This window comes from Catellatospora bangladeshensis (genome assembly GCF_016862575.1).
Lineage (GTDB): Bacteria > Actinomycetota > Actinomycetes > Mycobacteriales > Micromonosporaceae > Catellatospora > Catellatospora bangladeshensis.
The window spans coordinates 1-55,883 of sequence record NZ_BONF01000003.1; the positions used below are offsets into that span (position 1 = coordinate 1).

Here is a 55,883-nt window from a genome sequence, read left to right on the forward strand (position 1 = left end):
CCGCCCGGCCTGTCCCTCGATCGTTCGACTTGCCTGGCAAACGGGCGTATCACGCATCAAGATTCGCCCACCTGCCAGGCAAGTCGGACGATCTTGGGTGCGGCGGGGCGGTGCGGGTGCGGCGGGTGCGGCGGGGCGCGGGCCGGTGGGTCGGCGGGGATGGGGTGGGTGGGGATGTCCAGCAAGTGGGCGGGCTTGGGGGGTTGTTAACGGGCGGGGATATCGTGAGCGGTAACTGACGAAACGGCTTGAGGTGATTACCTGATGGGCGCGACGGGTGGGCGCGACGCGCGGCTGTGGCGCGACGCGGCGGCGATCAGCGCCGCGACCGGCGTCATCGGCCTGTCGTTCGGCGCGATCGCGGTCGCGGGCGGCCTGCCCGGGTGGGCGCCCATCCTCATGTCGCTGCTCGTCTTCGCGGGCGGCTCCCAGTTCCTGGCGGTGGCGCTGATCACCGGCAGCCCGCTCGCCGCCGTGCTCGGCGGCCTGCTGATCAACGCGCGGCACCTGCCGTTCGGGCTGGCGCTGGGCGGCGCGCTGGGCGGCGGCCGGGCCGCCCGGTTCGCGGGCGCGCACGTGGTGATCGACGAGAGCACCGCGTTCGCGCTGGCCGAGCCCGATCCGGCCCGGCGCGGGCGGACTTTCTGGACGGTCGGCGTCGGCATCTTCGTGACCTGGAACATCGGCACGCTGATCGGCGTGCTGCTGGGCAGCGCCGTGGGCGACCCGGCGGCGTACGGGCTCGACGCCGCGTTCCCGGCGGGCCTGCTCGCGCTGCTGCTGCCCTCGCTGCGCGACCGGGCGACCAGGGCCGCGGCGATCGCGGGCTCGCTCATCGCCGTACTGGCGACGCCCCTGCTCCCGGCGGGCGTGCCGGTGCTGTTCGCGCTGCTGGGCGTGCTCGCGGCGGTGTTCCTGCCCACCCCGGCCCGCCCCGCGGCGGCGACGCCCGCCGCCGGGGCCGAGCCCGTGCCCGGTGCGAGAGGCGGCCGTCCGGTATGACGATCCTGCTGGTGATCCTGGCCTTGGCCGCCGGGACCTACGCGACCCGGCTCGCGGGCGTCATGCTGCACGACCGTCTCGTGCTGCCCGAGCGGCTCCGGCACCTGCTCCCCATCGCCGCCACGACCCTGCTCGCGGCCCTGGTCGCCACGGCGGTGTTCACCGAGGCCGGCCGCGTGGCCCTCGGGGTGGCCCGCCCGCTCGGCGTGCTCGTCGGGGCGATCCTCGCCTGGCGCAAGGCCCCGTTCGTGGTGGTCGTGGTCGCCGCCGCGGGCACCGCCGCCCTCCTCCGCCTCGCCGGCCTCCCCTGACCGGCCAGCCTCCCCTGACCGCGCTGGCCTCCGCGGACCCGCCGGCCCCTGACCGTCGGCTTCCTAACCGCTGGCGTCCGCTGACCGCACCCGCCGCCCCCTGACCGTCGGCGGGGTCAGAGCCAGCCCTGGGCGCGGGCGGCCTGGAGGGCTTCCATGCGGTTGCGGGTGCCGGTCTTGCCGATGGCGGCGGAGAGGTAGTTGCGGACCGTGCTCTCGGACAGGTGCAGGCGGGCGGCCAGGTCGGCGATCGTCGCGCCGTCGGCGGCGCAGGCCAGCACCTCACGCTCCCGGTCGGTGAGCGGGTTCGGCCCGGCGGCCAGGGCGGCGGCGGCCAGCGCCGGGTCGATGACGGTGCGCCCGGCCAGCACCTGCCGGATCGCCTCGGCCAGCTCCTCGACCGGCCCGTCCTTGACCAGGAAGCCCCGGGCGCCCGCGTCCATGGCCCGGCGCAGGTAGCCGGGGCGGCCGAAGGTGGTCAGGATGAGCACCCGGCAGCCGGGGGCCTCGGCGCGCAGCAGCGCGGCGGCGTCGAGCCCGGACATGCCGGGCATCTCGATGTCCAGCAGCGCCACGTCCGGGCTGGTCCGAGCCGCCGCGGCGGACACCTCGTCGCCTCGGCCGACCTGCGCCACGATCTCCAGATCGGGCTCCAGGCCCAGCAGCAGCGCCAGCGCGCCGCGCATCATGCCCTGGTCCTCGGCGAGCAGCACCCGGATCATGCGCGCGGTTCCGCTCGGGCCGGGGGTGGCCGGTACGCGGCTCACGAGGCCGCCTCCGCCGGGGCGGTGGCGCGCAGCACGAACCCGCCCCCGGCCAGGTCCACCGTGGACAGGGTGCCGCCGACCAGGGCCAGCCGTTCGGCGAGCCCGCGCAGGCCGTGGCCGTGGCGGGTGTCGTCCGGGGCCGGGCCGCGGCCGTCGTCGCGTACCTCCAGCTGCCAGCCGCCGGTGTCGCTGAGCGCGATGACGCAGGAGGTGGCGCCGCTGTGCCGGATGACGTTGGTGGCCGCCTCGCGCACGGCCCAGGCGAAGGCGTCGTCGACGGCGGCGGGCAGCCGCTGCGCGGGCACCCGCACGGTCGGCTCGATGCCCGCGTCGGCCAGCGCCGCACCGGCCGCGGCCAGCTCGTCGGTGAAGGCCCGGGCGCGGTATCCGGTGACGGCCTGCCGCACCTCGGTCAGCGCGGTGCGGCCGATCTGCTCGATCTCGACGGCCTCCCGGGCGGCCGCGTCCGGGTCGCGCCCGGCGGTGCGGCGTACCACCTCGGCCTTGACGACGATCAAGGACAGGCTGTGGCCGAGCAGGTCGTGCAGGTCGCGGGCGAAGCGCAGGCGTTCCCGCTCGACGGCGGCGCGGGCCAGCTCGTCGCGGGTGTCGCGCAGCTGGCGCACCAGGTGCATGAGCCGCCGCACGACCATCACCAGCGCGGCGGCCATGACCAGGTTGAAGACCGACTCGCCGATCTCCGGCCAGGGCTCGCCGTGGGCCAGCCCGACGGCGGCCCGCGCGACGACGGTCCCGGCCAGCCACAGGTACGCCACCGGCGGGCGGTAGAGGGCCGCCCCGGCGGCGGCCACGTACAGGATGACCCCGCCCCAGCCGCCGGGCTGCCCGCCCCAGCCCGCGGCCAGCGCCAGCCCGAGCAGCGCCAGGAACGCCAGCAGGAGCCGGTCGCGTACGGTCGGCGGCCGGTGCGAGCTGAACCCGCGCACCACCACGTACAGGTAGAGCCCGGCGAACGCGGCCAGCCCCGCCGCGGCGGTGAGCGCCATGGCGACCTGGCCCGCGAGCAGCGCATGCACGTTGGTGGCCAGCGGCCACAGCCAGATCGCGGCGAAGACGGCGCCCCGGCGGATGCCCCGGCGCCGGGCCGCGGCGGCGTCGGCGGGGCCGGGCGGGTACGACACCGTCGCACCCGCCCGGCCCAGGTCCTCGAAGGGTCCCCTCACCGCTGCGCCGCCGCGCGCCGGTAGGACAGGGCGGCGAGCCCGCCGAACAGCAGCGTCCACGCGGCCAGCACGGCGATCCCGGCGGCGGGCGGGGCGTGCTCGCCCGCGACCGACCAGCCCAGCTCGGCGAAGCGGTTGCTGGGCAGCCACACCGCGATCGCGGCCAGCGCCTTCGGCATCACCTCGACGGGCACGAACAGGCCGCCGAGGAAGGCGAGCCCGAACACGCCGAGCATGCTCACCGGCTGGGTCAGCTGCGGCGGCAGCGCGAAGCCGAGGGCCAGCCCGAGCGCCGCGAACGGCAGGCTGCCCAGCCACATCAGCCCGGCCAGCGCCACCCACTGCCCGGCGCTGAACTCGACGCCCTGCGAGATCGTGGCGGTGATGCCGACCGCGAGCACCGGCGGGATCGCCAGCAGCGAGGCCAGCAGCGCCTTCACGGTGACCACCTGGGTGGGGGAGAGCGGGGTGATGCGCAGCTGGCGCAGCCAGCCGTTGGCGCGCTCGTGCGAGACGGCGATGCCGACCGACAGGGCGCCGACCAGCGCGCCGTACGCGGCCATGCTGACCATGAGGTACTTGGCGACGGTCACGTCGCCGACGGTGCCGCCGCTGCCGCTGCTGATGCTGTAGATCAGCACGGGCAGCACGATCGTGAAGATCGCCATGCGGGGCTCGCGGACCAGCCGGCGCAGTTCGAAGACGAGGTACGCGCGCACGGTCACTCCTTGCCGGGGGTTGCGGTCAGGGTCAGGAAGGCCTCCTCCAGGCCCGCGCCGACGATCTCCAGGTTGCGCCAGCCGCGGCCGTCCGCCAACAGCGCGCGCACCGTGGCGTCGGAGTCGTCGCAGCTCAGCATCGCTCGCTCGCCGCGCAGCCGGACGTCGAGCACGCCGGGCAGGCCGCGCAGCCGGGCCGGGTCCGCGCCGTCGTGGTCGAAGCTGACGGTACGCCCACCGGCCAGCTTCTTGATCTCGGTGCCGCTGCCGTCGGCGACGACCCGGCCGCGCGCGATGACGATCACGCGGTCGGCGAAGTCGTCGGCCTCCTCCAGGTAGTGCGTGGCGAACAGCACCGTGCGGCCGGTCGCGGCGTAGCGGCGCATCGCGGCCCAGAACGCCTGCCGGCTCTCCACGTCCAGCGCGGCCGTCGGCTCGTCGAGCACCAGCAGCTCGGGGTTGCCCGCCAGGGCGAACGCGAAGCGCACCCGCTGCGACTGCCCGCCGGACAGCTTGTCGAGCCGCCGCCCGGCCAGGCCGGTCAGGTCGGCGGTGGCCAGGATCTCCGAGGTGGGCAGGGGGTCGCGGTAGAGCGCGCGGGACAGCTCGACCAGCTCGCGTACGGTCGCGTTGGCGGCGAAGCCGGATTCCTGCAGCATGGCGCCGACCCGACCGGCCCGCACCGCACCGGTGGGGGAGTCGCCGAAGACCCGCACCGTGCCGGCGGAGGGCTCCAGCAGGCCGAGCAGCATGTTGATCGTGGTGGACTTGCCGGCCCCGTTCGGGCCGAGCAGCGCCACCGTCTGGCCGCGGGGGATGGACAGGTCGATCCCGTCCACCGCCCGGACCGGGCCGTAGTCCTTGGCGACCGCGTCGAGCCGCACCGCTTCTGTCATGGCTTCGACGGTAAAAAGAACCGGGACCGCCGTGCAGGCACGGCGATCCCGATTCGGGCGGTACAGATGTCCTAGGCCTTGGTGGGGACCACGGGGTCGCCGAACTTCACCTGCGGCTGCGGCATGCGCATGCGGCGGAAGGTGATCCCGCGCATCACCGCGTAGAGGTAGAGCGAGCCCATCCGCTGCGTGGTCTTCGGGTAGTTCGCCTTGATCAGTTTCTTGATCTTCCGGCAGATCAGGATGCTGTCCACGATCACGGCCAGCGCCAGCAGCAGCCAGATCAGGTTCGCGGCGATCTGGATGCGCGGCTCGCGGATCTGGATCAGGAAGAAGATCAGGAAGGCGCCGCCGAAGAACCAGGTGCCGACGGTACGCCGCGAGTCGACGTAGTCGCGGACCAGGCGCCGCTCCGGGCCCTTGTCCCGCGGCAGCAGGAAGCGCTCGTCGCCCGCCTTCATCCCGGCCATGGCCTCCTGGCGCTCGGACCGGTTCTTCTCTCGCGCCCGCTTGAGCGCCTCGCGGCGGTTCGCCGGCGGCGGCTCGGCCTTGCGGCGCTGCGCCTCCGTGCGCTTGGGGGTCGCGCGCCCCTTGCCGGGCGTGTGGGAACGCGACGCGCGCACGATGTCCGAAGCCTCGGTCTCGGCGACCGTGGGCTCGGCAGGGGCGTCGGTGGACTTTCGGGAGAACAACGGCACGCAGCAAGGGTAGCCGACCGCGCGGGCCACCTGCCGCCCACGCCGCAACCTGCTGTGACCAGGCTCTCCGTCCCGCGTACGAAACGAACGCCGGCCTGCCGCGCCGAGCGCCCGGGGCGGGGGCTCGGCGCGGCAGGCCGGCGTTCAGGCACGTGCGGGGCCCGCCGGGAGGGCGGTACGGGGGCGGGTCAGCGGGAGACGGCGGCGCCGAGGCCGGCGAGCTTGGCCTCGAAGTCCTCGTACCCGCGGTTGATCAGGTCGACGCCGTGCACCCGGGAGGTGCCCTCGGCGGCGAGCGCGGCGATCAGGTGGCTGAACCCGGCCCGCAGGTCGGGGATGACCAGGTCGCTGGCGTGCAGCTTGGACGGGCCCGCGATGACGGCCGAGTGGCGGAAGCCGCGGCGGCCGAAGCGGCACGGGGTGCCGCCCAGGCACTCCTGGAACACCTGGATGTTGGCGCCCATCTGGTTCAGCGCGCTGGTGTAGCCGAAGCGCTTCTCGTACACCGTCTCGTGCACCACGGACAGGCCGTTGGCCTGCGTGAGCGCGACGACCAGCGGCTGCTGCCAGTCGGTCATGAAGCCGGGGTGCACGTCGGTCTCCAGCGCGACGGGGCGCAGGTCGCCGCCGGGGTGCCAGAAGCGGATGCCGCCGTCGACCGGGTTGTCGTCGATGTCGAACTCGCCGCCGATGGACCGGAACACGTTCAGGAACGTGGTCATGTCGGCCTGGCGGGCGCCCTTGACGGTGATGTCGCCCTTGGTGGCCAGCGCCGCGGACGCCCAGCTGGCGGCCTCGATGCGGTCCGGGATGGGGCGGTGCGAGAAGCCGCCGAGGTGCGGCACGCCCTCGATCTCGATCACCCGGTTGGTGTGCACCTTGATGATCGCGCCCATCTTCTGCAGGATGCAGATCAGGTCGATGATCTCGGGCTCGACCGCGGCGTTGGACAGCTCGGTGACGCCCTCGGCGCGCACGGCGGTGAGCAGGATCTGCTCGGTCGCGCCGACCGACGGGTAGTTCAGCTCGTACTTGATGCCGTGCAGGCCGTCCGGGGCGGACAGGTGCAGGCCCTCGGGGGACTTGTCGACGACCGCGCCGAAGCGGCGCAGCGCCTCCAGGTGGTAGTCGATCGGGCGCGGGCCGATGTGGCAGCCGCCCAGGTCGGGGATGAACGCGTGGCCGAGCCGGTGCAGCAGCGGGCCGCACAGCAGGATCGGGATCCGGCTGGAGCCTGCGTGCACGTTGATCTCGTCGACCCCGGCGCGCTCCACGTTCGACGGGTCGAAGCGCAGCTCACCGGGCAGGGCGCCGTTGGTCACCTTCACGCCGTGCAGTTCGAGCAGCCCGCGCACGATCTCGACGTCGCGGATCTTCGGCACGTCGTACATCACGCTCGGGCTCTCGCCGAGCACGGTGGCGACCATGGCTTTGGAGACCAGATTCTTGGCCCCGCGGACCCGCACCTCGCCCTTTAGCGGGCTTCCTCCGCTGACGATGAGCACGTCGTCCGACAAGGCAGACCTCCTGGGTATGGGGCGGGCCGGAAAAGCAAACCCCGGCAGCATAGCGCTGCGTGATGTGTGACGGAATACACGGCAAGCTTAAATGAACACGAGCGCCGCGATTCGGACACGGCGCTCGCACTCAGCGTAACCAAATGCCTACGGCAGGGCCAGCATCTGGTCCAGGGCGACCCGGGCGTGATGCGCCGTGTCGGGGTCGACCGTGATCTGGTTGGGCACCCGCCCGGCGACCAGCTCCTCCAGCGCCCACACCAGGTGGGGCAGGTCGATGCGGTTCATCGTGGAGCAGTAGCAGACCGTCTTCTCCAGGAACATGACCTGCTTGTCGGGGTGCGCCGCGGCCAGGCGGCGGACCAGGTTCAGCTCGGTGCCGACGGCCCACGCCGAACCGGCCGGGGCCGCGTCCAGCGTCTTGATGATGTACTCCGTGGAGCCCACGTAGTCGGCGGCGGTGACCACCTCGTGCCGGCACTCGGGGTGCACCAGGATGTTCACGCCGGGCACCTGCTCGCGCATGGCGACCACGTTCTCGTACGTGAACCGTCCGTGCACCGAGCAGTGCCCGCGCCACAGGATCATCTTCGCGTCACGCAGCTGCTGGTCGGTCAGGCCGCCGTTCGGCTTGTGCGGGTCGTAGAGCACGCAGTCGTCGAGCGAGTAGCCCATCTCCAGCACAGCCGTGTTGCGGCCCAGGTGCTGGTCGGGCAGAAAGAGCACCTTGGTCGCGGACTGCTTCGCATCCGCTCCGGGCACCTTCTCGCCCTGCTCGAAGGCCCAGTCCAGCGCGCGCTTGGCGTTGGAGGACGTGCAGACCACGCCGCCGTTGCGGCCGACGAAGCCCTTGATGTCGGCGGAGGAGTTCATGTAGGTGACGGGCACCGTCGACCCCGCGATGCCGAGGTCGGTCAGCAGGTCCCAGCACTGCTCGACCTGCTCCAGCACGGCCATGTCGGCCATGGAGCAGCCCGCGGCCAGGTCCGGCAGGACCACGCGCTGGGCGTCGGTGGTGAGGATGTCGGCCGACTCGGCCATGAAGTGCACGCCGCAGAACACGATGAACTCGGCGTCGGGCCGCGCGGCGGCCTCGCGGGCCAGCTTGAACGAGTCGCCGGTCACGTCGGCGAACTGGATGACCTCGTCACGCTGGTAGTGGTGGCCGAGCACGAAGACCCGGTCACCGAGGGCGGCCTTGGCGGCGGCGGCGCGCTCGACCAGGCCCGGGTCGCTGGGCGCGGGCAGGTCGCCCGGACAGTCGACACCGCGTTCGGCGTCCGGATCCTTGCCGCGGCCGAGCAGCAGCAGTACGGGAGCAGTCACGTGTCCCATAGTGGCACCGATCGCCCGGTGCAGTCGCTCCCGTTGCGCTGTGGCCTGCCCCACGGCGCGCGCGTGGGACGCCGCCGTGGGCTGGCGCGCGACTGCAAACAGCGCCGTTATGGTGCTGGCCATGCGAGTGCTGATCTGTCCCGACAAGTTCGCCGGCACGCTCACCGCGGTGGAGGCGGCGCAGGCCGTGGCCGAGGGCTGGCGCACCGTCGCCGCCGCCGACGAGCTGATCTGCCGCCCGATCGCCGACGGCGGCCCCGGCTTCGTCGAGGTGCTGCACTCCTCGCTCGGCGGCGAGCTGCTCCCCGTCCCCACGACCGACCCGCTGGGCCGCCCGGCCGCCGGCGCGGTGCTGCTGGTCGGCGAGCCCGGCGACGTCACCGCGTACGTCGAGAGCGCCCAGGCCTGCGGTCTGCACCTGGTCGACCCCGCCGAGCGGGACCCGAAGCTCACCTCTTCATACGGCCTCGGCGCGCTGGTCCAGGCGGCGCTCGCGCACGGCGCCCGGCGCGTGGTCGTCGGGCTGGGCGGCTCGGCCACCAACGACGGCGGGGCGGGCCTGCTCGCCGCCCTCGGCGCGGTCGGCCTCGACGCCGCCGGCCAGCCCCTGGCCCCCGGCGGCGCGGCCCTGACCACCTGCGCCTCCCTCGCCGTGACCGGCGGCGACGAGGAGGCCGCCGTCCTGCTGCCGCCCGGCGTCGAGCTGATCGCGGCGACCGACGTCGACAACCCGCTGACCGGCCTGCACGGCGCGTCCGCGGTGTACGGCCCGCAGAAGGGCGCCACCCCGCAGGACGTCACCCTGCTCGACGCGGCCCTGGCCAACTGGGCGGCGGTGCTGGAGCGCGAGCTGCCCGGCTGCCCGGCGAAGCTGGCCGAGCTGCCCGGCGGCGGCGCGGCGGGCGGTCTCGGCGCGGCGCTGCTCGCGCTCGGCGGCACGGTGGCCTCCGGCATCGACCTGGTCCGCGAACTCACCGGCCTGGACCAGGTGCTGGAGGAGACCGACCTGGTCATCACCGGTGAGGGCTCGTTCGACCACCAGTCCCTGCGCGGCAAGGCCATCTCCGGCCTGGCCGGCGCCGCCCGCGACCTCGGCATCCCGTGCGTGGTGCTGGCAGGCCGCGTCACCACCGGCCGCCGCGAGCAGGGCGTGGCCGGCGTCACCGAGGCGTACGCCCTCGTCGACCACTTCGGCAGCGTCGACCTGGCCCTCGCCGAACCCGCCCGCGGCCTGCGCGAACTCTCCGCCCGCCTCGCCGCCCAGTGGTCCCGCTGAAAGGAAGGGCACCTTCTCATCGCTTTGCGATGTAGAAGGTGCCCTTCCCAACCGCCGGGCGCCCCCGTGGCGCCCGGCGGTCAGCTCACGTCGAGCACGGCCTTGCCGTTGACGCGGCGGGCGAAGAACGCCTCCGCCGCCTCGGCGGCCCGCTCCCAGCCGCCGCGCCAGCCGAGCTGCGGATCCAGCCGCCCCTGGGCCACCAGGCCCGCCAGGTATGCCAGGTCAACACCGTTGCCTCGGTCCACCTCGCCGATGTACGCCTCGAGGCGGCGCCGCCGCCCGATCGTCGAGTACGGCGGGAACACCGACGGCTCATCCGACGCGGACCCGATCGACACGACCGTGCCGTCGAGCGCGAGCAGCTCCCACAGCGCGGGCAGCGCCGGGCCGCCGACGTTGTCCAGCGCGCCGTCGAGCTGCCCGGTGATCTCGCCGACCGAGGCGACCACTTCGGCGGCCCCCAGCTCGCGCAGCCCCTTGGCGCGCTCCGGGCTGGCGGCGACGGCGATGACGTGCGCCCCGCCCAGCGCCCCGAGCTGGACCGCGAACCGGCCCACGCCGCCGGACGCGCCGGTCACCGCGATGCGCCGGTCCAGCAGCGGCCCGATCCGCCGCAGCCCGTTGAGCGCGGCCAGGCCCGCCACCGGCAGCGCCGCGGCCTGGGCGAAGGACACTTCTTCGGGCAGCACGGCCAGCTCGGCGGTGTCGACGGCGCGCAGGGCGGCCCAGGCCGGTTCGCCGCCGAAGGTGACCACCCGGGCGCCGGCGGGCGGGCCGGAGCCGTCGGCGGCGGCCACCGCCACCACGCCCGCGGCGTCCCAGCCGGTGACCGTGCCCGCGGGCAGGTCGCGAACGTGCGACAGATCACCGAAGTTGAAGGAGATCGCCCTGACCTCGACCAGAGCCTGGCCGGGTCCGGCGACCGGATCCGGCACCTCGCCGATCCGGAGGTGGGCGGGGGCGTCGTGGTCGACCAGCAGCGCACGCATGGGCGGTGTCCTTTCGGGAGACGGGCGTCTCTGCGTACGCTAAATGCACGTGCATTGAATGCGCAAGCATTAAATGCGTTCACATTTACTGCACCTGCATGTTAAGCTGCGGCCATGCCCGAAGAGGTGGCCGTCAAGACCTGGCGCGAGCTGTCCCGGCAGTTCGCGGCGCTGTCCTGGGCGCTGGAGAGCGCGCTCAAGGAGCAGCACGAGCTGGGCATGAGCGAGTTCGAGGTGCTCGACCGGCTGGTCGAGGACGAGCACCGGTGCCTGCGCATGCAGGAGCTGGGTGAGCTGATCCACCTCAGCCAGAGCGCCCTGTCCCGGACGGTGGCCCGGCTGGAGAAGGACGGCCTGGTCGAGCGCGCGCTCTGCGCCACCGACCGGCGCGGCGTGTACGTCCGGCTCACCGATCCGGGGCAGCAGCGGCACGCCGAGGCGCGGCCCACTCACCGGCGCGTCATCAACGACACACTGCGCGGGTGAGGCCCGTGAGGCGCCGTGGGGAATCAACCTGGGGCGCGCTAGCGTTATCTCGAAGGATTATCAGCACTTCACGCTGGAGGAGCACCCTGTGACCACGCCCGACATCAAGACGGACGCCACCGGTATCAACCTGACCCCGATCGCGGCCGGCAAGGTCAAGGCTCTGCTGGAGCAGGAGGGTCGCGACGACCTCCGGCTGCGCGTCGCGGTCCAGCCCGGCGGCTGCTCCGGTCTGCGCTACCAGCTGTTCTTCGACGAGCGCGAGCTCGACGGCGACATCGTGAAGGAGTTCGACGGCGTCGAGGTCGTCGTCGACCGGATGAGCGCGCCCTACCTGGCCGGCGCCACCGTCGACTTCGCCGACCGCATCGACGCCCAGGGCTTCACCATCGACAACCCGAACGCCGGCGGCTCCTGCGCCTGCGGCGACTCGTTCCACTGATCTTCGGTTTCGCGCCCTGTGGGCGTGGACACACAGCGGCACTCCGGCCACGCCGGAGTGCCGCTGTCGTATGTGCGGCGACCGGTAGGCTTTCCGCGCCCATCCATCGCCGACCTGAAGGCCGACCATGAAGATCTGCGTAACCGGATCGATCGCCACGGATCACCTGATGCACTTCCCGGGCCGCTTCGCGGACCAGCTCATCGCCGACCAGCTCGACAAGGTGTCGCTGTCGTTCCTGGTCGACGACCTCGTGATCCGGCGCGGCGGCGTGGCGGCCAACATCGCCTTCGGCATGGCCAAGCTGGGCCTGCGCCCGGCGCTGGTCGGCGCGGTGGGCGCGGACTTCACCGACTACCGCGCCTGGCTGGAGCGGCACGGCGTGGACTGCGACTCGGTGCACATCAGCGAGATCGCGCACACCGCGCGCTTCGTCTGCACCACCGACGAGGACCTGTGCCAGGTCGCGTCGTTCTACGCCGGGGCGATGAGCGAGGCCCGCAACATCGAGCTGGCCCCCGTGCACCAGCGCCTCGACGGCCTCGACCTGGTCATCGTCGGGGCCAACGACCCCGTCGCGATGGTGCGGCACTCGCAGGAGTGCCGGGACCGGGGGTACGCGTTCGCGGCCGACCCGTCGCAGCAGCTGGCCCGGATGGGCGGCGACGACGTGCACCAGCTCATCGAGGGCGCGGAGTACCTGCTGACCAACGAGTACGAGAACTCGCTGCTGGAGCAGAAGACCGGCCTGTCCTCGGCGCAGGTGCTGGAGCGGGTCAAGGTGCGGGTCACCACGCTCGGCAAGAACGGCGTCGAGATCACCGGGCGGGACTTCGCCCCGATCCGGGTGCCGGTGGCGCGGGAGATCCACGCGTACGACCCGACCGGGGTCGGCGACGGGTTCCGGGCCGGCTTCTTCGCGGCCCTGTCCTGGGGCCTGGGCCTGGAGCGCGCGGCGCAGGTCGGCGCGCTGGTGGCGACGCTGGTCCTGGAGACGGTGGGCACCCAGGAGTACGACGTCGACCCGGACAACTTCCTCAAGCGCCTGGCCGAGTCCTACGGCGACGGCGCCGCGGCCGCGGTCCGGCCGCACCTGAACTGACGGGTCAGGCGACGCGTCTGACGTCGAAGGCGGGGGCGCCGTCCACCGAGGCGGCGCCCACGTACTGCTGGGCGCGCATGCGGCACCAGGCCGGAATGTCGACGGCGGCGGCGGGGTCGTCGGCCAGCACCCGGACCACGGTCCCGACCGGCACCTGCGGCAGCCGCCTGGCCAGCGCGATGACGGGCAGCGGGCAGCGCTGACCGAGGCAGTCCAGCACCTCGGCCGGTTCTCCGGTGGGCAGGCTCACATCCCCACCTCCGCGCGCAGCGCCGCCACGATGCCGGGCAGCTCGGCCAGGAACCGGTCCACCTGCTCGGGCGTGGTGTCCCGGTGCAGCGACAGCCGGATGTTGCCGTGCGTGAGCACGCCCATCGCCGCGAGCACGTGGCTCGGCCGCAGCGTGGACGACGTGCAGGCCGAGCCGGACGACACCGCGAAGCCGCGCCGGTCGAGCGCGGTCAGCAGCGCCTCCCCGTCGACGTAGAGGCAGGAGAAGGTGACCACGTGCGGCAGCCGGTCCACCGGGTCGCCCACGATCTCGACGTCCGGCACGGTCGCTGCGACGGTGGCGCGTACGTGCTCGACCAGCGCGGACAGCCGTTCGCCCTCCTTCGCGGCCGCCTCGTGCACGGCGTGCAGCGACGCCGCGGCGGCGAGGATCGCGGGCAGGTCGGGGGCGCCGGGCCAGCGGCCGGACTCGCGGTCGTCGGCCGGATACGGGGACACCCAGCGGGTGCCCTTGCGCAGCACCAGCAGGCCCACCCCGGCCGGACCGCCCCACTTGCGGGCGCTGCCGGTCAGCAGCGACCAGCCTCCGGGCACCGGCACCCGGCCCAGTGACATGGCGGCGTCCACGTGCAGCGGCACCCCGGCGTCGCGGCAGCGCGCGGCGGCCTGCGCGACCGGCTGCACGGTGCCGGCCTCGTGGCTCGCGCTGATCAGTGAGGCGAGCGCCACACCGGGGGCCGTCACGGCCGCGCCCCACGCGTCGAGATCTACCCGGCCCAGGCGGTCCACCGGCACCTCGGTCTCCGTGCCGCCGTCGCGCACGTGCCGCTCGCCGGCGTGCAGCACGGCCGAGTGCTCGATCGCGGAGCGGACGAAGCCCGGCCCGGTGCGGCGGCGGCCGGCCAGTCCACCGAGGACGGCGGCGTGGACGGCGGTGGTGCCGCTGCTGGTGAAGCTCAGCTCGTCGGCGCGTACGCCCAGGACCTGAGCGATCGTGTCGCGGGCCGCGTCCAGCAGCAGCCGCGCGCGGCGCGCCCGGGTGTAGAGCTTGCCGGGGTCGGCCCAGCCGTCGCCGAGCGCGGCGAGCAGCGCCTCGCGCGCGGCCGGGTGCAGCGGGGTCGCGGTGGCCGCATCGAAGTACGCGCCGACCCCGTTCTCGTCGCGATCGATGGGTCCGGCCTGCCGGGGATCTCGCACCCCTCGACGGTATCGTGATCTAGCGGTGGCGGCTCCGTCGCCGTCATGACGTCCCCGTGGACACGCCGGATCACCGGGCCCACCCCAGGCCCGGCAGCGGGCCCGGGGTGAAGTACTCTGCGACCGTCGGTCACGCCCCTCACCGGTGCGTCCGAGGGTGGCGCTGCTTAGGGAGGCAGGAGCAGGTGGTCGCAAAGCGAGCCCGCAGGCGAGTTCTCGGCTTGAGCGCGATGTCGGTCGGTGCGGTGACGCTGCTCGCCGGGTGCAACGTCGGCGACGCGTTCGGTGGCTTCGGCTGGCCGAAGGGCGGCATCACCGAGCAGTCCGAGCGGATGTACGACCTGTGGGTCGGTTCCGTGGTCGCGGCTCTCGCGGTCGGCGTGTTCGTGTGGGGCCTGATCTTCTGGTGCATCGCGGCCTACCGCCGCAAGCGCGGGGACGTGGACCTGCCCACGCAGACGCGGTTCAACCTGCCGATCGAGATCCTCTACACGGTGCTGCCGTTCCTGGTCATCTCGGTGCTCTTCTACTACACCGCGATCATCCAGACCGACGTGGACCGGCTGAGCAAGAACCCGGACGCCACCGTCGAGGTCGTCGCGTTCAAGTGGAACTGGCAGTTCAACTACCTCGCCAGCCCCGAGCCGGACGCCGAGCGGGTGGAGAGCACCCCGGGCGACAGCAACTACATCCCGATCGTGGTCGTCCCGGTCGGGCAGACGGTGCGCTTCGTCGAGCACAGCGCCGACGTCATCCACTCGTTCTGGGTGCCGGAGCTGCTGTTCAAGCGCGACGTCTTCCCGGGCAACGTGGTCAACCAGTTCGAGGTGACGGTCACCCAGCCGGGCGCCTACGTCGGGCGCTGCGCCGAGCTGTGCGGCACGTACCACTCGATGATGAACTTCGAGCTGCGCGCCGTGACGCCGGAGAAGTACCAGCAGTTCGTGGCGGCGCTGAAGGCGGGCAAGAACACGCCGCAGGCGCTGACGGCGATCGGTGAGCCCGCGTTCGCGACCAAGACCGTGCCGTTCCCGACCCTGCGCACCGCGAACTGAGGCTGAGGACTATGAAGACGGAATACCGGATCTTTATCGGCGTCTCGCTGTTCCTGATCGTGGCGGCCGTGGTCTACGGCTGGTGGACCAACCACGCCATGGGCGGGGTGGAGGCGATCGGCACGACCGCGCTGGTCCTGTCCACGCTGCTGTGCGCGATGTGCGGCGGATACTTCTGGTTCGTCTCGCGGCGCATCGACCCGCGCCCGGAGGACCGGCTCGACGCGGAGATCGCGGACGGCGCCGGCGAGCTGGGCTTCTTCAGCCCCGGCAGCTACTGGCCGTTCGGCATCGCGGTGTCGGCGCTGATCGCCTCGCTCGGCCTGGTGTTCTGGATGTGGTGGCTGATCGCGCTCGGCATCGTGTGCGTGCTGCTGTCCAGCTCGGCCCTGCTGTTCGAGTACTACACCGGCACCCGGCGCACCGCGGAGCACTGAGCTCCGGCACATACGAGAAACCGGCTCCCTCCACCACGGAGGGAGCCGGTCTTTTCGCGTATGGGTACTACTCGGCGTACTTCGCGGCCGCGGCCGCGGTGATCCAGCGGTCCAGCGCGGCGGCCGCGGCGCCGGAGTCGATCGCCTCGGCGGCGCGCCGCATGTTCACGTGCAGCGCCTCGGTCAGCTCCGTGCCGATCGTGTCCGGGTCGGGTGCCCCCGCACCGGCGACCGCCCAGTCGTGGGCGGTGAGCGCGGCGGCCGTGTTGACCAGCACCGCGTCGCGCACCGCGCCGGTCTCGCCGGCCAGCAGGCGGCGCACCGCGTCGGCGTTGACGGCCACGTCGCCGCCGCGCAGGTCCCCCGCGGACGAGCGGGGCACGCCGAGGTCGGCGGAGTCGACCGTCAGGGGGGTCACCTGGCCGCCACGAGCCAGCCAGACGCGCGTGGGCGCGGCGGTGGTGAACTCGTCCAGGCCGTCCTCGCCGCACAGCACCAGGACCGTGTCACCGCGATCGGCGAACACCCGGGCCATCACGCCGGCCATGCGCATGTCGGCGCAGCCGACCGCGCCCGCCCGGGGCCGGGCCGGATTGGTCAGCGGGCCGAGGAAGTTGAACGCGGTGGGCACGCCCAGCTCCCGGCGTACGCCACCGGCGTGGCGCAGCCCGGCGTGGAACGTCGCGGCGAAGCAGAAGGTGATGCCGACCTCGTCGGCGACCGCGGAGACCTGCTGCGGGGTCAGGTCCAGCGGGATGCCCAGGAACTCCAGCACGTCCGCGGTGCCGCAGGACGAGGAGGCGGCCCGGTTGCCGTGCTTGACGACGCGGGCCCCGGCCCCGGCGGCGACGATCGCGGACATGGTCGAGATGTTGACCGTGTGCGCCTGGTCGCCGCCGGTGCCGACCACGTCGACCGTGACCAGCCGCTGCTCGTCGGTCTGCGGCAGGGGAGCGGCCTGCGCCAGCATCGTGGCCACCAGGCCGGAGAACTCGTCGGCGGTCTCGCCCTTGGCGCGCAGCAGCAGCGCGAAGCCGGCGATCTGCGACGGCGTCGCCGCGCCCGTCATGATCTCGCCCATGGCCCAGGCGGTGTCGTCGGCCGTCAGCTCCTCGCGCCGCAGCAGCGTGCCGAGCAGGTGGGGCCAGGTGTTCCGGTCGCCCATCGGGCCTCCAGGGGTGAAGGGCGTGGCGCGCGGAGCACTGCTCAAGCGGCCACGGAGGATTCGTCGTGCAGCAGGTTGGCGATGGCCCTGGCGGTCTCGATCGGGTCGAGCGGGTGGACCAGCGTCGCGTCGACGCGGGCGTACGCCGCCAGCCAGCGGTCGGCCGAGCGCGCGATCACGACGCAGGTGGGCGGGCACTCGTCGATCTCGTCCTTGAGCTGACGCGCCACGCCCAGGCCACCGCCCGGGGTCGCCTCGCCGTCCAGCACCAGCAGGTCGATCTCGTAGTCGTCCACGAGCTTGACGCACTCGCCGTAGGTGGACGCCTCGACGAACTCGACCTCGAGGTCCGGGGCGGGGTGCTCGCCGATGGCCAGCCGCATCCGGTCGCGGACCTGCGAGTCGTCGCTGTAGAGCAGGACGGTCTTGGTACTCATGCGCTCATCCTAAGCGGTGAGGTGATCTCGTGGTCGTGCGGTGCGCCGTCAGTCTGCGGCGGCGCCGTGGCGGCATCCTCGGCGGCCTCCCCGGCCGCCCGGGCGGCGTCCTCGCGGTCGAGCTGCCGGTCGATGCGCGCCGCCTCCTGGCGGGACTGGCGGATCCACTGGGCCACCAGGATGGCGAGCATCGTCACAGAGACGATCTCGCCGCCCGCCCACAGCACGCCGCCCGCGGTCACCTGGTCGGCCCAGGGATCCATCCAGGACAGGCCGAGCGAGGGGTACCAGTCGCCGCCGAGGAGCGTCTTCGACTGCATGATGGTGAGCCCCAACACGGTGTGAAACGGGACACTCAGCACCATCAGCAGCGCGCGCGCCGGATACGGCCAGCGGCCGGGCAGCGGATCGCGCCCGAGCAGGGGCCAGAAGAACAGGCAGCCGGTGGCGATGAAGTGCGCGTGCATGACCTCGTGCAGCCATTCGTGGCGCAGCGTCTGCTCGTACAGGCTGGTGAAGTACAGCGCGAACGGGTTGGCGATGAAGATGGCGAACGCGGTCAGCGGGAACGCGAGCACCGCCGCGACCCGGCTGTGCAGCACCGCGAGCAGCGTCTTGCGGGGCTTCGCGGGCAGCGTGCGCAGGGCCAGGGTGACCGGCGCGCCCAGCGCCAGGAAGATCGGGGCGACCATGGACAGCGCCATGTGCTGGATCATGTGCACGCTGACCAGCGTGGTGTCGTAGCCGCCGATCCCGCTGACGGTGACCAGGGCGAGCGTGCCCAGGCCGGGGCCGAGGAAGGCGACGGTGCGCCCCACGGGCCACCGGTCGCCGCGCATCCGCAGCCGGTGCGTGCCGTAGAGGTAGAGCGCCGCCGCGAGCAGCAGACCCACCGCGAGCCACGAGTCCAGCCGGGCGCCGGTCACCAGAGTCTCGACGGTGAACGGGGGCGTCTCGGCGCTCAAGGTCGTAACAGGGGAGGTCAGCGCGGTGAAATGATCGACAGGCGGCACCACCCGAGGCTAAACGGTGGTGGTCGCGACGGTGCCGCCGGGTGGCGACACGCCGCCAACCAGGCACCCCGACGCTCGCCGATGCAGGTCGGGGGCAATAATGACCGCGTGACTGCCGCCTCAGCCATCGACAAGAGCAGGATCCACTCCCTGACCAGGCCCAACATGGTCAGCGTCGGGACGATCGTGTGGCTCTCCAGCGAACTCATGTTCTTCGCGGCGCTGTTCGCGATGTTCTTCGCGATCCGCGCAGCGGATTACAGCATGTGGGAGAAGAACGCCCACGTGCTGAATCTGCCGTACGCGGTCTTCTTCACGACGATCCTGGTGCTGTCCTCCATCACCTGCCAGATCGGCGTGCTGCGCGCGGAGCGGGGTGACGTGTACGGGCTGCGGTTCTGGTTCACCATCACGTTCCTGATGGGCCTGACGTTCGTGCTCGGCCAGGTGAACGAGTACCGCGTGCTGGTCAGCGAGGGTGTGAAGATCAACTCGGACGGCTTCGGGTCGATGTTCTACCTGACCACGGGCTTCCACGGCCTGCACGTGACAGGCGGTCTGATCGCCTTCATCATCTACATGATCCGTACCACCATGGGCCGGTTCACGCCGGCGCAGGCGACCTCGGCGATCGTGGTGTCGTACTACTGGCACTTCGTCGACGTGGTCTGGGTCGGCCTCTTCTTCATGATCTACCTGCTGGAGCGGATGTGAGCTCGGCCATGACATCTGACACCCCACGCCCGGCGCCGGGCGCGCCCAAGCAGCGCGGCCGCGTGCGCCGCCGGCTGAACTCCGCGCTGCGCATGTTCGCAGCGCTGGTGTTCGCGGGCGGGATCTACGCGATCGTCGCGCCCGGTGGCGCGCAGGGCGCCGCGCCGCTGACGCCGGCCGCCGAGGCGGGCAAGGCGCTGTACGACCAGAGCTGCATCTCCTGTCACGGCGCCAACGCGCAGGGTGTGGCGGGCCGGGGCCCGAGCCTGATCGGCGTCGGCTCCGCAGCGGTCGAGTTCCAGGTGGAGACGGGCCGCATGCCGGCCGCCCGCCAGGAGGCGCAGGCCGGGCGCAAGCCCCCGCTGTACACCAACGACCAGGCTCGCCAGCTGGGCGCGTTCATCCAGGAGCTGGGCGGCGGCCCGCAGCTCCCCGAGGGTGAGGACTACGCGTCGAAGGGCGACATCGCCCGCGGCGGCGAGCTCTACCGGATCAACTGCTCGTCCTGCCACGCCTTCTCCGGCGGCGGCGGCGCGCTGTCCAGCGGCAAGTACGCGCCGACCCTGGAGCCCGCCACGGACCGGCAGATCTACGCCGCGATGCTGACCGGCCCGCAGAACATGCCGGTCTTCGGCGACAACGAGCTCTCCCCGCAGGACAAGTTCGACATCATCGCCTACGTGCAGAACCTGAAGACCGACGCCGACCCGGGCGGCTGGGGCCTCGGCCGCTTCGGTCCGGTGACCGAGGGCCTCGCGATCTTCCTGGTCGGTGTGGTTGCCCTGGTCTTCGCCTCGCTTTGGATTGCAGGTAAGTCATGAGTGACACGAGCACCCAGGTGCGCGACGCCTCGGGCGTCGACCTGAACGACCCGGAACTCACCCGGTTCGACATCGTGCGCGAGGGCGCGCGCCGCGACGGCGTGGAGATCGTCCACTACGAGCCGCAGTACGCGCCGGGCTCCAAGGGCGAGAAGCGGATGGTCCGCATCGTCGCGTTCTTCTTCATCCTGACCGGCCTCGCGGCGACCGCCTTCCTGGTCGCGTTCATCTGGTGGCCGTGGGAGTACGAGCCGGGCACCAACGCCAGCAAGCTCTACACCCCGGTCCTGGGCCTCACCCTGGGCCTGGCCCTGCTCGGCATCGGCCTGGGCATCCTGACCTGGGGCAAGAAGCTGCTGCCGCACGAGATCGCGATCCAGGAGCGGCACGACGGGCCGTCCGACCCGACCGAGCAGAAGCTGACCGGCAACACGCTGCAGTTCATCGGCGAGGAGTTCGGCCTGTCCCGCCGCCCGCTGCTGAAGCTGTCGCTGCTGGGCCTGCTGCCCGTCGGCGCGGTGGCGGCCGCGGTGCCGATCGGCGCCCTGATCAAGGACCCGCACCACCCCGACATCCTCTTCAAGACCGGGTTCGCCGGCGCCACGCCGCAGAACCCGATCCGCCTGATGCGCGACGACGAGACGCTCATCCGGCCGGAGGAGGTCAGCACCGGCGGCCAGATCACGGTGTTCCCGCACATCCCGGGTGGCCAGACCAACCACCACGCCGACTCGCCCACGCTGCTGATCCACCTGCGTGAGGACGACGCGGCACTGCTCAACGGCCGGCTCTACAACATCAACCAGGGCAGCACCTGGAGCAGCTTCGTGGCGTACTCGAAGATCTGCACCCACGCGGGCTGCCCGGCCAGCCTCTACGAGCAGCAGACCAACCGCCTGCTCTGCCCCTGTCACCAGTCGCAGTTCCTCATCACCGACAACGCCCGGCCGATCTTCGGCCCGGCCACGCGGTCGCTGCCCATGCTGCCCATCAGCGTGGACGCGGAGGGCTACCTGGTTGCCACCGGCGACTACAAGGTGCCGGTCGGACCGGCGTTCTGGGAGAAGGACTGATCGCCATGAAGCGTCGCAAGCTTGATTTCAAGGCGCTCCCGGGCAAGGCCGCGCAGGAGGTGGACACCCGCCTGCCGGTCGCGACCCCGTTGCGCTCGATGCTGAACAAGGTGTTCCCCGACCACTGGTCGTTCCTGCTGGGCGAGATCGCGCTGTTCTCGTTCATCATCCTGCTGCTCACGGGCACCTTCCTCGCGCTGTTCTTCGAGCCCTCCATGCAGGAGGTGCACTACAACGGGTCGTACCTGCCGCTGCAGGGCGTGCAGATGTCCCGGGCGTACGAGACCGCGCTGGACCTGTCGTTCGACGTGCGCGGCGGCCTGATCATGCGGCAGATGCACCACTGGTCGGCGCTGCTGTTCATGGCCGCGATCGTGGTGCACATGTTCCGGATCTTCATGACCGGCGCGTTCCGCAAGCCGCGCGAGCTCAACTGGATCATCGGCCTGAGCATGTTCTGGCTGGGCTTCACCGAGGGCTTCGCCGGCTACTCGCTGCCCGACGACGCGCTGTCCGGCACCGGCCTGCGCATCGCCTCGGCGATCATGCTGTCCATCCCGGTGATCGGCTCCTGGGTGACCACGTCGCTGTTCGGCGGCGAGTTCCCCGGCGAGATCATCCTGTCCCGCCTGTACATCCTGCACGTGTTCCTGCTGCCGCTGATCCTGCTCGGCCTGGTCACCGTGCACCTGGCGCTGGTCTTCATCCAGAAGCACACCCAGTGGCCGGGCCCGGGCCGGACCGAGAAGAACGTGGTCGGCGAGCGCTTCGTGCCCCGCTACACCATCAAGCAGGCCGGGTTCTTCATGCTCGTCTTCGCGGTGATCGCGCTGATGGGCGGCCTCTTCCAGATCAACCCGATCTGGCTGTTCGGCCCGTATGAGGCCGCCGTCGTCTCGGCGGGCAGCCAGCCCGACTGGTACGTCATGTTCCTCGACGGCTCGACCCGCCTCATGCCCGCCTGGGACATCCGGGTGTTCGGGTACAACATCCCGCCGCTGTTCTGGCCGACGGTGGTGCTGCCCGGCATCCTGACGATCCTGCCCATGGCGTACCCGTGGATCGAGCGGCGCTGGAAGAAGGACTACGCCTCGCACAACCTGCTGCAGCGCCCGCGTGACGTGCCGGACCGCACCGGTCTGGCGGCCATGGCCTTCGCGTTCTACATGGTGCTGACGATCTCCGGCGGCAACGACATCGTCGCCGACAAGTTCCACATCAGCCTGAACGCGATGACCTGGGCGGGCCGCGTCGGCCTGCTGGTGCTGCCGCCGCTGGCGTACTACTTCGCGCGCCGCCTGATGCTGGGCCTCCAGCAGCACGACCGCGAGGTGCTCGCGCACGGCGTCGAGACCGGCATCATCAAGCGCCTGCCCGACGGCCGCTTCGTCGAGGTGCACCAGCCCCTCGTCGAGCCGGACGCGCACGGCCACACCGACCTGCCGTACGTCGGCTGGACGGTGCCGAAGAAGATGAACCGGCTCGGCGCGCTCGGCCCGGCCGTACGCGGTTTCTTCCGCCCCATCGAGCAGCCCGCGCCCCCGGCGCAGCAGCCCGAGAAGCGCGAGGAGATCACCACCGGCCCGCACTGACCTGCGCGCCAGTCACCGACGGAGGGGCACCCGCCACATGGCGGGTGCCCCTCCGTCGTACGCTTCGCGATAGGACGGACGGGGGTGTGACCGTGCAGGACGCGCTGGCGGCGATGCAGATGCTGGCCACGGCCGAGGGCCGGGCCGACCCCTATCCGCTGTACGAGCGGCTGCGGGCCGCCGGCCCGGTGCTCCCGCTCGGCGAGGGCTTCGCCGTGGTCACCGGGTACGCCGAGGCCGACCAGGTGCTGCGCGGCACCGGGTTCCGGGTCACCGACGAGGCCGCGCTCGACGGCTCCCTGCCCGGCTGGCGCTCGGTCGCCTCCTGGCGCTGGCTCAGCCGCACCATGCTGTGGCGCAACGCGCCCGACCACACCCGGCTGCGCCGCCTGGCCGGGTCCGCGTTCACCCCGCGCCGGGTGGCCGCGCTGCGCGCCGACGTGGCGGCGCTCGCCGAGGGCCTCATCGCGCCGCTGGCCGCCGCGGGGGAGCCGGCCGACTTCATGGACACGGTGGCGTACCCGCTGCCCGTCTCGGTGATCTGCGCGCTGCTCGGGGTGCCCGACACCGACCGGGACTGGTTCCGGCCCCGCGCCCACGACCTGACCCTGGCGCTGGAGGTGTTCGCGGGCGACCCGGACGAGCTGGCCCGCGCCGACGCCGCCAGCGACGAGCTGGGGGAGTACTTCGTCGAGCTGCTGGCGCGGCGGCAGCGCGAGCCGGGCGACGACATGATCAGCGACCTGCTGGCGGCTGGGGCGGCGGGAGAGGCCGGTGGCGCCGAGCTGGTCGCGCACCTGGTGCTGCTGCTCATCGCGGGCTTCGAGACCACCACCAACCTGCTCGGCAACGGCCTGGCCGTGCTGCTCGACCAGCCCGAGCACGCCGCGCGGCTGCGCGACCGGCCGGAGCTGGTGGACGCGTACGTCGAGGAGATGCTGCGCTACGACCCGCCCGTGCAGGTGACCTCGCGGTACGCCGCGCAGGACGCGGAACTCGCCGGGGTCGCCGTGCCGGCCGGCACCGAACTGCTGCTCGTGCTCGCGGCGGCGGCGCGCGACCCGCGCCGGTTCGCCGAACCGCACCGCTTCCTGCCGGATCGGGAGGGCGCGCCGTCGCTGTCGTTCGGCGCGGGGCCGCACTACTGCCTGGGCGCGCCGCTGGCGCGGCTGGAGGCGCAGCTCGCGTTCCCGCTGCTGCTGGAGCGGCTGCCCGGCCTGCGCGCGGCAGGGCCCGCCACCCGCCGCGACCGCCTCGGCTTCCGCGGCTACACCCGCCTGCCCATCACCCCCTGACCCCTCGCGGTCGGCCGGGTGGTGTCGTGGTGGCCACTTTCGCGTGGTGGGCGCGGGGTGGGCATGGCACAGTGGCGCCACACCCCAGGCAGTGAGAGGCAGCCCCCATGATTCCCGCAGCTCTGACCCGTGAGAACCGGCCGCGTCAGCCCCGTCGCTCCGCCGTCGGGCACGGCGTGGCCCGTCATTCCGTGCTCAACCTCGGCTGGCTCAGCAGCTGCGGCTCGGCTCGCCCGCAGCACCAGGGCGCATGCTGCCGCCCGATGTCGCTGATGCCCCGCTGACCGGCTACTCCGCGCTGCCGCCGTGCCATGATCGCGGCTTCGTGTCGAAACCTGTGGCCACGCTCCACCTTTCGACACGAACTAGCGATCATGCCCCAGTCGCGTGAGCCAGTGGGAGATGCGGGGGGCCAGGGTCGAGCCCGCCTTGACCCACTTGAAGTGGTCGAGGGGGACGCCGGCCTCGGCGGTGGTGAGGTGGTCGCGGGTCACCGTGGCCGTGGGGAGGGCCGCGACCAGGTGGTCGGTGGTCTGCGGCGGCGTGTACTGGTCGTCGTCGACGCTGATCGCGAGCACCGGCAGGTCGATCGCCGCCAGCCCGTCCTCTGCGGCCAGGTGCGCGGGGAAGCGGCCGTGGCGCGCGGTGTACGCCCAGTCGCGGATGACGCCGCGGGCCTGCCGCCCGCCGAAGCCCCAGCCGGGCCAGACCCGCAGCGCGGCGGACACCCCGTTGACGACCTGGGTCATGCCGAGCACGGCCAGCCGCTGCAGGCGCGGGTAGGTGCGCCAGTAGGGCAGGCCCACCGCGATCAGGATGATCCCGTCGGCCCGATGACCCCGGCCGCGGGCGGCCTCGCGGGCCAGGTGCAGCACCGCGGTCTGGCCGCCGAGGGAGTGTCCGAGCAGGACGGTACGCCGCCCGGCGCGCTGCTCGGCGAGCGCGTCCAGCACCGCGTCGACGTCGTCGGCCAGCTCGGGGTAGCCGTACCGGCTGTCCCGGCTGGGCCGGGGTGCGCTGGCCCCGGTGCCGCGCAGGTCGGCCACGGCGACGCCGATGCCCGCCTCGTTGAGGCTGTGCGCGAAGCGGGTGTAGTAGCCGGCGGGCACGCCCATCGCCGGGAAGACGACGGCCAGCGGGGCGTCGGGTGCCTGCGCGGGGTGGAGCAGGATGGCGAGCCGGTCGCTGCCGCGGTCCACGGTGAGCTGCATGGCAGCAGCCTAGACCGCGAGGTTACTCACAAGTAAGAACCTCGGAGTGTGACGCGGGCCGCTGCGCGCGGGCTCAGAAGCCGATGGCGAACGCCTGCTCCAGGTCGTGGCGCGAGTACGAGCGGAACGCGATGTGGGTGTCCGTGCCGAGCACGCCCGGCACCTTGGAGATGCCGCCCGCGATGACCTCGGCGATGTGGTCGAACTCGCGCACCCGGACGATGGCGATAAGGTCGACGCCGCCCGCGACGGAGTACACCTCGCTGACGCCCTCCAGGTTGGCCAGTTCCTCGGCGACCTCCGGGATCGCGTCGGTCGCGCAGTCGATGAGAACGATCGCTGTGATCACCGGGACTCCTCGCGTCGTGCGGGTCGATCAGGAAGCTGTGCCGGCGGCACGCCGCCCAGCCGTGCCATAAGTTCATGATCGACGGTCGGGTGGGGCGCCGGGCCCTACCGCCATGCTAGGCGGCGGGGACGGTGAGGTCCCGGCCGACCCTGATCATGCGGTGCAGATGCTCGTCACGGGCGACGTGCGCGTCGGGCCAGAGCACGCAGTCCTGGACCGTGCCGTCGACGCGCGCGCCGTCGCCGAGCACGCTGCCGGCGGCCTGGCCGGTGAGCACGACACCCGCGCCGAACAGGTTCTCGCCGCGGGCGGCGTGCAGGTTGGCCGCGAGGTAGTCGGCGGGGGTGCCGCAGTCGAGGTAGAGGCCGGCCAGCGGGATCACGTCGAGGCGGCCGGACTGCTCCGCCGGGCGCCAGGTGGTGCGGGCCAGCTCGCGCGGCTTGTCCGGCAGGACGGCCACGTCGGCGGCGGGCAGCAGCGAGGCCCCGGCGAAGTTGTAGCCGTGGAACGGGTCGGGCTTGCCGGCCTTGACGCCGTGCATCCGCACCCGGTCACCGTCCCACCCCGCCAGCAGCGCGCCGAGGTCGGCGGGGCCGGTCACGCCGACGTACGCGTCGGCGTTGAGCACCAGCACGCCGCGCCCGGCGATCCAGTCCCGCAGGTTGCCCAGCGCGCCCGCGGTGCCCAGCGGCTCCTCCTCGACCGACAGGTGCGCCCGGTCCCCGACGTGCTCGGCGACCTGCCCGGCCAGCCAGTGCGCGTTGACCGCGACCCGGTCCGGCCCGGTCAGCCCGACCTCGGCCAGCCGCGCCAGGGCCCTGTCCAGCAGCGGCACGTTGCCGATCGGCACCAGCGCCTTGGGCCGCAGCATGGTCAGCGGCCGCAGCCGCGTGCCGAGCCCGGCGGCCAGCACCACCGCGCAGAGATCGGCGGGGGCGGTCACCGGACCGTCCTGTTCCTGGCCGAACGTGCTCATCGGACCGTCCTGGTGCTCGTCGGGTGGCCATCGCCGGCCGGTGGCCCGAACGGTCACCGGCGCTCCAGACATCATCCAAGCGGGCGGCCCCGCCGCCTTCAGCGGGTGGCGCCGGTCTGGTCGCGGTATGCCTCCGGGCCGATGCCGTAGTGGCCGAGCAGCCGTGCGGTGGCCGGGGTCAGCACGGGCAGGTCGTCCACCGCGTGCCAGCGGGCCTCCCACACCTCGGCGCCGTCGACGCTGGTCTGCGTCGTCGAGGCGGGCACCCGGGCGGTGAAGACCATGTCGACCCAGTGGCCCGTGTGGTGCACCATCGCGTTCGGCACGGCGGGACTGACCTGGTCGGGGGTCAGCTGGATGCCGGTCTCCTCGGCCGCCTCGCGGCACGCCGCGTCGATCGGGGCCTCACGCCGCTCCAGCAGCCCGGCGGGCAGCGTCCAGCCCCGGCCGGGCGGCTGGCGCAGCAGCAGGATGCGCTCGGGGCCGGTCGCCTCGCTGTCGAAGATCAGCACGACCGAGCCCACCGAATACCGCGCGGTCACGGTCTTGACCAGCCGGTGCCGCCAGCGTGGCGGGATCCGGTAGAAGACGCCGTAGCCGAAGGAGACGAGCTTCCTGCGCAGCGGTGAGCGTCGGTTCACCGTGCCAGGCTAGTCGACGAGCGCCTCGCCGGAGCGTCAGCGGCGTCGCGCCGCGGGGCGACCACGCTCACGGGCGTCGACCGGGCCGCCTCGCCCTGGTTGTCGACGCTCGCGATGAGCTGGTCGACGATGGTGTCGGCGGATACCCGGTGTTCGGCGACCGCCATCAGCAGCGTGTCGAGATCCGGATACTCCAGCGCCACGGCGAGGCTGGCCAGCCGCTGCTCGTCGGCCAGGGCCCGGTCGCGGCGGCGCAGCGCCAGGCCGATCGCGGCCCGCCCCAGCTGCAGCCGGTCGCTGACCGTGCCCGCGGCGACCTCCGGCTCGGTGAACCGGCGGCTCAGCCGCAGCCGAGCGTTGGGCGACTTCACGAACTCCAGCCACTCCCGGCGCGGGCCGGGGTGGTTGCGCGCCCGGCTGACCAGGATGTCGACCACGTCGCCGTCGGTCAGCGCGGCGTTGAGCGGGGTGAGCACCCCGTTCACGGTCGCCGCGACGCACCGGTCGCCGGTGCGGGTGCCCAGCTCGTACGCCACGTCCACCGGGCTCGCCCCGGCGGGCAGCAGCAGCTGGCGTCCCCAGGCGAAGACCTGGATCTGCTGCTCGGCCAGGTCACAGCGCAGTGTCTCGACGAACTGCACCGCGTCGGGAGCGGCCTGCTCCAGGTCCAGCGCGCGGCGCAGCCAGGCGTGCTCGCCGGGCTGGCGCTGCGGCGGCGGCGCCTCGCGCCGTTCGGTGCGCGTCTGGCCGAACAGGCCGAGCCCGGACCGCCGCGCCGGCCGGGCCGGGTAGCGGTACGGCGCGACGACGCCGTACTCGACCGCGCGGTGCATCTGCTCGGTGCGGATCAGCACCTCGACCATCTGGTCGTCGGGGCCCAGCACGGTGGTGTGCAGCGAGCGGTAGAGATTGTTCTTGGGCGCCGCGATGAAGTCCTTGAACCGGCCCGGGATCGGCTTCCACTGCTGGTGCACCGCGCACAGCGCGCCGTAGCAGTCCGCCTCGTCGCCGTCCATCACCACCACGATGCGGGGCAGGTCCATCGGCACCGGGCTGCCCGCCTGCCGGGTGTCCTTCCAGATCGAGTAGTAGTGCCGGGGGCGCGGCTCGACGCGGCCGTCCAGCCGCTCCCGCCGCAGCGCGGCCGACCCGATGGTGACCAGGTTCTGCACGTAGTCGTTCCAGTCGGGGCGGTTGGACACCATGGAGTCGATGCGCCCGTACTCGTCCGGGTCGAGGAACAGCAGCACCTTGTCTTCCAGCTCGCGCTTGAGCGCCTGGATGCCGAGCCGGTCGCAGAGCGGCACCAGCACCTCGCGGGTCGCCCCGGCGATGCGGGCGCGGGAGGCGGCTGAGCGGGCGTCCAGGGTCTGCATGTTGTGCAGCCGGTCGGCCAGCTTGATGACCAGCACCCGGATGTCCTGCCCGGCGGCGACGATCATCTTGCGGATGGTCTCCGCCTCGGCACGGGCGCCGAAGTGGGCCTTGTCGAACTTGGTCACCCCGTCGACCAGCAGGGCGACGTCCGGGCCGAAGTCCGCGCGTAGCTGGGCCAGGGTGTAGCTGGTGTCCTCGACGGTGTCGTGCAGCAGCGCGGCGACCAGCGTGGTGCCGTCCATGCCCAGGTGGGCGAGGATCTCCGCGACGGCGAGCGGATGGGTGATGTACGGATCACCGCTCTTGCGCATCTGGCCGCGGTGCATGCGCTCGGCGACCACGTACGCCCGGCGCAGCAGCGCCACGTCCGAGCCGGAGTGCACGGTGCGGTGCGCCTTGATCAGAGCCGCCACCGGGTCGGCGGGCGCCTGTGCCCGCTCGGCCGGCCAGCTGAGCATCGCCCGGATCCGGGTGCTGAGCAGGCTCTCGCCCGCCCGGCCCGTGGTTGCCGGAATCCCCGTCGCCACCGCAGCGGCATCCGCGTCCACTGAGGACACCCCCCTCACCGCCCGGAGGTGGAGCGTCGACCAGCACGTCCGCGGTCCCGGCGTGCCATGACCGCCCACTTCCGAGAGATCTCTGGATATCGCTCCATAGCCTAGTAACGAACGTGGCAGCCGTTCGGTCAAGACCTTTCATGCATTCGGTCAAGTAATGGCCGAACGGTTCACGGGAGGTGACCGGGAGTCAGCCGGGCTGCCGCTGCTGGGGCGTCCCCAGCAGGCGACGCCACCGGGCCGGGCCGCGGGCCGGGGAGGCCCAGCCCGAGGTGGCCTCCACCAGGCGCGTCTCCGGTCGCTCCAGCCAGTCGAGGATGCGCTCGGTCTCCTCCGGGGTGGCGCACGGCGTCGGGCCGGGCGCGGCCAGCACCGTCTCCGCGGTCGGCCGGATCAGCTCCAGCGTCCGTCGCGGATGGACGCCGGGCGCGGCGGTCGCGGCGGCGGCGAGCCGGCCGTGCCGGACGATGGCGATCTCCCACGCGTTCTGCTCGGTGCGCCGGGCCGCGATCAGCTCCTCGATCGAGGTCAGCGAGGCCAGCCGCTGCATGCGGATCGCCGCCCGCAGGAACGCGGTCAGCCGGTCGCGCACCGCCGCCGCGTCCTCGTAGCGCTGGGCGTCCGACAGCCGGTGGATCCGGGCCAGCAGCGGGTCCACCACCGCGTCCGGGTCGCCGCCGAACGCGGCCCGCAGCGGCGCCGCGGCGCGCTCGTCGTAGTCCTCCGTGCTGATCGCCAGCGTGCAGGGCGCCGGGCACTTGCCCAGCTCGGCCAGCGCGCAGGCGGCCGTGGCCTTGCGCGCGGACAGCCGGGGCGTGCACTGCCGCAGCGGCAGCGCCTCGTGGATCGCGTCCACCGCCGCCTGCGCGGCCGACCGCCCGGCGAACGGCCCGAGATAGGCGCCGCCGTCGGCGGCCAGCTGCCGCACCACGGACAGCCGGGGGTAGGGCTCGGCGGTCAGCTTCAGCCACTGCACCCGCTCCGGATGCTTGGAGCGCCGGTTGTACGGCGGCGCGTGCGCCGCGATCAGCCGCAGCTCGCGTACCTGCGCCTCCAGGCCGTGGGCGCACTCGACCGCGTCCACCCGCACGGCGGCGCCCAGCATCTCCTTGATCCGGGCCCGGCGCTCGGCGGCGGTGAAGTAGCTGCGCACCCGGGTGGCGATGTCGGTGGAGGTGCCGACGTAGAGCGGGCGGCCGTCGGCGGCCCGGAACAGGTAGACCCCAGGAGCGTGCGGCAGGCCCTCGGCCAGGTGCTTCTTGGCCCGCTGCACCGGCGCGACGGCCTTGACGAACTCGATGGTGTCGCCGAGGGTGTGTACCCGGTGCCCGCCCAGCCGGGCGATCAGCGCGTGCAGCACCCCGACGGTGGCGCGGGCGTCGGCCATGGCCCGGTGCGAGGGCTGGTCGGCGACGCGGAAGTACGCCGCCAGCGTGCCGAGCTTGTTGTTGGGCACCTCGTCGCGCAGCAGCACCCGCCGGGCGAGCTGCACCGTGTCCACGATGCGCGGGTTGGGCCAGCGGTAGCCGTGCGCGGCGCAGGCCGCCTTCAGGAAACCCGTGTCGTACGGCGCGTTGTGCGCCACCAGCACGGCGCCGGACAGGAACTCCAGCAGTGACGGCAGCACCGCTTCGATCGGCGGGGCCTCCATGGTCATCGTGGTGGTGATGCCGGTCAGCACGGTGATGAACGGCGGAATGGGCACCCCGGGATTGATCAGCGTGCCGAACGAGCCCAGCTCCTCGCCGCCGCGCACCTTGACCGCCCCGATCTCGGTGATGCCCGCGCCGTCCGGGGCGCCGCCGGTGGTCTCCAGGTCCAGCACCACGAAGGTGGTGTGCCGCAGGTCCAGCTGCAGCGGGTCGGCCAGCATGCCGTCGAGGGTGGGCTGCTCGAAACGGTCACGCGACGCGGCGGGGCCGGGTCGCGGCACGTGGTTCGGGGACGGCACAGACCGGACGGTAGACCTACCGTACGACGTAACGCCGCCGGTCGATCGGCGACACGGGCGGCGAACACCCGTGACGTGGCACGTTCCCTCGGGCGGTCGGTGCGTTAAGTGAGCCGCGAACCCTAGCGACAAGATCGGCGGGACGGTGGAACACTAGGACCATGTCAGCCGCTGAACTTTCGTTCGACGCCTCGGCCGGGGATCCGGCGGAGGCGGCTGACTTCGTGCCCGAGCCCATCCTGTCCGAGCCGATCCGGCAGCGTGTCGTCTCCCTCGCCGCGGGGGTGCTCACCGCACTGCCCAACGACGAGATCCCCGTCGCGCTGCGCAAGGTCGCCAAGTTCGCGCCGAACCGCCGGGCCCGGCTGGGCGGGGCGGCCATCGCCGCGCAGCTCACCGCCGACCCGGTGTTCCGCCAGCGGATCGGCGCCAAGGTGCTGCCCGAAGCGGGCGAGCTGGGCACGGCGGTGCAGAGCGGGCTGGCCCCGGCCGCCGCCGACCCGATCGAGGTCGCCGCGCTGGCCTACCTGGCCCGCCCCGCGGGCTGGCGCGACCTGCTCGACGCCGCCGGTCAGGCCGTCGCGGCCGAGGCCGAGAGCTCCGCCGTGGCCGAGCACATCCGCGACGCCGAGTCACGCGCCGCCCGTGCCGAGCACGACCGGGCCGTGGCCCGGGTGGAGGCCGACAAGCTGCGCGACGAGCTGGCCCGGGTCCGTGACGAGCTGAACCAGTTGCGCGAGGAGGCCCGCTCCACCGGCAAGGCGCTGCGCGAGACGCAGGCCCAGCTCAAGCGGGCCAACGAGCTGCTCGCCATCGAGAAGGGCCGGGCCGCCAAGGGCCACGGCGACCACGAGGCCGAGCTGCGCCGCCTGCGCGCGAAGCTCGCCGACGCCGAGGCGGTCGCCGGGGACGCCCGCCAGGCCGCCCGCGACACCCGCGCCGTCGACGAGGCGCGGCTGTGGCTGCTGCTGGAGACCATCGGCCAGGCCGCCGTCGGCCTGCGCCGCGAACTCGCCCTCGACCCCGCCACCGTGCTCCCCGCCGACACCGTCGCCGCCGCCTACGCCGACACCCCCGGTGCCCCCACCGCCGCCAACCGCGCCCAGAACGCCGACGACCCCGCCCGCCTAGCCCAGCTCCTCGCGCTGCCCAAGGCCCACCTCGTAGTCGACGGCTACAACGTCACCAAACGCGGCTTCGCCGAGATGTCCCTCGAACACCAGCGCAACCGCCTGGTCACCGGCCTCGGCGGCGTCGCCGCCCAGACCGGCGCCGAGGTCACGGTCGTCTTCGACGGCGCCGAACGCGTCCACGGCCTCCCCGCCCCACCCCGCGGCGTCCGCGTCCTCTTCTCCCGCAAAGGCGAGACCGCCGACGAGGTCATCCGCCGCCTCGTCCGCGCCGAACCGCCCGGCCGCCCCATCGTCGTCGTCTCCTCCGACCGCGAGGTCGCCGACGGCGTCCGCCGCCACGGCGCCTACCCCATGAACTCCGAATCCCTCGTCCGCCGCCTAACCCGCACCTGACCCACCCCGCGCACGCGCCCCCGCCCGCGCCCCCTCTCCCGCGGCGATCTTGCGTGGACTGTGGGTGCGACACGCACTATCCGGGCAAAAGGGCAACAGTTCGTGCAAGATCGACGGCGCGCGGGGTGTCGGCCGCGAGGGCTGCGCGGGTCGGCGAGGGTTGGCGCAGTCAGACCACGACGGCACGGCCGGGCGTGGGATCAGGTGCGGCGGGGGTTCTACGATCGGGCGGTGACGGTGCGGGGCTGGGCTTGGGTGGTGCTGGTCGTCCTTTGTGCCGCGTTGGCGGTGGTGGTGGCGGTGCTGATCCCGTGGCAGCGGCCGCCGGCGCCGCGGGCCGATCAGCTGGCCGCGCTGGCGGAGCTGCCGGGGGAGCGGGTGGCCAAGGCGCGGGAGCTGCGGGGTGAGCTGCGCTGGATCCGGTATCCGGCGATGCTGGTCGGGCTCGGGGTCGCGCTGCTGCTGGGGCTGACGCCGCTGGGGGCGTGGCTGGTGGGGCTGGTGCCGGGGCCGTGGATCGCCAAGGTGCTCGGCGGCGGGCTGTTGGTGCTGGCGGTCGCGGACCTGGTCACGCTGCCGTTCGCGGCGTGGCGGCACACCGTGCTGGTCCGTTACGGCCTGTCCACGCAGGGCTGGGGCGGGTGGGCGGTGGACCTGCTCAAGGGGTACGCCGTGGGCGCGGTGCTCGCCGCGATCGCCCTGCTGGGCTTCTTCGGGCTGACCAGGCTGCTGCCGAACTGGTGGTGGGCGGTGGGCGCGGCCGGGGCAGCGGTGCTGGTGGTGCTGCTCAGCTTCGTGTTCCCGGTGCTGGTCGAGCCGGTGTTCAACAAGTTCACGCCGATGGCAGACGGGCCGCTGCGCACCGAGCTGATGGAGCTGGCCGCGCGGGACGGGGTGCCGGTGCGCGACGTGCTGGTCGCCGACGCGTCGCGGCGCACCACCGCGCTCAACGCGTATGTCAGCGGCATCGGCCCGACCCGGCGCATCGTCGTGTACGACACGCTGCTGCGCGAGGCCGCACCGGCCGAGACGGTCGGCGTGGTGGCGCACGAGCTGGGCCACGCCAAGCGCGGCGACGTGGTGATCGGCACCGTGATCGGCGCGCTGGGCGCGGCCGCGCTGGTGGTGGGGCTGTATCTGCTCGGCGGCTGGGGGTGGCTGCTGCGCCGGGCCGGGGTGGACTCGATCGCCGAGCCGAAGGCGATCGGGCTGCTGCTGGCCGTGGCCACCGTGGCGGGGCTGCTCGCAGGGCCCGCTCAGGCGTTCGTGTCCCGGCTGATCGAGGCGCGGGCGGATCAGCACGCGCTGGAGCTGACCGGGGACGCGGCCGGGTTCGAGGACATGCAGCAGCGGCTGTCGCTGGTGAACCTGTCCGACCCGGACCCGCCCGCCTGGGAGCAGTCGCTGTTCGGCAGCCACCCGACCACGGTCGAGCGGATGGCCGCCGCGCGGGCTTACGCCCGTACCCACGGCTGACCTGCGGCCTCGCGATCATGGCCGCCGCGCCGCGAGACCGCGGAACCGCGCGGCGCGCTACGTTACCGTGATCTCAGCGCGACGTGGCCGCGCTGATAGGGCCGGTAGGCTGCGCGGATGCGGACGCTGCTGGTGACCAACGACTTCCCGCCCCGCCCGGGGGGCATCCAGCAGTTCCTGCACAACCTCGCCATCCGCCAGCCCGACGGCGAGCTGGTCGTCTACGCGTCCACCTGGCGCGACCCGAAGCCCTTCGACGCCGAACAGCCCTACCCGGTGGTGCGCGACCGCACGGGGGTGCTGCTGCCCACGCCGCGGGTGGCCCGGCGGGTGGCCGAGCTGGCCCGCGCCGAGGGCTGCGACCGGGTCTGGTTCGGCGCCGCCGCGCCGCTCGGCCTGCTGGCCCAGGGCCTGCGCAGACGCGCCGGGGTCGAGCGCGCCGTGGGCATCACGCACGGGCACGAGGTCGGCTGGGCGGCGCTGCCCGGCGCCCGCAGCGCGCTGCGCCGCATCGCCGACGGCAACGACGTGCTCACCTACCTCGGCGAGTACCAGCGGGTACGCCTGGCGAAGGCGCTGGGGGAGCGGACCCGACTGCAGCGGCTGGCCCCGGGCGTCGACTCGGCCATGTACCACCCCGACGTGGACGGCGCGGAGGTCCGCGCCCGGCACGGGCTCACCGACCGCCCGGTGATCGTCTGCGTGTCCCGCCTGGTCCCGCGCAAGGGCCAGGACACGCTGGTACGCGCGCTGCCCCTGGTCCGCAAGGCGGTGCCGGAAGCGGCGCTGCTGCTGGTCGGCGGCGGCCCGCACCGGCCGACCGTGCAGCGGCTGGCCCGCGAGCTGGACGTGGCCGACCACGTGGTGCTGACCGGCTCGGTGCCGTGGGCGGACCTGCCGAAGCACTACGCGGCCGGGGACGTGTTCGCGATGCCGTGCCGCACCCGCAACCGCGGCCTCGACGTGGAGGGCCTGGGCATCGTCTACCTGGAGGCGTCCGCGGTGGGCCTGCCGGTGATCGCCGGCGACTCCGGCGGCGCCCCCGACGCCGTCCGCGAGGGCGAGACCGGCTACGTGGTCCCCGGCCGTGACGTCGCCGCCCTCGCCGCCCGCCTGGTCGAGCTGCTCACCGACGAGCCGCTGCGGCTCAAGATGGGCGCCGCCGGCCGCGCCTGGGTCGAACAGGAGTGGGGCTGGGACCTCCAAGCCGCCCGCCTCCGCACCCTCCTCACCGGCTGACCCCCGCCCACCCCGCCGGCCCCCGGGCCCGCCGCCCGTCCCCGACGTGCGCGCAGTTTCGGGGAAAGTGCACGAATGAGCGGCGTCTTACCTGCACTTTCCCCGAAACTGCGGCCGGACCCGGGCCGGGCCGCGGCCAGGGGCGGGGGTCACTCCTCGCGGGGCCACTCGTGGACGGGGGTGTTGGCGTGCATGTGGGTCATGTAGCGGAGGAGCATCTCGCGTAGGGCTTCGGGGCGTTCCAGGCCGCGGCGTTCCATGCGGTGGACGGTGTCGATCTGCCAGGTCGCGCCGTTGCGGCGGAGCAGGCAGCGCTGCTCGATGATGCCCAGCAGGCGGTCGCGCTCGCGGGAGTCCACGCCCCACGCCTCCAGCCCCTGGTGGGCCAGCGGGAGCAGGCGGCGCAGCACCAGCTCGTACGCGGTGAGGTAGCCCAGGTCCGGCCAGAACAGGTGGGCCTGGATGCCCTGCCGCGCGCCGGTGTAGAAGTTCTCGTCGGCGGCGGTGAACGGCATCCGCGACCAGACCGGCAGGCCGCCCTCGGCCAGCGTGCGCACCAGGCCGAACCAGAACGCCGCGTTGGCCATGATGTCCACGACGGTGGGCCCGGCGGGCAGCACCCGGTTCTCCACCCGCAGGTGCGGCATGCCGTCGGCGACGTCGTACACCGGCCGGTTCCAGCGGTAGATCGTGCCGTTGTGCAGGCGCAGCTCGGTCAGCTCGGGCACCTCGCCACCGGCGAGCTGGTCGGCCGGGTCGTCCTCGGTGCAGATCGGCAGCAGCGCCGGGAAGTAGCGCACGTTCTCCTCGAACAGGTCGAACACCGAGGTGATCCAGCGCTCGCCGAACCAGACGCGCGGTCGCACGCCCTGGGACTTGATCTCCTCGGGGCGGGTGTCGGTGGCCTGCTTGAACAGCGGGATGCGGGTCTCGTGCCACAGCTCGTGGCCGAACAGGAACGGCGAGTTCGCCGCGATCGCCAGTTGCACCCCCGCGATCGCCTGCGCGGCGTTCCAGTACGCCCCGAACTGGGCCGGGCTGACCTGCAGGTGCAGCTGGGCGCTGGTGCAGGCCGCCTCGGGCGCGATGGTGTCGGCGGTGACGTCGAGCGGGTCGGGCCCGTCGATGCGGATGTTCAGGTCCTCGCCCCGGGAGGCGAACACCTGCTCGTTGAGCAGGGCGTACCGCGGGTTGGCGGACAGCGATGACTCGGTCAGGTTCGCCTGGTACAGGGTGGGCAGGATGCCGATCATCGCGGTGTGCGCGCCGACCGTCTGCGCCTTGCCCTCGGCGGCGTTCAGGCTGGCCCGGACCTGCTCCTCGTACGCGGTGAGGCCGCCCCCGGCCAGCGCCCGCGGCGGGATGTTGATCTCGATGTTGAACTGGCCGAGTTCGGTGACGAACGCCGGGTCGGCGATGGCGGCCAGCACGTCGGCGTTGCGCATGGACGGCATGCCCTGCTCGTCCACGAGGTTCAGCTCGATCTCCAGCCCCGTGAGCGGGCGCTCGAACTCGAACTGGGATTCGCCCAGCATCAGCGCGAACACGTCGAGGCACCGGCGCACCTTCTGCCGATACGACGCGCGGTCCGCGCGGGTGAAGACGTGCTGCTGCACCTTCTCGCCCATGAAGGCTCACCGCCCTTCAGCGGGATCCTCCGCTAATGTCCCATAGATCCAGGGCGGCTGCCAGCCGGACCGGGAAAGCGCGAGGGGCGCCCGATCCGTGATCGGGCGCCCCTCGCCGGGTCGTGCGCGTTCAGGCCAGCCGGGTCAGCTCGGCGGTGATCGCCTCGCGGAGCTGGTCGTACTCCTCGGCCTTGGGGGAGACGAGGGTGTCGTGCTCCTCGGCGAAACGTACCTCGTTCGGGTAGCGCCAGACCGGCGCGTCCCGGAACTCGCGCGCCTCCCACGAGTAACGCGGGTGGATGTGCGCGTGCAGGTGGTGCAGCGAGTTGCCGAGGATCTCGTAGTTGAGCCGGCGGAACGCGGGGTCGAAACCGTTGCAGGCGGCGAAGACCGCCTCACCGAGCAGGCCCATGTCGGCCAGGAAGTCCGCGCGCTGGGCGCGGGTCAGGTCGGTGAGGTGGTCGGCGCCGTCCACGTCGGACAGCAGCACGCAGTACCCAGGGAGGTGCTGCGTGTCGCCGAAGACGGCGTAGCCGCTGTTGAGCTTGGCCATGACGAGGGGGTTGTCGCCGCGCCGGGCCGCGCCCAGCCGGTCGGTCCGCCAGTCGACGAGCAGCTCGTCGCCGTTGGCGTGGGCGTGCCTGCCCATCAGGACAGGTTCGGCGCGTCGGGGGCCTGGAGCAGACCGAGCCGCAGCGCGGTCATCAGGGCCTGGGCCCGGTTGGCGGCGCCCAGCTTCTCGTAGAGCTTCGAGATGTGGGTCTTGGCCGTCGACTCGCTGACGAACAGCTGCTTGGCGATGCCGGACACGCTCATGCCCTCGGCGAGCAGCTTGAGCACCTGGCCCTCGCGCGGGCTGAGCTGCGGGCCGCTCGGGGTGAGCCGGCGCTTCATCGCCTCGGCCAGGTCGGCCGCGGTGAACGCGCTGGGCGCGGAGGCGGCGTGGCGGGCCGCGGCGACGACCTCGTCCGCGGGGGCGGTCTTCGGCACGAAGGCGCTGGCACCGGCCTCCAGGGCGCCGAAGAGCTGGTCGTCGCCCGCGTACATGGTCAGCACCACGATGCCCATGGTGGAGCTGGACTTGCGCAGGGTGCGGGTGGCCTCCAGGCCGCTGCCGTCGGGCAGGCGGAGGTCCATGATGACCACGTCGGGGTGCAGGGCGCCGGCCTGGCGGACCGCCTCGGCCGCGGTGCTGGCCTCGCCGACCACCTCGAACTGGCGATCCCGCTCGAAGGCGTGGCGCAGCCCCTTGCGGATGAGGTCGTGGTCGTCGACGAGAAGGACCTTGGTTCGCCCCGTCGGCACAGTACTGGTGGACATGCCCGCTTACTCCCCTTCTGGCACCCGCGCACGCTGGCCGCGGGTGACACACGTTATCGCGTCGCCCTGCCCTCTTGTCGAGGGGAACCGCCCACGACCACGGCAACCGTGGTCCCTACCGGGTCCCGAGGCCGAATCTCTAGTCGGCCACGGATACGTTCCGCCCTCTCCGCCATGATCGCAAGTCCGTAGCGTCCGTCCGTACGCTCATCGGGTATGCCTTGACCATCGTCGGACACCTCGATCAGGCCGTACGGGGGATCGACGGTGCAGGTGACCCACAGGTTGGCGGCGTTGGCGTGCTTGCGCGCGTTGGTGATCGCCTCCTGCGCGATGCGCAGCAGCTCCGACTCGATCGAGGCGGGCAGGCGGCCGGCCTCGTCCAGCGACAGGTTCACCTTCAGCCCGGCCTGGTTGCCCGAGATGCGCGCGAACTCGGCGATCGCCGCGGTCAGGCCGCCGTGCCGGTCCACCTCGCTGCGCAGCTCGAACAGGCTCAGCCGCAGCTCGGTGATCACCCGGGTGATCTCGGAGCGGAGCACGCGCAGCTCCTCGGCCGTGTCCTCGGCGCCCTCGGGCAGCGTGGCCTGCGCGTTGTCGACGCCGTACCCGATCATCACGAGTTCCTGGGCGACGCCGTCGTGGATCTCGCGGGCCAGCCGCTGGCGCTCCTCGTTGGTCGCGATGGAGCGCACCTCCTCGAACAGCAGCGCGGCCTCCAGCCGCAGCGCCGCCGGGGTGGCCGCGGCCACGATGCGGCCGGTCAGCTGGGGCGGGTAGAGGTTGGTCCCGTCCCGCTCCAGGGCCACCAGGCCGACCGTGCGCACGCCCGCGATCAGCGGCACGACCAGCGCCGACACCGGGCCCGTCGGCTCGAACGAGCGCAGCTGCGAGCGCCCGGACACCTGCGGCTGCTGGCTGGCCCACGCGTCGGCGATCGCCGAGTCGGCGTCCAGGCTGGTCTCCCAGGCGGCCCGGGTCGACGTGTCGTCGGCCTCCACGCCGAACTGCGCCAGCACCACCAGGCGGCCCGCGCCGCTCGCGGCGAGCACCGCGGCCCGCTGCGGGCGGCCGATCGGGCGGATCTCCTCGATCACGTGCTCGGCGATGCTGCCCGGGTCCAGGGTGGCGCCGGGCAGCTGGCGGGCCACCTGGCGCAGCTGGGTGAGCAGGCGGGTGGCCTCGGCGTAGGGCTGCGGCGTGCGGCGGATCAGGGCGGCCCGCTGCATGGCGCCGGTGGTGATGGTGCCGACCGCGGCCAGGATCAGCCACTGCGCGCACACCGCCAGGTAGCCGAACTGGCTGAGCTGGCGTACCCCCTCGGGGGCCATGGTCAGCCAGCCCGCCACGGCCAGCGTCAGCGCGGCGACGCTGAGCAGCCCGGCCGACTCCAGCGGGCGGTTGTTGAGCATCGCGGCGGTGATCGGCACGGCCAGGTACGGCAACACGGCGGACGCGCCGACGCCGTCGGACACCGTGCCGGCCGCGTCCGCGGCGACCGCGATGGCGCTCGCGCCCATGCCGACCAGCACGGTCTCGGCGAAGCGGCCCAGCGGCGCGACCACCGGGTGCCGGGGCGCGAGCACCCCGGGCAGCGCGGCCAGCGCCAGCAGGGCGACCCAGCGCAGCTCGGCGGGGTCGCCGGTGGCCACCCAGATCAGCACGCCGACCAGCAGCAGCATGGTGCCGCGCACGGCGATCGCCATCAGCTGCGAGGCCGGGATGCGGGGCCGGCGCCGGGGGCGCTCAGCGGCGGTAGATGGCATCGATCTCCTCCGCGTACTCCTTCATCACGACCGCGCGCTTGACCTTGAGCGACGGGGTGAGCTCCCCGGTCGCCTCGGTGAAGTCACGCGGCAGGATGCGAAAAACCTTGATGCCCTCGGCCTGCGAGACGGCCTTGTTGGCCTCCGCGACCGCGGCTTCGATCTCGGCGCGCAGGTCCGCGTCCTCGCGCAGGTCGGCGACGGCCGTCTCGGGACGGCCGCGCTCGGCCAGCCAGGCGGGCAGCGCCTCCGGGTCGATGGTGACCAGCGCCGCGATGAACGGCTGCCGGTCGCCCACCACCATGCACTGGCTGACCAGCGCGTGGGCGCGGACCCGGTCCTCCAGCACGGCCGGGGCGACGTTCTTGCCGCCGGCCGTCACGATGATCTCCTTCTTGCGGCCGGTGATGCTCAGGAAGCCGTCCGCGTCCAGCGAGCCCAGGTCACCGGTGTGGAACCAGCCCTCGGCGTCGATCGCCTCGGCGGTGGCGGCCGGGTTGTTCCAGTAGCCGGGGAAGATGACCTCGCCGCGGGCCAGGATCTCGCCGTCGTCGGCGATGGCGATGGTCACCCCGGGCAGCGGCTGGCCGACCGTGCCGATGCGCTGCGCGCTCGCCCGGTTGAAGGTGATCGCGGGCGACGTCTCGGTCAGCCCGTAGCCCTCCAGCACGTTCAGGCCCACCCCGCGGAAGAAGTGGCCCAGCCGGTCGCCCAGCGGCGCGCCGCCGGAGATCGCGCTGTGGCACCGGCCGCCCAGGGCCGCCCGCAGCTTGCCGTACACCAGCTTGTCGAAGACCGTGTGGCGCAGCTTCAGGCCCAGGCCCGGCCCGCCGGGGGTCTGCAGGGCCCGGCTGTACGCGATCGCGACGGCCTCGGCCCGGTCGAAGATGGCGCCCTTGCCGCCGCTGTGCGCCTTCTGCCGGGCGCTGTTGTAGACCTTCTCGAACACCCGCGGCACGCTCAGCAGGAACGTGGGCCGGAACGCGGTCAGGTCGGCGACCAGGTTCTTGACGTCGGCGGTGTGCGTGGTCTTCACCCGGCCCTGCACCACGCCCAACTGGAGCAGGCGCGCGAACGCGTGCGCCAGCGGCAGGAACAGCACGGTCGAGGCGCCCTCGTGGAACAGCACGTCCAGCGCCGGGATGGCGTTGCCGATGTCGGAGAGCATGTTGCGGTGCGTCAGCACGCAGCCCTTCGGGCGGCCGGTGGTGCCCGAGGTGTAGACGATGGTCGCCGGGTCGTCCGCGCTGCCGGACTTGCGGCGCACGTCGATCTCGGCGGGGTCCACCGACGCGCCGAGGGTGACCAGGGTGGGCAGGTCGCCGCCGTCGATCTCCCATAGGCGGGCGAGGGCCGGCGCGGCCTCGCGCACGGTCGCCGAGTGCTCGGGGGTCTCGGTGAAGCAGCCGACCGCGCCCGAGTCGGCGAGGATCCACTGCACCTGCTCGGTGCTGGAGGTCTCGTAGATGGGCACGGTGACCCCGCCGCAGGCCCAGATCGCGTAGTCGATGAGCGTCCACTCGTAGCGGGTCTTGCTCATCAGGCCGACCCGGTCGCCGGGCTGCACGCCGGACGCGACCAGCCCGCGGGCCAGCGCGACGACCTCGGCGTGGAACTGCTCGCTGGTGATGTCATCGAAGCCGGTCGAGGTGCGGCGGGAGAACTGCACCAGCTGGGGCGTCTGTGCCGCGTTGTCCCACACGGGGTCGGTCAGGCGGGCCGTGTCATCGATCGTCACCGCCGGGGCCTGCGAAAACTGCCGCACCATGCGCTCCTTGGACTGCTCGTGCGGGCATCCGGCGCGCCCGCGCCGGCCGTCGGCGAAACGCCACGGCCGTCCCCGGCACTGTAGAACGTCGGCCCCGCGGTCCTGCAAACGCTGTCCTGCTTCGGACGGGGGAGCGGGGTCCGGCGCGCCGCCCGCCGTGGCGGGTCGGACCCCGGTGACCATGTACGGGTAGCCTGCTGGTCATGGCGGATTCCTCCTCCCAGTCGATCGTCATCAACACCGACCCGGCCCGCATCGCCGAGGTCATCTGCGACTACCCGTCGTATCCCCGGTGGACCCAGGCCATCAAGGCCGCTGAGGTGCTGGAGGAGTACGAGGACGGCTACCCGGCCACCGTGCGCTTCGTCATCGACGCGGGCATCGTGCAGGACGAGTACACGCTGCACTACGACTACGCCGAGGACATCTCGCGGATCGAGTGGCACCTGGTCGCGCCGTCGAAGATGCAGAAGGCGCAGGACGGCTCGTACGACATCGTGGACAACGGCGACGGCACCTGCACGGTGACCTACACGCTGTCGGTGGACCTGTCGATCGGCATGCTGGGCATGTTCAAGAAGAAGGCCGAGAAGGCGATCATGGATACCGCCCTCAAGGAGCTCAAGAAGCAGGTCGAGGCCTGAGCATGGAAATGTCACCGGGCACCGCCCGCGAGGAGGCGGAACGGCTGGTGGCGGCGGTGCTCGCCGCCGCGACGCTGGCCGCCAACGCCAACCCGCACATCTCCACCGGCTCGGCGGAGTGCTGCATCTGTCCACTCTGCAAGGTGATCGCCGCGGTGCGCGACCCCGACCCGGAGCTGGTCGAACGGGTGGCCACCGGCGCCGGCGACCTGGCCGCCGGGCTGGCCAGCTTCCTGCGCGCCGTCTCCACGCACCGGCCGGGGGCCGCCGACGAGACCTGGCGCGACGCCACCGCCGGGACAGGCGACACGCCCGAGCGCGGGTCAGGCGTGCAGGCTGACCCGGCGGGTGCGGAACCCGCCACCACGCCTGCCGTCAAGAAGGTCGCCAAGAAAATCGTCAAGAAGGCTGTCGCGAAGCCGACACCCGATGTTTCCGAACCGGAAACCACCCCGTCACAGCGCCCGGTTAAGGCAGCTAAGAAAGCCGTCCGCAAGGCCGAGCCGCACCCGCCGCCGGAGCTGTGACGGCGATCTTCGCCGGGCGACGCTCGCCGGAGCCGGTCCCGGCGTTAGGGTGATGCCCAGTAGAACGGCGTGGCACCCAAGCGTCACCGCCGGCAAGCCCAGCAAGGAAGGGTTCGGCCGTGGCACTCACCATCGGCGTGGACATCGGTGGCACCAAGGTGCTCGGCGGTGTGGTCGATCCTGACGGCACCGTGATCGCGACGAGCCGTCGCGACACCCCGGCCGGCGACGTCGCCGCGACCCGGGACGTGATCATCGATGTGGTGAAGGATCTGTCCACCGAGCACAGGGTGGACGCGGTCGGCATCGGCGCCGCCGGTTGGATTGACGCGACCCGGTCGACGGTGCTGTTCGCACCGAACCTGGCCTGGCGTGACGAGCCGCTGCGGGACTACGTCGCCAAGGCGGTGAACCTCCCCGTGGTGGTGGAGAACGACGCGAACGTGGCGGCGTGGGCGGAGTTCCGCTACGGCGCGGCGGCCGACGCCGAGGACTCGATGGTGATGTTCACCGTCGGCACCGGCATCGGCGGCGGCATCGTGCTCGGCGGCGGCCTGGTCCGCGGCGCGCACGGCATCGCGGCGGAGATCGGCCACATGCTGGCGGTGCCCGACGGGCACGTCTGCGGCTGCGGCCGGCACGGCTGCATCGAGCAGTACGCCAGCGGCAACGCGCTGGTCCGCTTCGCGCGGGCCGGTGCACAGGCCGAGCCCGAGCGGGCCAAACTGCTGCTCGACAAGGCCGAGGGCAAGGTCGAGAACATCACCGGCCCGATCGTGACCTCGGCGGCGCAGGCCGGCGACGAGATCGCGATCGACGCGTTCGGCCAGATCGGCTACTGGCTCGGCCAGGGCCTGGCCGACCTGGTCCAGATCCTCGACCCCCAGGTCCTCGTGGTGGGCGGCGGCGTCATCGACGCCGGCGACCTCCTGATGACCCCCGCCCGCCAGTCCTACCTGGACAGCCTCGCCCAGCGCGGCCGCCTCCCGGTGGCCGAGCTGCGCGCCGCCAAGATGGGCAACACCGCCGGCCTCATCGGCGCCGCCGACCTGGCCCGCCAGTAACAGCAGACATGCGTTGATCATGAACTTATGGCACGGCTCGACGGCGTGTCGCTGACATAAGTTCATGATCGCCATGTGGGTCGTGGGGCATGCTGGCGGGATGTCGGTGCGGGTGGTTTCGTACAACGTGCATTCGCTGCGGGATGATCTCGGGGCGCTGGCGCGGGTGGTGCGGGGGCTGGCGCCGGATGTGCTGATCGTGCAGGAGGCGCCGCGGCGGTGGCGGTGGCGTACGAAGTGCGCGGACCTGGCGCACTCGTTCGGGATGTACATGGCCGCGGGCGGGATGCCCAGCCTCGGTAACGTGATCATGACCAACCTGCGGGTACGCGTCCTCGACCAGTGGTGCATGCGCTACCCGCTGACCCCCGGCCGGCACATGCGCGGGGCCGTGTTCACCCGGCTGCAGGTGCCGGGGCGGGCGCCGTTCGCCGTGGTGGGAACGCACCTGTCCACCGACGACGAGGAGCGCCCCGGCCAGGCCGGGCTGCTCAAGCCCGCGATCGACGCGCTGGCCGACCCCGTGATCGTGGGGCTGGACCTCAACGAGTGCCCGGACGGCGGCTGCTGGCCGCTGCTCACCGACCGGCTGCTCGACGCCGCCGAGCTGGCCGGGCAGGGGGACCGGGGCACCTTCCCGGTGCCGCACCCGACCCGCCGCATCGACGCGCTGCTCGTCGACCCCCGCCTGGAGGTGCGGGAATACCGGGTGGTCGACACGCCCGACGCGGACCGGGCCAGCGACCACTACCCGATCCTCGTGGACCTCGCATAGCAACTCACGCTGGACAAGCTCCGCCGTAAACGGGAAAGATGCTCTGCGTCTTACGAGTGGTGGAGGTCGTGAGTGACGTACTCAGCCGGCTACGGCGACCCCGAATCGGGCGGTCCCGCGACCGCGTGGCGCGACGGGTGGCCGGTCTACGACCGCAGCGGCACGGTGTGCGTCATCGGCGCGGGCCCCAGCGGGCTGACCGCGATGAAGAACCTCAAGGAGCAGGGGTTCGGCGTCGACTGCTACGAGCGGGAGACCAGCGTCGGCGGCGCCTGGAACTGGCGGCACGACCGCAGCCCGGTGTACTCCAGCACGCACCTGATCTCGTCGAAGCCGTTCAGCCAGTTCCCGGACTTCCCGATGCCGGACAGCTGGGCGGACTACCCCAAGCACACCCAGGTGCTGGAGTACCTGGAGCACTACGCCGACCACTTCGACCTCAAGCCGCACATCTGGTTCGGCACCGAGGTGGTCAAGGTGGAGCCGGCCGAGGGCGACCGCTGGGACGTGACCACGCGCAGCACCGGCGGCTACGGCGGCGAGCGCATCCACCGCTACGCCGCGGTCGTCATCGCCAACGGGCACAACTGGTCGCCCAAGCGCCCGGAGTACGAGGGCCTCGAGGACTTCAAGGGCGAGGTGATCCACGCCGCGCAGTTCAAGGACGCGGCGCAGCTGCGCGGCAGGAAGGTGCTGGTCGTCGGCGCGGGCAACACCGGGTGCGACATCGCCGTGGAGGCGGCCCAGCAGGCCGCCAGGTGCTGGCACTCCAGCCGCCGCGGCTACTGGTACACCCCGAAGTACGCCCTGGGCCGCCCCGCCGACCAGGTGAACGACACGATGCTGTGGCTGCGCCTGCCGCTGCGGCTGCGGCAGCTCATCGCGCACCGCACGCTGAAGACGACGGTCGGCGACCTGACCCGGTTCGGCCTGCCCAAGCCCGACCACAAGATCTTCGAGACGCACACCATCACCAACAGCCAGCTGATCTACTACCTGGGCCACGGCGCGGTGACCCCCGTGCCGGACATCGCCCGCTTCCACCGCAACAGTGTGGAACTCAAGGGCGGCGAGGTCATCGAGCCGGACCTGGTCGTGCTGGCCACCGGCTACCACCCGGTGTTCGAGTTCATCGACGGCAACCTGCTCGGCGTCGACGCGTCGGGCCGCCCGCGGCTGGCCATGCACGCCTTCCCGAAGCGGCTGCCCACCCTGGCCGTGGCGGGGCTGCTGCAGCCCGACTCCGGGCTGTTCCCGCTGGTGCACTGGCAAATGGTGGCGTTCGCGAGGCTGCTGCGCATGCGCGAGGCGGCGCCGGCCAAGGCGGTGGCGGTGCAGCGGCGGCTGGAGGCGGAGCTGGACCGGAAGTGGACCGGGGCGAAGGTGCAGGGCACCTCGCGGCACTGGTTCGAGATCAGCCACACCGTCTATCTCAAGGCCATTCAGCGCCTGCTCGACGAGCTCAGCCTTGAGGGGGCCGTGAAGTGAAGGTCATCCGGACCCGCGAGTGGGCGTTCCCCGTCGCACCGGCCCGGCGCGAGGTGCGCCGCGCCACCCCCGAGGTGGACGAGGGCAGGCCGCCGCTGCTGTTCGTGCCCGGCTTCGGCCACGGCGCGTGGGTGTTCGCCGAGCACTGGCTGGAGCACGCCGCCGACCGCGGCTTCCCGGCGTACGCGGTGAGCCTGCGCGGGCACGGCGAGAGCGCGGCCGCGCCGAAGGCGACGCTGCGGGCGTACGCCCACGATGTGGCCCAGGTCGCGGCGTCGCTGCCGCGACGCGCGGTGATCGTGGGACACGGGGCGGGCGCCCTGGTCACGGCGCACGCGCTGGCCCGCTACCCGGCCCGCGCGGCGGTGCTGCTGTCGCCGGTCTTCGGCGGGGCGGGCACCGCCCTGCGCAACCCGATGCTGTCCCTGCCGGCCCTGTTCGGCGGCGGCCTGCGCCTGCCCGCCGGGCAGCTGTTCAGCCGCGAGCTGCCGGCCGGCGCCGCGCGCGGGTACGCCACCCGGCTGGGCCGTGCCTCGGCCCGCGCCCAGTGGCAGCTGCTGCGCGGCCGGACCCCGCAGCCGCCGGTCGGCGACCCGCCGGTGCTGGTGGTGGGCAGCCCGGACGACCGCATCGTGTCCGATGCGGCGCTGCGCCGGGTGGCGCGCGCCTACGGCGGGGCCCCGCTGCTGTTCCCGGGCATGGGGCACGACCTCATGCTGGACGTGCGCTGGCGCGAGCCGATCGACGCGATCCTGGACTGGCTGGAGAAGTCGGCTTAAGCGCCGGCTTCAGACCACCGCCCCGTCGTCGGGCGGCAGCTCGTCGTCCTCGTCGCCGGGGCGCAGCCGCATGATCAGCGCGGTGGCGCCGCCCAGGATGCAGATCAGCGCGAACAGCATGCTCACCCGCTCGTTGAAGGGCAGCAGCCGGGTGTCGAAGAACAGCACGAAGCCGAAGATGATGGCCAGCACGGACACGATCGCCGCGAGCGGGACCCGGGGCAGCGGCGGGGGCGGCGGCGGCACGAACTCGTCGGGCGTGTCGTCGGGCAGCCCGCCGCCGAACGTGTCGAGCGAGTCCAGCAGCGACGGGTCGTCGGGGCCGACGGCCCTCGGGTCGCCCGTCGGGCCGCCGCGGTTGAGGATCGGGCCGCCGGCCGGCCACACCGGCCCGGCGGGCACCGGGGAGCCGGTCTGCTCCTCGGTCGCGGGCCAGGTGGGGGTCACCACCGGCGTGTCGAAGCCGGCGACGATGCGGGCGAACTCGGCGTCCACCTGCTCCGGCGTCGCCTCGTTGCCGGGCCCGGGGCGCGCGGGTTCCGGCGTCCGGTCCGGGTCGTCCGTGGCTGGCACCTGGCACTCTCCTCAGCGGGATGGGGGGTCGTGGCGGGGCCGGTGGGCACCGCATCAAATCCTGACACGTGAACCGGGTGTTCCGGCAGTAGGCTCTGCGGCGTATGCCACACACCCGGCACGTTCCGGCGGGCCGCCCCGAGCCGGTATGAGCGCAGTCACCCCACGTACGCCGATCGACTTGGACGGGTCCCAGTGTTCTACTGGCTGCTGAAATACATCTTCCTCGGCCCGCTGCTGCGGTTGATCTTCAGGCCGCAGGTCGAGGGCCTGGAGAACGTGCCCGGCGAGGGCGCGGCCATCCTCGCGAGCAACCACCTCTCCTTCTCCGACTCCATCTTCATCCCGCTCGTGGTGAAGCGGAAGGTCACCTTCGTGGCCAAGGCGGAGTACTTCACCGGCAAGGGGATCAAGGGCAGGCTGCAGAAGATGTTCTTCGTGGGCACCGGCACCATCCCGGTGGACCGCTCCGGCGGCCGCGCCGCCCAGGCCGCGCTGAACACGCAGCTGCGCGTGCTGCGCGGCGGGAACATCGCCGGCATCTACCCCGAGGGCACCCGCTCGCCCGACGGCCGGCTGTTCCGGGGCAAGACCGGGGTGGCCCGGCTGGCTCTGGAGAGCGGCGCCCCGGTGGTCCCGGTGGCGGTGCTCAACACCGACAAGGTGCAGCCCTCCGGCAAGCTCATCCCCAAGATCATGAAGGTGCGGCTGCGCTTCGGCCGGCCCCTGGACTTCTCCCGGTACGCCGGGATGGCGGGGGACCGGTTCGTCGAGCGCGCGATCACCGACGAGATCATGTACGAGGTGATGGAGCTGTCCGGCCGGGAGTACGTCGACGTCTACGCCGTGAAGGTCAAGAACGTACCGGCGGCGGCCTGATCGGCCGAGGATCCTCAGCCGAGCAGCCCCGGAGCGCGGTTGCGGTCGGCGAACTCGCGCAGCTCCGCCTGCTCCGCCGGGTCGAGCCGCCCGGCGCGCGCCGCCCAGGCCAGGGACAGCATGCGGTCGCTGGCGTCGCCGATCCGGGCGAAGTGCGCCGCCGCCGCCGCGTGGTCGCCGGAGACCGTGGCCAGCGCCGCCCGTACCCAGGGCGTTCGCCGCGGCGAGCGGCCCAGCATCGTGCGCACCTGCTCCCGGGCGCCGTCGCCGAGCACCGTCGCGGCGTGCCCGGCCGCGGCCACCCACTCGCCGAACGGCAGCATGACCCGAGCCTGCCAGTCGGCGTCCAGCTCGGCCAGCAGCGCGGCGGCCTCCTCGGCCCGGCCCTGCAGCGCCCGGCACAGCGCGGCGTGCGCCGCCGCGCCGCGCAGCACCCGGTGGAAGCCGCTGCGCCGGGCGTAGTAGAGCACCTTCTCGATGGCGTCGTCGTCGGGCTCCTCGCCGCGCAGCACCAGGATCCAGGACGAGGTCAGCACCGAGGTCGCGTCCCACTCGGCGGCGTTGGCGCGCATCGTCTCGCCGATCGCGCGCACCTGGGTGTCCCAGTCGCCGGCGAAGTACGCCTCGGCGGCGTCGCCGTGGAAGTTGGTGGCGAGGCTCAGGCCGCCCGCCACGTCGACGGTGCGCTGCTCGGCCAGCAGCCGGTAGTGCCGGCGCAGGTCGCCCTCCTCGAGGCAGGCCCAGGCGAAGTTCTGCACCACCCGGCGGCGGCTGGTGAGCCGCTGGTCGCGGCAGTGCTCGGTGAGCAGCTCCAGCTCGCTGTAGCCGGTCGGGTCGCCCGCGATGTAGCGCGCGGTGGCGGAGGTGATGCGGGCGTTGGCGTGCACCTCGGCGAGCCCGAGCCGGTCGGCGATGTCGGCCGCGGCCTCGGCGGCGGCGATCGCGGGCTCGGCCTCGTAGTTCATCATGTGCACCCGGGCCAGCTCCAGCAGTGCCTCGGCCTTCTCCAGGGTCTCGGGCAGCTCCTCGTAGCGCTCGACGGCCGCGTCCAGGTAGGACAGCGTCGCGGCCCGGTCGGCCCGCCCCCAGGCGGCCGTGCCGAGCAGGGTGAGCGCGCGGGCGGCCCCGGCCCGGTCGCCGAGGGCGTCCAGCTCCTCGGCCAGCTCGCCCAGCCGCTGCAGGCCGCCGCTCTCCAGGAACGTGTCCCCGGCCCGGAACAGCGACAGCTCGGCGGCGAACAGCTCCAGCAGCGGGTCGTGCGCCAGCTTCAGGCTCAGCGCCCGGTCGACCAGCGTGCTCGCGGTGTCCAGCGCGTGCAGGGCGTACGCGCGCCGCGCGGCGCGGTGCAGGGCGGCGCGGGCGGCCGGGGCGTACGGCTCCGGGTCCATGCCCAGCGTGCGGGCGATCTCGTGGGCCGCCCAGCGGTGGTTGGCCAGCACCTCGGCCAGGTCGGTGACCCGGTTGTCGGTGATCTGCTCCAGCCAGTCCGCGGTGCGCTCGTGCCGGGTGACCCGCTCCGAGCGGGGCAGCCGCTGGTAGCAGACGTCCCGGACCAGCACGTGCCGGAAGGCGTACTCCGGCTCGCCGGCCATCGCCGAGGTCGGGTGCTCGGCGACGAGGTCACGCTGCTGCAGGCGCTGCAGCGAGCGGGTCACCACGTCGACCGGGATGCCCAGCGCGGCGGCCACCGCGCCCGGCCAGAACTGGTTGCCCACCACGGCGCCCGCCTGCAGCACCGAGCGGTCGGTGGCGTCCAGCAGGTCCAGGCGGTTGGCGATGACCGCCTGCACGGTCTGCGGCATCGGCGTGGTGTCGCCGTCGGCGGCCAGCGCCCAGTTTCCGCCGACCGGGCGCAGCTCGCCGCGCTCGACCAGCATGCGGACGAACTCGTGGGCGTAGAGCGGGTTGCCGCCGGCCAGCTCGACCAGCGGCGCGACCCCGGCGGCGGGGAAGACGGCCTGCCCGAACATCAGCCGGTACATGGCGGCGATGTGCTCGTCGTGCATGGGGCCCAGCGACACCGACACCGCGCCGCTGACCGCGCTGGTCCAGCCCGGCCGCCGCTCGCGCAGCTCCGGCCGCGCGGTCGCGACGACCAGCAGCGGCACTCCCGGGCCGATGCTGCCGAGCATCTCCACGAAGCGCAGCATCGCCTCGTCGGCCCAGTGCATGTCCTCGAAGACCAGCACGGTCGGGTTGGCGGTGGTCATCGCCAGCAGGAAGCGGCGCCAGGCCGACTCCGTCTCGGCCGGGGTGAGGCCCGCGCCGGGCAGGCCGACCAGCGGGCCGAGCGCGTCGCCGAGCCGGGCCGCCTCCTGCTCGCCGCACATGACGCGCAGCGTGCTGTCCAGCCGGGCGCGGGCGGTCGCCTCGTCGTCGGTGTCGAGGATGCCCACCTGCGCCTTGACGATCTCGGCCAGCGCGGCGTACGTCACGTTCTCGCCGAACGGCGGGCAGTGGCCGACCCGCCAGCACACGGTGGTGTCCGGGATCCGCTCGGCGTGCCGGGCCAGCTCGCGCAGCAGCCGGCTCTTGCCGATGCCGGCCGGGCCGAACACGGTGACCAGCTGCGGGCTGCGGTCGCGGATGGTCCGGTGCAGCGCGGTGACCATCAGCCCGCGCTCGTGGTCACGGTTGACCATCGGGGTGGACTCGTCGCGGTCGCGCCGCTGCAGCCGCGCCGCCACGGCCAGGAACACCCGGCTGCTGGTGCTGCGGCCCTTCAGCGTCTGCGGCGCCTGCTCGTCGTACTCGATGTCGGCGGCGGTGACCGCGGCCGTCTCGGCGCACACCAGCACCCCGCCGGCCGGCGCCGCGGCCTGCAGCCGGGCCGCCGTGTTCACCACGTCCCCGGCCACGATGGCCTGCCCGCCGTCCCGCGCGGCGCTCACGTCGACCAGCGCCTCGCCGGTGGCGACCCCGGCCCGGAAGGTCGCCGCGTCGGCCAGCCGGCCGCGGCCCAGCACCCGCTGCGCCTCCAGCCCGGCCCGCACCGCGCGCAGCGCGTCGGTCTCGGTGGCCACCGGCGCGCCGAAGATCGCCATCACCGCGTCGCCGATGTACTTCTCCACCACCCCGCCATGCTGGCGGACCACCTGGCGCACCGCGGCGAAGTACTCCTGCTGCAGGGTGCGCACCTGCTCCGGGTCCGACTGCTCGGCGTACGCGGTGAAGCCGACCATGTCCACGAAGAGCACGCTGACCTGACGGCGGTCCTCGCGCCGCGGGGCGGCCTGCGCGGCGGCCACCGGGTTGCCGCAGCCGGTGCAGAAGAGGTCGCCGAAGGCCACCGTACGTCCGCAGTGGACGCAAGGTGGCGTGAGGCTGGCCCCGCAGCCGCCGCAGAACCTGTCGTCCGGGCCGGCTGCGCGGGAGCAGTGCGCGCAGGTTGGGGTGTTCACGTCTCCGCCAGGTCGCCGGAGGTCCAGTATGGCCCGACCCCCAGGGCTGTTTCCTTACCGCTGTAGCTAACGCGACAAGGGGCCCGCGCCAACACCGCCGCGCGGTTAGAGTTTCGTGCACTGACAGACCGCGGCCTCGCGCCGCGGTTTCGTGTGGTCGTTAACCGATCGATGGTCGTGCGTGGGAGGCCGAAAGCGATGTTGGTGCGACTGGCGCTCGCCTGGACCGATCCCTTCGGGATCGCACACGGCGTGGGCGAGCTTGTGGACATCGACGCGGTCACCCTCGCCGAGCTGGAAGAGCAGGGAGTGGTGGAGAACATGACGGAGGCACCCAAGCCCACGGTGGAGTCGAGCGCGTGGGTCGGCCCCGGCGCCCCGCCGAAGGACGACGAGCCGATCGAGCAGAACGGGTGGGTCGGCCCCGGTTCGCCGGGTTCGGGCGACCCGGAGCCGGAGCCCGACCCGGAGCCGTGACCCGCGCCGCGGGTGTTAGCACGGGTGGACAGGGGCGGGCCGCGGCCCGCCCCTGTCGCTGTCCGCTCAGCTCGCGGCGCAGGCCACCCCGTTGAGCTTCACGTTGCTCGGCGCGGTCGACGGCCCCGAGCCGGTGAAGCTGACCGTCCAGCTCTGCGCGGGAGCGAGGTGCGGCGCCCAGCCGGGCGCGGTCACCGTCACGTTCGCGCCGCTGGTGACGAAGGTGCCGTTCCAGCCGTTGACGATCACCTGGCCGCTGCCCAGCGTGAAGGTCAGCACCCAGTTGCTGAACGTGGTGCTGCCGGTGTTGGTCACCACCAGCGAGGCGTTGTAGCCGTTGGGCCACGAGTTGTCGATCCGGTACACCGCCCGGCAGCTCGTCGGAGTCTGCGGGCTCGGCGACGCGCTCGGGCTCGCGCTGGGGGACGGGCTGGTGCTGCGGCTGGGGCTCGGCGACGGGCTCGCGCTGCGGCTCGGGCTGGCCGACGGTGACGGGCTCGCCGAACGCGACGGGCTGACGCTCGGCGAGGGGTCGACGACCCCGCTCTTGGCCTTCATGTTCAGCGAGTGCTGCCGGAACACCGCGTGCTCCGGGCAGCCCTCACCGGAGTCGAAGCCGCCGCAGTTGCTGTTGGCCGGGAACCACCAGAACGCGTCGCCGTCGCCGCCCGACGCCTCCATCTCGGCGTACATCTCGGTCCACCACTGCGTCTTGTTGTCGTGCACGTTCCACTCGCCGAGGAAGAACGGCTTGCCGACGACCGTGTGGGCGTCGCTGATCCAGCGCTTCAGCAGCGCCCGCGCGGTGGTGAAGTTGAGCCCCGCCCAGCCCTCGGTCGGGTACATGTGCCCCGAGGTGAAGTCGATGTACGGCGAGGACTGGATGTAGGTCCACGGGCCGCCGGAGTCGCCGCCGTAGCCGTACTTCGTCTCCTGGCCCTCCTGGCCGGTGCCCAGCAGGTGGTTCGGGTCCAGGCTCTTGACCAGCGCGCCCATCTCGTCGACCCACGCCCGCAGGGTGGTGCCGGTGGTGTTCTCGTTGGGCGTGGCGTCGGGGTAGCGGGGCTCGTTCATGAGCTCCCAGGCCAGGATCGTGGGGTCGTTCTTCCAGGCCACGCCGGTGAAGGAGTTGGTCCGGCCGAGGGCCTTGGTGACGTAGTTCTTGTACTGCGTGAAGCAGCCCGGACAGGCGGTCTTGTTGAAGAAGCGCCAGCGGTTGGCGTAGCCCGTGGGCAGGCCCTCCCAGGCGAGGCGCTTGTCGATGCCGCCGTACGCCTCCCAGAAGTTCTCGAAGACGGGGATGAGCCGGATGTTGTGCTCACGCGCGGACTTGATCACGTAGTCGAAGAGGATGAACGCCTCCTCGGTGTAGACGCCCTCGGCCGCCTCGAAGCCCATCCAGTCCTCGTGGCTGAACATCCACAGCCGCAGCACCGACACCTGGTCGTTCTGCAGCCGGGTCATGTGGGCGTCGATCTTCGCCTTGTCGACGTACTGCTCGCCGGGCAGCCAGTCGTAGCCGAAGGTGAACACGTCGTAGGTGTTGGTGCCGGCGAAGTAGAACGGCTTGCCGTCCAGGCAGAACCGGATGCCGCACCGGGTGACGAAGCTGTCGCGCGGGTCGGCCGCCTGCGCGGCGGGGGACCCGACGAACGGCAGCGCCAGGGCCAGCGTGGCCGTGACCGCCGCCAGCGCGGCCAGCAGGGCACGCCGTGGGGAACGGGACATGGGGACTCCTCAGGGGAAGCGTCCGTCCACAACGATGCGGGCACATCGGGCGGTGCGAACGGACGTCGATGGAAGCGCTCCCATGCTAGAGCCAAACACCGCCGAGGTAAAGCGGTTCAGTACAGCTCGCCGCCCTCGGCCTGCCGCCCGCAACGGTGGAAGACTCGCGGCCTCAGAGCGTGTGTCTGAGGCCGCGAGTCTTCAAGTCGTGCGAGTCCGCCGACGCGTCAGCGGTCGGTCATGCCGGCGCGGCGGCGCAGGGCCGGCACGTCCATCACGACGATGCGGCGGCCCTCGGTGCGCAGCCAGCCACGGCTGGCGAAGGAGCCGATCGCCTGGTTCACGCTCTGCCGCGAGCCGCCCGCCATCTCGGCCAGCTGGCTCTGGTTCAGCTCGATCGTGATCATCGGCGCCTGGCTCTCCCCGGCGAGCCGGACCAGCGTCTTGGCGACGCGGCCGGGCAGGTCGAGGAACACGTGGTCGGCGTTCTGCTCGGTCAGCCGGCGGATCAGCGCGCCCAGCGAGCGCATGACCGCGTCGAGGATGCGCGGATTCGAGTGCACCAGCTCCATGAAGGCGCCCCGGGACAGCGCCAGCGCGGTGCAGTCCTCCAGCGCCTCGCAGGACGCCGAACGGGCCGAACCGTCCAGAAGGGACACCTCGCCCAGCACGTCCGGCGGGCGCAGCACCGACAGCACCGCCCGCTCGCCGGTGGGGGAGGTGCGGAAGATGGCCACCGATCCCCGCTTCAGCACGATGAGCGACTCGCCGGGGTCGTTCTCCACGAACAGCAGCTGCCCCTTGCGGAAGGTGCGCGGCACCGCCGCGGCGATCACCCGCTGCCGTACCTCAGGCTCCAGACCAGCGAACATGTCCACCCCGGTGAGCGCGTCCGCGGCATCCGGAATGCGAATCTCCACCGCCTAACCCCTTCCGTTTCCCACCCCCACCGACGCACACGGTCGTGGCGGTCGGCGAACCCTGGACAGATCATCGCTTGAGCGAGCCGCCACGTCCACTCCGTGGGTCTCCATCGTCGAGTGTCCATCGACAGATCTGCCGTATCGCAGACACCCGCGACGGATACGACACCGCGCATGCACATGTGATAATCCGCCCGTGCTGGCTGACGATACGATCCGCACCGCGCTTCGTACCGCATGGCACCTTCAGCCGGACGGCTGCACTCCGCTGGACGGTGGGACGGCCGGCTCGGCCGGGTCGGTCGTGGCGGGTGGCCGCCGGTATGTGGCGGCGCTGGTCGCGGCCGTGGACCGGACCCGGTTCGAGGCCGGGCTCGCCGCCGCCGAACGTCTCGCCCGGCAGGGCCACGACGCGGGCGCGCCCGTCCGCGCGGCCGACGGGGCTCTGTGCGTGCCCGTCGGCGACCGGCTGCTCGCGCTGCTCGAATACGTTCCCGGCCGGCCGCTCGACGGAGCCGACCCGGTCGACCAGCAGTGGTGGGGCGACCGCCTGGGCGCCGCGCACCGGGCACTGGCCGGTTTCCACCATGCCGGGCTGCCCGCCTGGCACGGGCTGCGCCCCGACGCGCCCCATCTCGCGGTGGCGGCGTGGCTCGGCCCGGCGGTCGCCCGTGCGGTGCACGCGATGACCAAGCTCCAGGTCACCGACCGGCTCACCGTGGGCACGCTGCACGGCGCCCCCCGGCCCGCGGCCTTCCGGCTCGACCCCGACACCGGCCGGATCGGGCTGGTCAGCTGGGGCTCGGTGCTGTCCGGGCCGCTGGTGTACGACCTCGCCGCCGCGGTGCGGCACGCGGGCGGGCCGGAGCGGGCCCGGGAGCTGCTGGCCGCGTACACCGCGACGGGCGCGGTGCCGGTCGCCGAGATCGAGGGCAGCCTGGACACCATGCTCCGGTTCTGCTGGGCCGCCGAGGCCGACGCCTGCGCGCGCCTGCTGGCCGGCTGCCCCGGGTCCGAGCCGGACCGGGCGGCCGTCGAGCGCGGCCGGGCAGGCCTGGACCAGGCACGCGCGGCCCTGCTCGA

The 55,883-nt window shown here is 72.9% G+C and carries 52 protein-coding genes and 1 pseudogene (1 of these 53 running past the window's edge); 25 read left to right on the top strand and 28 right to left on the bottom strand.

Annotated elements, in window-relative coordinates; translation table 11 throughout:
* Positions 1-264 precede the first annotated feature (264 nt).
* Together Cba03nite_RS01385 and Cba03nite_RS01390 are read left to right on the top strand one after the other, a co-directional pair.
* Positions 265-1,002 (top strand): AzlC family ABC transporter permease, encoded by a 738-nt coding sequence (locus Cba03nite_RS01385; RefSeq protein ID WP_203740768.1) that lies wholly within the window; start codon positions 265-267, stop codon positions 1,000-1,002.
* Positions 999-1,313, top strand: a complete 315-nt coding sequence (locus tag Cba03nite_RS01390) for an AzlD domain-containing protein (RefSeq protein ID WP_203740770.1) — start codon at positions 999-1,001, stop codon at positions 1,311-1,313. The genes Cba03nite_RS01385 and Cba03nite_RS01390 overlap by 4 nt, the downstream gene beginning before the upstream one ends.
* A 116-nt stretch (positions 1,314-1,429) precedes the next feature.
* Here Cba03nite_RS01390 and Cba03nite_RS01395 read toward each other — a convergent pair whose 3' ends face one another.
* The 7 genes from Cba03nite_RS01395 to nadA all read right to left on the bottom strand — a co-directional run bounded on the left by Cba03nite_RS01395 (position 1,430) and on the right by nadA (position 8,420).
* The gene (locus tag Cba03nite_RS01395) at positions 1,430-2,035 is read right to left on the bottom strand and encodes a response regulator transcription factor (RefSeq protein ID WP_203740936.1); all 606 of its coding nucleotides are present in this window, start codon (positions 2,033-2,035) and stop codon (positions 1,430-1,432) included.
* 41 nt (positions 2,036-2,076) lie between these two features.
* A complete protein-coding gene (locus Cba03nite_RS01400) occupies positions 2,077-3,264 on the bottom strand; it encodes a sensor histidine kinase (RefSeq protein ID WP_203740772.1) in 1,188 nt (395 codons plus the stop codon).
* Positions 3,261-3,983 (bottom strand): ABC transporter permease, encoded by a 723-nt coding sequence (locus Cba03nite_RS01405; RefSeq protein WP_203740774.1) that lies wholly within the window; start codon positions 3,981-3,983, stop codon positions 3,261-3,263. The genes Cba03nite_RS01400 and Cba03nite_RS01405 overlap by 4 nt, the downstream gene beginning before the upstream one ends.
* Positions 3,984-3,985: 2 nt before the next feature.
* Complete coding sequence (locus tag Cba03nite_RS01410; protein WP_203740776.1) at positions 3,986-4,879, bottom strand: ABC transporter ATP-binding protein; 894 nt, start codon at positions 4,877-4,879, stop codon at positions 3,986-3,988.
* 71 nt (positions 4,880-4,950) lie between these two features.
* Entirely contained in the window at positions 4,951-5,577 is a 627-nt protein-coding gene (locus Cba03nite_RS01415) for a DUF3043 domain-containing protein (protein WP_203740778.1), read from the bottom strand.
* Between the two features lie 188 nt (positions 5,578-5,765).
* On the bottom strand, positions 5,766-7,094 hold the full coding sequence (murA, locus tag Cba03nite_RS01420) for a UDP-N-acetylglucosamine 1-carboxyvinyltransferase (protein WP_308442741.1): 1,329 nt from the start codon (positions 7,092-7,094) through the stop codon (positions 5,766-5,768).
* A 147-nt stretch (positions 7,095-7,241) separates the two neighbouring features.
* Positions 7,242-8,420: a quinolinate synthase NadA gene (gene nadA / locus Cba03nite_RS01425; protein ID WP_239125380.1), complete on the bottom strand. Its 1,179-nt coding sequence runs from the start codon at positions 8,418-8,420 to the stop codon at positions 7,242-7,244.
* Between the two features lie 130 nt (positions 8,421-8,550).
* On the opposite strand from nadA, the gene Cba03nite_RS01430 reads away from it, so the two are divergent.
* Positions 8,551-9,705, top strand: a complete 1,155-nt coding sequence (locus tag Cba03nite_RS01430) for a glycerate kinase family protein (RefSeq protein WP_203740783.1) — start codon at positions 8,551-8,553, stop codon at positions 9,703-9,705.
* 80 nt (positions 9,706-9,785) lie between these two features.
* Here the strand turns inward: Cba03nite_RS01430 and Cba03nite_RS01435 are convergent, their stop codons facing one another.
* On the bottom strand, positions 9,786-10,697 hold the full coding sequence (locus Cba03nite_RS01435) for a zinc-binding dehydrogenase (RefSeq protein WP_203740785.1): 912 nt from the start codon (positions 10,695-10,697) through the stop codon (positions 9,786-9,788).
* Positions 10,698-10,811: 114 nt separating this feature from the next.
* On the opposite strand from Cba03nite_RS01435, the gene Cba03nite_RS01440 reads away from it, so the two are divergent.
* The 3 genes from Cba03nite_RS01440 (at position 10,812) to Cba03nite_RS01450 (ending at position 12,727) form a co-directional block, all read left to right on the top strand.
* The gene (locus tag Cba03nite_RS01440; RefSeq protein ID WP_203740787.1) at positions 10,812-11,183 is read left to right on the top strand and encodes a MarR family winged helix-turn-helix transcriptional regulator; all 372 of its coding nucleotides are present in this window, start codon (positions 10,812-10,814) and stop codon (positions 11,181-11,183) included.
* An 88-nt stretch (positions 11,184-11,271) separates the two neighbouring features.
* On the top strand, positions 11,272-11,625 hold the full coding sequence (locus tag Cba03nite_RS01445; protein WP_203740789.1) for a HesB/IscA family protein: 354 nt from the start codon (positions 11,272-11,274) through the stop codon (positions 11,623-11,625).
* Between the two features lie 127 nt (positions 11,626-11,752).
* Positions 11,753-12,727, top strand: a complete 975-nt coding sequence (locus Cba03nite_RS01450; protein WP_203740791.1) for a carbohydrate kinase family protein — start codon at positions 11,753-11,755, stop codon at positions 12,725-12,727.
* Positions 12,728-12,731: 4 nt separating this feature from the next.
* On the opposite strand, the gene Cba03nite_RS01455 is transcribed toward Cba03nite_RS01450, so the two are convergent.
* Both Cba03nite_RS01455 and Cba03nite_RS01460 read right to left on the bottom strand, forming a co-directional pair.
* Entirely contained in the window at positions 12,732-12,971 is a 240-nt protein-coding gene (locus tag Cba03nite_RS01455; RefSeq protein WP_203740938.1) for a sulfurtransferase TusA family protein, read from the bottom strand.
* 2 nt (positions 12,972-12,973) lie between these two features.
* Entirely contained in the window at positions 12,974-14,155 is a 1,182-nt protein-coding gene (locus tag Cba03nite_RS01460) for a cysteine desulfurase family protein (RefSeq protein WP_239125381.1), read from the bottom strand.
* 230 nt (positions 14,156-14,385) lie between these two features.
* Between Cba03nite_RS01460 and ctaC the strand changes: the two genes are divergently transcribed.
* Both ctaC and Cba03nite_RS01470 read left to right on the top strand, forming a co-directional pair.
* Entirely contained in the window at positions 14,386-15,210 is an 825-nt protein-coding gene (gene ctaC / locus Cba03nite_RS01465; protein ID WP_203740793.1) for an aa3-type cytochrome oxidase subunit II, read from the top strand.
* Positions 15,211-15,221: 11 nt separating this feature from the next.
* Entirely contained in the window at positions 15,222-15,647 is a 426-nt protein-coding gene (locus tag Cba03nite_RS01470; RefSeq protein WP_203740795.1) for a cytochrome c oxidase subunit 4, read from the top strand.
* Between the two features lie 67 nt (positions 15,648-15,714).
* Here the strand turns inward: Cba03nite_RS01470 and trpD are convergent, their stop codons facing one another.
* From trpD to Cba03nite_RS01485, 3 genes are read right to left on the bottom strand one after another with little or no spacing between them, the layout of a single operon-like run.
* Positions 15,715-16,812, bottom strand: a complete 1,098-nt coding sequence (gene trpD, locus Cba03nite_RS01475) for an anthranilate phosphoribosyltransferase (RefSeq protein WP_203740797.1) — start codon at positions 16,810-16,812, stop codon at positions 15,715-15,717.
* Positions 16,813-16,853: 41 nt separating this feature from the next.
* Entirely contained in the window at positions 16,854-17,249 is a 396-nt protein-coding gene (locus Cba03nite_RS01480; RefSeq protein WP_203740799.1) for a response regulator, read from the bottom strand.
* A complete protein-coding gene (locus Cba03nite_RS01485) occupies positions 17,246-18,214 on the bottom strand; it encodes a cytochrome c oxidase assembly protein (protein WP_239125382.1) in 969 nt (322 codons plus the stop codon). The genes Cba03nite_RS01480 and Cba03nite_RS01485 overlap by 4 nt, the downstream gene beginning before the upstream one ends.
* A gap of 156 nt (positions 18,215-18,370) precedes the next feature.
* Between Cba03nite_RS01485 and ctaE the strand changes: the two genes are divergently transcribed.
* From ctaE to Cba03nite_RS01510, 5 genes are all read left to right on the top strand, one after another.
* Complete coding sequence (ctaE, locus tag Cba03nite_RS01490; RefSeq protein ID WP_203740804.1) at positions 18,371-18,976, top strand: aa3-type cytochrome oxidase subunit III; 606 nt, start codon at positions 18,371-18,373, stop codon at positions 18,974-18,976.
* 8 nt (positions 18,977-18,984) lie between these two features.
* Entirely contained in the window at positions 18,985-19,797 is an 813-nt protein-coding gene (gene qcrC / locus Cba03nite_RS01495) for a cytochrome bc1 complex diheme cytochrome c subunit (RefSeq protein ID WP_203740807.1), read from the top strand.
* The gene (gene qcrA, locus Cba03nite_RS01500; protein ID WP_203740815.1) at positions 19,794-20,870 is read left to right on the top strand and encodes a cytochrome bc1 complex Rieske iron-sulfur subunit; all 1,077 of its coding nucleotides are present in this window, start codon (positions 19,794-19,796) and stop codon (positions 20,868-20,870) included. The genes qcrC and qcrA overlap by 4 nt, the downstream gene beginning before the upstream one ends.
* A gap of 5 nt (positions 20,871-20,875) precedes the next feature.
* Positions 20,876-22,462, top strand: coding sequence for a cytochrome bc1 complex cytochrome b subunit (gene qcrB, locus Cba03nite_RS01505; RefSeq protein ID WP_203740817.1), 1,587 nt, complete (start codon positions 20,876-20,878; stop codon positions 22,460-22,462).
* A 113-nt stretch (positions 22,463-22,575) separates the two neighbouring features.
* Complete coding sequence (locus tag Cba03nite_RS01510) at positions 22,576-23,757, top strand: cytochrome P450 (protein ID WP_203740942.1); 1,182 nt, start codon at positions 22,576-22,578, stop codon at positions 23,755-23,757.
* Between the two features lie 365 nt (positions 23,758-24,122).
* Here Cba03nite_RS01510 and Cba03nite_RS01515 read toward each other — a convergent pair whose 3' ends face one another.
* The 6 genes from Cba03nite_RS01515 to Cba03nite_RS01540 form a co-directional block, all read right to left on the bottom strand.
* Positions 24,123-24,968 carry an alpha/beta hydrolase family protein gene (locus Cba03nite_RS01515; protein ID WP_203740819.1) on the bottom strand — a complete coding sequence of 282 codons (846 nt, stop codon included), beginning with the start codon at positions 24,966-24,968 and terminating at the stop codon, positions 24,123-24,125.
* Between the two features lie 73 nt (positions 24,969-25,041).
* Positions 25,042-25,317, bottom strand: a complete 276-nt coding sequence (locus Cba03nite_RS01520) for an Lrp/AsnC family transcriptional regulator (RefSeq protein WP_203740821.1) — start codon at positions 25,315-25,317, stop codon at positions 25,042-25,044.
* A 115-nt stretch (positions 25,318-25,432) separates the two neighbouring features.
* Positions 25,433-26,293, bottom strand: coding sequence for a nucleotidyltransferase family protein (locus Cba03nite_RS01525; protein WP_203740823.1), 861 nt, complete (start codon positions 26,291-26,293; stop codon positions 25,433-25,435).
* A 98-nt stretch (positions 26,294-26,391) separates the two neighbouring features.
* The gene (locus Cba03nite_RS01530; protein ID WP_203740825.1) at positions 26,392-26,934 is read right to left on the bottom strand and encodes an NUDIX hydrolase; all 543 of its coding nucleotides are present in this window, start codon (positions 26,932-26,934) and stop codon (positions 26,392-26,394) included.
* Positions 26,931-28,859, bottom strand: coding sequence for a RelA/SpoT family protein (locus Cba03nite_RS01535; RefSeq protein WP_239125384.1), 1,929 nt, complete (start codon positions 28,857-28,859; stop codon positions 26,931-26,933). Before Cba03nite_RS01535 ends, Cba03nite_RS01530 begins: the two co-directional genes overlap by 4 nt.
* A gap of 199 nt (positions 28,860-29,058) precedes the next feature.
* A complete protein-coding gene (locus Cba03nite_RS01540; protein WP_203740944.1) occupies positions 29,059-30,741 on the bottom strand; it encodes a DEDD exonuclease domain-containing protein in 1,683 nt (560 codons plus the stop codon).
* Between the two features lie 239 nt (positions 30,742-30,980).
* Here Cba03nite_RS01540 and Cba03nite_RS01545 point away from each other — a divergent pair, with 239 nt between their 5' ends.
* From Cba03nite_RS01545 to Cba03nite_RS01555, 3 genes are all read left to right on the top strand, one after another.
* Positions 30,981-32,345 (top strand): NYN domain-containing protein, encoded by a 1,365-nt coding sequence (locus Cba03nite_RS01545; RefSeq protein ID WP_203740829.1) that lies wholly within the window; start codon positions 30,981-30,983, stop codon positions 32,343-32,345.
* Between the two features lie 231 nt (positions 32,346-32,576).
* Entirely contained in the window at positions 32,577-33,821 is a 1,245-nt protein-coding gene (locus tag Cba03nite_RS01550; RefSeq protein ID WP_203740831.1) for a M48 family metallopeptidase, read from the top strand.
* Between the two features lie 117 nt (positions 33,822-33,938).
* Positions 33,939-35,060 (top strand): glycosyltransferase family 4 protein, encoded by a 1,122-nt coding sequence (locus Cba03nite_RS01555; protein WP_203740833.1) that lies wholly within the window; start codon positions 33,939-33,941, stop codon positions 35,058-35,060.
* 149 nt (positions 35,061-35,209) lie between these two features.
* On the opposite strand, the gene Cba03nite_RS01560 is transcribed toward Cba03nite_RS01555, so the two are convergent.
* From Cba03nite_RS01560 to Cba03nite_RS01580, 5 genes are all read right to left on the bottom strand, one after another.
* Positions 35,210-36,688 carry a glutamate-cysteine ligase family protein gene (locus tag Cba03nite_RS01560; RefSeq protein WP_203740835.1) on the bottom strand — a complete coding sequence of 493 codons (1,479 nt, stop codon included), beginning with the start codon at positions 36,686-36,688 and terminating at the stop codon, positions 35,210-35,212.
* Positions 36,689-36,818: 130 nt separating this feature from the next.
* Positions 36,819-37,337, bottom strand: coding sequence for an HIT family protein (locus Cba03nite_RS01565; protein WP_203740837.1), 519 nt, complete (start codon positions 37,335-37,337; stop codon positions 36,819-36,821).
* Positions 37,337-38,008, bottom strand: a complete 672-nt coding sequence (locus Cba03nite_RS01570; protein WP_120316171.1) for a response regulator transcription factor — start codon at positions 38,006-38,008, stop codon at positions 37,337-37,339. The genes Cba03nite_RS01565 and Cba03nite_RS01570 overlap by 1 nt, the downstream gene beginning before the upstream one ends.
* Before the next feature lie 53 nt (positions 38,009-38,061).
* On the bottom strand, positions 38,062-39,774 hold the full coding sequence (locus Cba03nite_RS01575; protein WP_203740839.1) for a sensor histidine kinase: 1,713 nt from the start codon (positions 39,772-39,774) through the stop codon (positions 38,062-38,064).
* Entirely contained in the window at positions 39,755-41,539 is a 1,785-nt protein-coding gene (locus Cba03nite_RS01580; RefSeq protein ID WP_203740946.1) for an AMP-dependent synthetase/ligase, read from the bottom strand. The genes Cba03nite_RS01575 and Cba03nite_RS01580 overlap by 20 nt, the downstream gene beginning before the upstream one ends.
* A gap of 206 nt (positions 41,540-41,745) precedes the next feature.
* On the opposite strand from Cba03nite_RS01580, the gene Cba03nite_RS01585 reads away from it, so the two are divergent.
* The 6 genes and pseudogenes from Cba03nite_RS01585 (at position 41,746) to Cba03nite_RS01610 (ending at position 46,819) form a co-directional block, all read left to right on the top strand.
* Entirely contained in the window at positions 41,746-42,186 is a 441-nt protein-coding gene (locus Cba03nite_RS01585; protein ID WP_203740841.1) for an SRPBCC family protein, read from the top strand.
* 95 nt (positions 42,187-42,281) lie between these two features.
* Positions 42,282-42,713, top strand: a pseudogene (locus tag Cba03nite_RS01590) (hypothetical protein); the annotation flags it as partial.
* Between the two features lie 119 nt (positions 42,714-42,832).
* Positions 42,833-43,777 carry an ROK family glucokinase gene (locus Cba03nite_RS01595; RefSeq protein WP_203740851.1) on the top strand — a complete coding sequence of 315 codons (945 nt, stop codon included), beginning with the start codon at positions 42,833-42,835 and terminating at the stop codon, positions 43,775-43,777.
* A 100-nt stretch (positions 43,778-43,877) separates the two neighbouring features.
* A complete protein-coding gene (locus tag Cba03nite_RS01600) occupies positions 43,878-44,552 on the top strand; it encodes an endonuclease/exonuclease/phosphatase family protein (protein WP_203740859.1) in 675 nt (224 codons plus the stop codon).
* Positions 44,553-44,624: 72 nt separating this feature from the next.
* Complete coding sequence (locus Cba03nite_RS01605) at positions 44,625-46,040, top strand: flavin-containing monooxygenase (protein WP_203740861.1); 1,416 nt, start codon at positions 44,625-44,627, stop codon at positions 46,038-46,040.
* A complete protein-coding gene (locus Cba03nite_RS01610; RefSeq protein ID WP_203740863.1) occupies positions 46,037-46,819 on the top strand; it encodes an alpha/beta hydrolase in 783 nt (260 codons plus the stop codon). Before Cba03nite_RS01605 ends, Cba03nite_RS01610 begins: the two co-directional genes overlap by 4 nt.
* Before the next feature lie 9 nt (positions 46,820-46,828).
* Here Cba03nite_RS01610 and Cba03nite_RS01615 read toward each other — a convergent pair whose 3' ends face one another.
* Complete coding sequence (locus tag Cba03nite_RS01615) at positions 46,829-47,392, bottom strand: hypothetical protein (RefSeq protein ID WP_203740865.1); 564 nt, start codon at positions 47,390-47,392, stop codon at positions 46,829-46,831.
* A gap of 195 nt (positions 47,393-47,587) precedes the next feature.
* Here Cba03nite_RS01615 and Cba03nite_RS01620 point away from each other — a divergent pair, with 195 nt between their 5' ends.
* Complete coding sequence (locus Cba03nite_RS01620) at positions 47,588-48,271, top strand: lysophospholipid acyltransferase family protein (RefSeq protein ID WP_203740867.1); 684 nt, start codon at positions 47,588-47,590, stop codon at positions 48,269-48,271.
* Positions 48,272-48,285: 14 nt separating this feature from the next.
* Here the strand turns inward: Cba03nite_RS01620 and Cba03nite_RS01625 are convergent, their stop codons facing one another.
* A complete protein-coding gene (locus tag Cba03nite_RS01625) occupies positions 48,286-51,672 on the bottom strand; it encodes an adenylate/guanylate cyclase domain-containing protein (protein ID WP_203740869.1) in 3,387 nt (1,128 codons plus the stop codon).
* Between the two features lie 198 nt (positions 51,673-51,870).
* Between Cba03nite_RS01625 and Cba03nite_RS01630 the strand changes: the two genes are divergently transcribed.
* On the top strand, positions 51,871-52,149 hold the full coding sequence (locus Cba03nite_RS01630; RefSeq protein ID WP_203740872.1) for a hypothetical protein: 279 nt from the start codon (positions 51,871-51,873) through the stop codon (positions 52,147-52,149).
* A gap of 66 nt (positions 52,150-52,215) precedes the next feature.
* Here the strand turns inward: Cba03nite_RS01630 and Cba03nite_RS01635 are convergent, their stop codons facing one another.
* Both Cba03nite_RS01635 and Cba03nite_RS01640 read right to left on the bottom strand, forming a co-directional pair.
* Entirely contained in the window at positions 52,216-53,877 is a 1,662-nt protein-coding gene (locus Cba03nite_RS01635) for a cellulose binding domain-containing protein (protein WP_203740873.1), read from the bottom strand.
* A gap of 227 nt (positions 53,878-54,104) precedes the next feature.
* On the bottom strand, positions 54,105-54,749 hold the full coding sequence (locus Cba03nite_RS01640; protein ID WP_371821606.1) for a Crp/Fnr family transcriptional regulator: 645 nt from the start codon (positions 54,747-54,749) through the stop codon (positions 54,105-54,107).
* Positions 54,750-54,996: 247 nt separating this feature from the next.
* Here Cba03nite_RS01640 and Cba03nite_RS01645 point away from each other — a divergent pair, with 247 nt between their 5' ends.
* Positions 54,997-55,883, top strand: partial view of a phosphotransferase enzyme family protein gene (locus Cba03nite_RS01645; RefSeq protein ID WP_203740877.1) — the 5' portion only. The gene runs 4 nt beyond the window's last position; the window shows 887 of its 891 coding nt (coding positions 1-887); the start codon lies at positions 54,997-54,999; its stop codon lies beyond the right edge, outside the window.

Bases quoted from the DNA above. Each gene is read 5' to 3' on its own strand.
- Cba03nite_RS01385 (WP_203740768.1), top strand. From the start codon at position 265: ATGGGCGCGACGGGTGGGCGCGACGCGCGGCTGTGGCGCGACGCGGCG.
- Cba03nite_RS01390 (WP_203740770.1), top strand. From the start codon at position 999: ATGACGATCCTGCTGGTGATCCTGGCCTTGGCCGCCGGGACCTACGCG.
- Cba03nite_RS01395 (WP_203740936.1), bottom strand. From the start codon at position 2,035: ATGATCCGGGTGCTGCTCGCCGAGGACCAGGGCATGATGCGCGGCGCG.
- Cba03nite_RS01410 (WP_203740776.1), bottom strand. From the start codon at position 4,879: ATGACAGAAGCGGTGCGGCTCGACGCGGTCGCCAAGGACTACGGCCCG.
- Cba03nite_RS01430 (WP_203740783.1), top strand. From the start codon at position 8,551: ATGCGAGTGCTGATCTGTCCCGACAAGTTCGCCGGCACGCTCACCGCG.
- Cba03nite_RS01435 (WP_203740785.1), bottom strand. From the start codon at position 10,697: ATGCGTGCGCTGCTGGTCGACCACGACGCCCCCGCCCACCTCCGGATC.
- Cba03nite_RS01440 (WP_203740787.1), top strand. From the start codon at position 10,812: ATGCCCGAAGAGGTGGCCGTCAAGACCTGGCGCGAGCTGTCCCGGCAG.
- Cba03nite_RS01450 (WP_203740791.1), top strand. From the start codon at position 11,753: ATGAAGATCTGCGTAACCGGATCGATCGCCACGGATCACCTGATGCAC.
- ctaC (WP_203740793.1), top strand. From the start codon at position 14,386: ATGTCGGTCGGTGCGGTGACGCTGCTCGCCGGGTGCAACGTCGGCGAC.
- Cba03nite_RS01470 (WP_203740795.1), top strand. From the start codon at position 15,222: ATGAAGACGGAATACCGGATCTTTATCGGCGTCTCGCTGTTCCTGATC.
- trpD (WP_203740797.1), bottom strand. From the start codon at position 16,812: ATGGGCGACCGGAACACCTGGCCCCACCTGCTCGGCACGCTGCTGCGG.
- Cba03nite_RS01480 (WP_203740799.1), bottom strand. From the start codon at position 17,249: ATGAGTACCAAGACCGTCCTGCTCTACAGCGACGACTCGCAGGTCCGC.
- qcrC (WP_203740807.1), top strand. From the start codon at position 18,985: ATGACATCTGACACCCCACGCCCGGCGCCGGGCGCGCCCAAGCAGCGC.
- qcrA (WP_203740815.1), top strand. From the start codon at position 19,794: ATGAGTGACACGAGCACCCAGGTGCGCGACGCCTCGGGCGTCGACCTG.
- qcrB (WP_203740817.1), top strand. From the start codon at position 20,876: ATGAAGCGTCGCAAGCTTGATTTCAAGGCGCTCCCGGGCAAGGCCGCG.
- Cba03nite_RS01510 (WP_203740942.1), top strand. From the start codon at position 22,576: ATGCAGATGCTGGCCACGGCCGAGGGCCGGGCCGACCCCTATCCGCTG.
- Cba03nite_RS01515 (WP_203740819.1), bottom strand. From the start codon at position 24,968: ATGCAGCTCACCGTGGACCGCGGCAGCGACCGGCTCGCCATCCTGCTC.
- Cba03nite_RS01525 (WP_203740823.1), bottom strand. From the start codon at position 26,293: ATGAGCACGTTCGGCCAGGAACAGGACGGTCCGGTGACCGCCCCCGCC.
- Cba03nite_RS01540 (WP_203740944.1), bottom strand. From the start codon at position 30,741: ATGCTGGCCGACCCGCTGCAGCTGGACCTGCGGCACACCACCTTCGTG.
- Cba03nite_RS01545 (WP_203740829.1), top strand. From the start codon at position 30,981: ATGTCAGCCGCTGAACTTTCGTTCGACGCCTCGGCCGGGGATCCGGCG.
- Cba03nite_RS01555 (WP_203740833.1), top strand. From the start codon at position 33,939: ATGCGGACGCTGCTGGTGACCAACGACTTCCCGCCCCGCCCGGGGGGC.
- Cba03nite_RS01560 (WP_203740835.1), bottom strand. From the start codon at position 36,688: ATGGGCGAGAAGGTGCAGCAGCACGTCTTCACCCGCGCGGACCGCGCG.
- Cba03nite_RS01565 (WP_203740837.1), bottom strand. From the start codon at position 37,337: ATGGGCAGGCACGCCCACGCCAACGGCGACGAGCTGCTCGTCGACTGG.
- Cba03nite_RS01570 (WP_120316171.1), bottom strand. From the start codon at position 38,008: ATGTCCACCAGTACTGTGCCGACGGGGCGAACCAAGGTCCTTCTCGTC.
- Cba03nite_RS01575 (WP_203740839.1), bottom strand. From the start codon at position 39,774: ATGCCATCTACCGCCGCTGAGCGCCCCCGGCGCCGGCCCCGCATCCCG.
- Cba03nite_RS01585 (WP_203740841.1), top strand. From the start codon at position 41,746: ATGGCGGATTCCTCCTCCCAGTCGATCGTCATCAACACCGACCCGGCC.
- Cba03nite_RS01600 (WP_203740859.1), top strand. From the start codon at position 43,878: ATGTCGGTGCGGGTGGTTTCGTACAACGTGCATTCGCTGCGGGATGAT.
- Cba03nite_RS01630 (WP_203740872.1), top strand. From the start codon at position 51,871: ATGTTGGTGCGACTGGCGCTCGCCTGGACCGATCCCTTCGGGATCGCA.
- Cba03nite_RS01635 (WP_203740873.1), bottom strand. From the start codon at position 53,877: ATGTCCCGTTCCCCACGGCGTGCCCTGCTGGCCGCGCTGGCGGCGGTC.
- Cba03nite_RS01640 (WP_371821606.1), bottom strand. From the start codon at position 54,749: ATGTTCGCTGGTCTGGAGCCTGAGGTACGGCAGCGGGTGATCGCCGCG.